Origin of the sequence: Candidatus Njordibacter sp. Uisw_056 (genome assembly GCF_047730085.1) — a bacterium.
Taxonomy (GTDB): Bacteria; Pseudomonadota; Gammaproteobacteria; order Pseudomonadales; family Balneatricaceae; genus Njordibacter.
This window is the reverse complement of the sequence record NZ_CP159830.1, coordinates 887,772-945,442: the sequence shown is the minus strand read 5'-3', so window position 1 is coordinate 945,442 and position 57,671 is coordinate 887,772. Positions and strand designations below refer to the sequence as shown.

The following is a 57,671-nucleotide window of genomic DNA, read 5'->3' as shown; positions in this document are numbered from 1 at the left end:
GTTAAGTGTGATCGAGGCTTTGATGACACTCATTAATACCGAAGTTTTTCCCTGTATTCCAGAAAAGGGATCCGTTGGAGCGTCTGGTGACTTAGCGCCTTTGGCCCACATGAGTGCAGTTTTGCTGGGTGAAGGTCAGGCTCGCTACCGAGGTGAAATTATCTCTGGTCAAGCGGCATTAAAAATTGCAGGTTTAAAACCATTGATTTTAGCGCCCAAAGAAGGTTTGGCATTACTCAATGGCACTCAAGCCTCTACAGCCTTTGCCCTACAAGGGTTATTTCACGCTGAGGACCTGTGGGCTTCCGCCACAGTGTGTGGCGCACTATCAGTAGAAGCTGCTTTGGGTAGCCGCAGCCCATTTGATGCACGCATTCATGACGCACGCGGGCACAAAGGGCAGATAGACTCAGCAACAGCATATCGTCATCTACTGACCCCAAACAGTGAAATAGGCACCTCACACGATAATTGCCACAAAGTGCAAGACCCCTATTCCTTGCGCTGCCAGCCTCAGGTAATGGGTGCGTGTTTAGAGCAAATTCGCCATGCTGCCGGGGTATTGCAGGTAGAGTCCAATGCCGTTTCTGATAACCCCTTAGTCTTTGCCGATCAAGGAGATATTGTCTCTGGTGGTAACTTCCATGCCGAACCTGTGGCCATGGTAGCAGATAATTTAGCCTTAGCCATTGCTGAAATTGGTAGTTTATCTGAACGCCGCATGGCCTTATTAATTGATTCCGCTCTTAGCCAACTTCCGCCGTTCTTAGTTGACAATGGTGGGGTGAATTCTGGCTTTATGATTGCTCAAGTCACTGCAGCCGCGCTGGCCAGTGAAAATAAAACCTTTGCTCACCCAGCCTGTGTCGACAGCTTACCTACCTCTGCTAACCAAGAAGACCATGTATCCATGGCCACCTTTGCAGCGCGGCGCTTGAGGGACATGAGCGAAAACACCCGTGGCATTTTAGCTGTAGAACTTTTATCTGCAGTGCAAGGTTTAGATTTCCGCACGGGCTTGAGTACCAGCCCCTTATTAGAGCAAGCCCGTTCTGGGTTGCGTGCACAAGTACCTTTTTATGATAAAGACCGTTACTTTGCCACAGACATCGCAGCGGCCAATGATTTGTTGGCCACAGCTTGTCATAATGACATGATGCCTGCCGGAATAATGCCAAGCTTTACTTAACCGCTGTGTGTTCGCACTCAATAGGACTTAAAACATGCCTTCATTCGATACCGTTTATGTTGGTTTTAACGCCGCCACTATGGCCTCCAATAGCGACTACGGCACCATTAAAGATGCCGCTATAGCTGTAAAAAATGGTCATATTGAATGGATCGGTCCTGCCTGTGACTTACCTGAACACAAGGCAACCACCGTTAACTTGGGTGGTGGTTGGGTTACACCAGGGTTGGTTGATTGCCACACTCATATAGTATTTGGTGGCGATCGTAGTAGCGAATATGAAATGCGCCTGCAAGGTGCAAACTACGAGGCTATTGCCAAAGCCGGTGGTGGCATTGTTTCTACAGTGGTAGACACGCGCAAAGCGAGTGCGCAACAGCTATTAGAGAGTGCAAAAAAACGCCTACATGGCCTAATGGCAGATGGTGTCACCTGCATAGAGGTGAAGTCAGGTTATGGCTTAGACCTAGCCACAGAAACGAAAATGTTACGTGTAGCCCGTACCTTGGGTGAAGAGTTATCTGTCACGCTGCGCACAAGCTGTTTAGCCGCCCATGCCCTGCCTCAAGAATACCAAGGCCGAGCCGATGCTTACATTGATTTAGTCTGTGACGAAATTATTCCCAGCCTTGCCAAGGCTGGCTTGGCTGATGCTGTTGATGGTTTCTGTGAAGGCATTGCTTTTTCTGTAGCACAAATTGAACGGGTATTTAAAGCTGCTTTAGCCCATAACTTACCTGTAAAACTTCATGCCGAACAGCTATCTAACCTGGGGGGTTCTGGCCTTGCTGCGCGTTACAAGGCATTATCCAGTGATCACTTAGAGTACTTAAGTGATGCAGACGCCGTCGCTATGGCCGCTGCAGGCACCGTTGCAGTCATTTTACCTGGGGCATTTTTTTGCCTCAAAGAAACTAAGCTGCCACCGATTCAACGCCTGCGTGAGTTGGGCGTGCCAATGGCAATTGCTAGCGACTGCAACCCAGGGTCTGCACCGGTTTTATCCCTACGCTTAATGATGAGTATGGCCTGCACTTTATTCGGTTTTACTCCACTGGAAGCCTTACAAGGGGTCACTCGTCATGGTGCTCAGGCGCTTGGTTTAGGCCAAAGTCACGGTCAACTTAAAGTGGGCTATGCTGCCGATTTTGTATGTTGGGACATTCAACAGCCAGCAGAACTGAGTTATTGGTTGGGTGGCCAGCTTGTGAAACATCGCGCAGTTGCTGGGCAAATTACATGAATACAACAAAGATAACCTCGCCAGGCGACTTTATCACTATGCCCTGGCGTAATGGCTTAGGCTCAACCATTGAGGTATTAAAGCATCAGCCTGGAGATTCGTTCCAGTGGCGCTTAAGCATGGCCGATGTTACAGAAGACGGCGCGTTTTCAGACTTTTCTGGTTACGATCGTTGTTTGATCTTGATCAATGGAGCAGGTGTCACCCTGACAGACAACAAAAAACAAACATGGGTTCTTAAAAGTCAGCTTGATACTGCCCACTTTAAAGGCGAAGACCTCATCAATGCACGTTTGCATGATGGACCAATCCGAGATTTTAATCTCATGACTAGACGCCAGAACTGCAGTGCCAAAGTCTTCACTAGTCAGCAACACACTAACCAAACTATTCGTTTAGATGGCGACTTGTTTTTGCTTTTTAATATCCATGGGAACGCCAGCTTCAAACTCGACAACAACACTAGAGAAACACTAGACGCACAACATTTAATGCAACTAGAACCTAGTTCTAAAAATAATTGTGACTGTTCTGGTGACGCTTGGATAGGTATACTAATTACCTACCTATGGCCTAAAATAGCCCTAAATAGCCCCAAATAGCCCAAAGAGGCCCTATTGCTAGTTACTCAGGAGCAATGCATGCAACTCGGCCAAGTGATCAATCTTGCAACCCACCCTATCCACGACAAACGGTATGAGCAAGCCTGTAAACATCAATTTGATAATGAAGGTGTGTTAGTTCTCAAACAGTTCCTCACATCCGCTGCTCGTGCTGCAATTATTCAAGAAGGGAGCAATAAACAGACGTCTGCGTTCTATACCAATTCTGGTCACAATGTATACCTTACCCAAAAGGACCCATCTTTTGATAACAACCACCCTCTCAATCAATGGGTGCAATCTTCCAAAGGCTGCATTACTGATGACCAAATTGCGTTAGATTCTCCCTTGCGTACCCTTTATGATGCACCTGAACTGCGCTCCTTTTTAGCATCTATATTGGGTGAGGAAAAACTTTACCCCTATGCCGACCCGCTCTCTTCAATTAACTTACATTACGCCAGTGAAGGTCAAGAACTAGGTTGGCACTTTGACAACTCATCTTTTGCCATCACTTTATTGGTGCAAAAACCCAAAGCGGGTGGGCAATTTGAGTACGTTACTAAGTTAAGAGATGCTAGCCAAGGGGATATGAATTACCCAGGGGTGGGCAGAGTGTTAAAGGGAGAAGTAGAGGCTAAGGTACTTGCCATGTCTGCTGGAGACCTGGTGTTATTTAGGGGTAGAGATGCACTCCACCGTGTTACACCTACTCAAGGTGATACAACGCGAATGCTAGTAGTGCTAGCTTATAATGCAGAAGCCAATGTGTCACTGTCAGAATCAGCTCGCATGACCTTCTACGGACGTTTAGAATAGCAGTGAGCAAGTAAAAAACAAAGAATTAAACAGGCCTGCGATTTTATCAAAAAGCACAGGCCTGTTTTCTCAGGTTAGTAAGCGTTACGCAAACCACCAACGCTCGGCTGCTTTACCACCATCAAGCTCCCAGTTTGCTGCTACATCTGGACCATGACTTAGTTTTTTGCTTAGCGCATGCACATTGTTAGCAAACATGGGGATCAACGCACCACCATCGTCATTAACCAAGGCTTGGCACTCGTAGTAAATTTCGCGGCGTTTCACTAAATCTACTTCCGCACGTCCCAACAGCACAAGTTTATTAAAGCGCTCCACTGACGCACCTGTGCGCCAAGCAGTGTCGTTCCATTTTCCATCAGCCATATAAGCCGCAGTGAACATCCAATCTTCAGTAGGACGACCACCCCAGTAACATGCGCTCCAAGGCTTCTTGTTCCAAACGTTAGACCAATAACCGTCTTTAGGCTCACGCACTACTTCTATATTAAGCCCTGATTTAGCTGCTGATTCTTTAATCAACAAGGCTGCATCTACTGCGCCAGCAAAGGCTGCATCAGAAGCAGACAACTGCACATTAGAACCATCATAGCCTGCTTTCTTAAGGTGGAAAGCCGCTTTGTCTGGATCATAAGCGCGCTGCGCCAAATCACTGTTATGAAATGGGTTGGCGGTAGAAATAGGGGTGTCATTACCAATGGCACCATGGCCTGAAAGAATTTTGGTTACCAATTCTTCACGATCTACAGACAGCTTACACGCCATACGGAAATCATAATTATCAAATGGTGATGCATCGCAACGCATAGGGAAGGTGTAGTGCAGTGTGCCCGTGGTTTCCAAAATATCCAAGGTAGGATTACGCGCCAACAAATGCACAGTTTTGGGATCTACTCGACCAATCGCATCCACATCGCCATTCATCATAGCATTCTGGCGGGCTGTTACGTCAAGTATCACCAAAAGCTCTACTTCATCAAAATGAGCAGCATCTTGCTTCCAGTAGTTTGGGTTACGGTAAAACTTAGCCCGCACACCTGGCTCGTAATTCTCCATGATATAACCACCGGTACCAATACCAGAAGCCCAGTCTAATTGACCATCACGTACGGGTAAAATGGGGAAGTGATAATCACTGACAATAAAGGCAAAGTCAGCACTAGCATTGCCCAAGGTAAACACGACATCATCACCATTAACAGCGATATTGGTGACATCTGCTAATAGAGACTTACCTGCAGACTTTGTGTCTTCACCCATATGAAACTGGAATGACCCTACAACGTCGGCAGGCGTGAGTGCCTTTCCATCATGAAAGGTCACGCCTGGGCGGATTTTAAAAGTCCACGTTTTTGCATCTGCAGATGCGCCATACTCAACTGCAAGTTCTGGAATTAAATTACCTTCCTTGCTTACCTCTGTGAGGTGGTTACAATAAGCAAAACATACATTTTGCGACATGCCATTTTCTGATGTTCCTGGATCTAATGAATCTGTGGTGGATCCATGGCCCATACCTAATCTAAACTTACCACCTGCTTTATGAGCTCCAGCTGAAGCAGTTCCGGATACCGCCATCGCAGTCGGTAAAATAATACCTGCAGCTAGACTACTGGTTACAAACTGACGACGATTAATATCCATAGTGAATGGATTTTTTAATTGATCTATTTGATCTTTAGACATTGTATTTATTCTCCAATTAAATAACTAACCAACTCATACAGGTTAAACTTCATGCGAAGGCTAACCCATGGGTGCTATAACATCTTGGAGCGGATTGGCCGTTCCATAGCAGTTGTTAGACAAATAAAGGTAACATAAAAAATCGCCTCTGAATAATTAATCGGCAGTTAATGCTATTGAAAATTTTCCTGGGGTCATAATTTCTTTCTGATAGGCAATCGGTGGATATTAGTATAGAGTTAATTATCAATAAAAATTAAGTCCCAGAGTAATTATTTCCGTGCATCCTATTGTTTCCACTATCATTCAACGCCTAGGGTTGGGTCTACTCACCCTTTTTGTAGTGTCCATTATTATTTTTAGCGCAATAGAGTTTTTGCCCGGTGACTTTGGAGAAGCCGTACTAGGACAAGCTGCATTACCAGAGACTGTAGAGGCCTTTCGTAGAGAATTAGGCTTAGACAAACCCCCTGTAGAACGTTACTTAAGCTGGGTAGGAAATGTATTAAGCGGTGACTTAGGCAATTCATTTTCTGGCCGCAATTCTTCAGGAGTAGATCGATCTCGAGAAGTTTGGGCGCTGATAGAGCCGCGTCTAGCCAACACCTTATTTTTAGCTTCTATGACTGCACTTGTTGCCGTTCCACTGGCACTAATCCTAGGTATTACTGCCGCGCTTTACCGTAATTCGTTTTATGACCGGATTGTCAACGCTACGACACTCACTACCATTTCTTTCCCAGAATTTTTTGTGGGTTACATTTTAATTTTAGTCTTTGCAACTTATTTTAAGTTGCTTCCCTCGTTAGCTAATATTTCTGACTCCACCCCTATATTAGAAAAAATCTACCGATCCACCCTGCCCGCCTTAACACTCACTTTAGTTATTGTGGCGCACATGATGCGCATGACCCGAGCCGCAATCATTAATTTATTAGCCAGCCCCTATATTGAAATGGCGCAACTCAAAGGCACCTCAAAAGCAAAAGTCATTTTACATCATGCCTTACCCAATGCTTGGGCACCCATCGTTAACGTGATCGCCTTTAACTTGGCCTATCTAGTAGTAGGCGTGGTCGTTGTGGAGGTAGTATTTGTTTATCCAGGCCTTGGCCAACTTATGGTGGATGCGGTATCAAGCCGAGACATTCCGGTAGTGCAAGCCTGCGCATTAATCTTTGCTGGCACCTACATCTTACTCAACCTATTTGCCGATGTTATTTCTATTATTACTAACCCAAGGCTGTTGCATCCACGATGAATACACCAACTACACCCCACGAGGATTATTCTGCTGCCAATGAAGTCACCTTGGTAAAAGCAAGAAGAAGCGTGTTACAAAACGTTTGGCGTACGCTAAAAACTGCCCCACCCACAGCTTGGTTTGGCATGGTCGTCATTTGCCTATATTTAATTGTGGCGTTGTTTGCACCCCTATTTGCGCCCCATGGCCAAGCACAAGTTTTCCCCATGGCATATGCCCCTTGGAGCGATGAATTTCTTTTGGGCACCGATGCGTTGGGTCGCGATGTTTATAGCCGTCTCATTTATGGTGCGCGCAATACCATTGGTATTGCCGTGGCCACTACCCTATTAGCATTTTTAATTGGTGGCAGCTTAGGCCTGATGGCCGCTATTAGCCGCAATTGGTTAGACCAAGTATTAAGCCGTTTTGTGGATGTACTTATGGCTATTCCTAGCCTTATTTTTGCCCTCATGTTGCTATCAATTTTTGGTTCAAGTGCAATCAATCTAATATTTATTATTGCCGTATTAGATGCTACTAGGGTATTCCGCCTTACCCGGGCAGTCGCATTAAATGTGGTTGTTATGGATTATGTAGAAGCTGCAAAATTGCGCGGTGAAGGTTTAATGTGGATTATGCGTCGGGAAATACTACCCAACATTATGCCCCCCTTGGTGGCCGAATTTGGCCTGCGCTTTTGTTTTGTGTTTTTAACCATTGCAGCACTGTCGTTTTTAGGCGTGGGGATTCAACCCCCAACCGCAGACTGGGGTTCTATGGTGCGAGAGAATGCTGGACTTATTCAATTTGCTGAATACGACTTAACCGCTGCCTTAACCCCTATGATTCCCGCTGCTGCCATTGCCCTATTAACAGTAGCAGTGAACTTTGTAGTGGATTGGTTTTTACATCAAACAAGTGGACTTCGTGATGAGCACTAATGACGTTTTACTCACCATGCGTGATGTGCGCATCGATGGTTACAGTGATGATCGTTGGCATCACATTATCAATGGCGTTGATATCACCTTAAAGCGAGGTGAGATACTAGGCCTCATTGGCGAGTCTGGCGCTGGAAAATCTACTCTGGGCCTAGCGGCTATGGGGTTTGCACGCCCAGGCTGTAAAATTGTGGGGGGTTCCATAGAGTTCGATGGCATTGACCTATTAAAGTTAAACCACGCTGAGCTTAGAAATTTACATGGATCACGTATTGCCTATGTGGCTCAATCAGCGGCTGCTTCATTTAATCCAGCCCATCGCCTTATTAACCAAACCATAGAGTCCACCGTGTCCCATGGCATTTCAGACATTGAAACCGCTAAAGAAGATGCAATTGAACTCTACAGAGACCTGCAACTGCCAGACCCTGAGCACATCGGCCAACGTTACCCACACCAGGTCTCTGGAGGCCAATTGCAGCGGGTAATGACCGCTATGGCCATGTCATCAAGACCCGACCTAATCATCTTTGACGAGCCCACTACAGCCCTAGACGTGACCACGCAAGTTGAAGTACTCACTGCTATGCGAACTATTGTGGAAAAGTACAACACAGCAGCTATTTACATCACCCACGATTTAGCTGTGGTGGCGCAAATGGCCGACGCCATCAAAGTACTGCGCTATGGTGAAACCGTTGAGGATGCACCGACACGGCAAATGATGGCTAACCCTAGAGAGACCTATACCCAATCCCTTTGGGCGGTTCGATCCATAGAAAAACCACCACAACCAGCCATTGATACTGTGCTTGAAATTAATCATGTGCACGCAAGCTATGGAAAGAGCGTTAAGGTACTCAATAATATCAATATTAAAGTACCTCGCGGGCAAACACTGGCTGTTGTGGGCGAGTCAGGTTCGGGTAAATCTACCACGGCTCGGGTAATTACTGGCTTACTACCCCCACTAGAAGGCAATATAACTTTTAATGGCAATGACTTGCCAGCGGCTCTAAAAAACCGCTCCAAAAAGCAATTACAATCAATCCAAATGATCTATCAAATGGCAGACACTGCCATGAATCCTCGGCATACGGTAAGGGATATTATTGGTAGGCCATTACACTTTTACTTGGGTTTAACAGGCCAAGCTCAAGATCAAAGGATCATGCAGTTATTACACCTTATTGAATTGGACGAGAGCTTTTTAGAGCGTTATCCAAGTGAGCTGTCTGGTGGCCAAAAGCAGCGCATTTGTATTGCACGTGCCTTAGCCGCAGAGCCAGAACTCATTATCTGCGATGAAGTAACATCGGCGTTAGACCAAATTGTACAAGAGGGTATTCTAAAGCTGCTTTTACGGTTACAAAAAGAACTGGGTATTACCTACATTTTCATTACCCACGACATCGCTACAGTGCGTGCCATTGCTGACCAAGTAGTGGTAATGTACCAAGGAAAAGTAGTAGAGCAAGGCGGTAAAGAAGAGATCTTTACCGCACCTTTCCCTGAGTACACTGAGCTACTCTTGTCATCTGTACCTGAGATGGACCCAGATTGGTTAACTCAACTGCAACAGCAACGGGCTGCTGCAGACGCCTGACATTTGGCCTAAAATCGATCACCACAATAGCTTACTTTGTGGTCAGCCCGTGATAACCATTCTGCGTCTAATTCGATGCCCCAGCCCGGCTTATGGGGCATGATGAGTTCGCCATGTTGAATATCAAAATTAGGTTTGAAAATATTGGCTTGCCAAGGGTAATAATCTAGACCCTCAATAGAAAACTCAAGGTATTTACCTGCGTTTGGAATAGCCGCCATAATGTGCGCCGAAAATAAGGTCACTAAAGATAAGTTAGCGCAATGGAGGGTGACCGGTATGTTAGCTTTTTGGGCGATAGAGGCCACTTCTAAAGTGCGCGTAATACCGCCCATATAGCACACATCAGGTTGCACAATATCCACCACCTTAGTGTCTACCATATGCTGCCATATGCGTAGATCGTTATCTTGCTCACCACCAGTAACATCAATATCTAAGGCCTCTGTTACTTCGCGTGTCCAATCTGGCTTCCAATAGGGGCAAGGCTCTTCAAAGTGGCTAACACCATAGTCTTGTAACATACGCCCCACCTCAATGGCCTTCGCTGGCGTGTATGCACTATTAGCATCAACCAACAAGGTCACGTCATCGCCTAGCTGCTCTCGCACACGCTTCACAATAGCTTCTGTGCGCCCAGGCCATTGATCAATATCATGACCGCATTCCTGACCGACCCGAAACTTAAAAGACGTATGGCCAAACTCTTCTTTGAGCGCCAAAAACCGTTCTGCCTCTGCTTCTGGTGTAATTTCACGCTGCATGCTAGAGGCGTAAACGGGGACAGAACTTGCCGTGCCACCTAACAATTGGCATACACTTTTGCCCTCACGTTTAGCATGTATGTCCCATAATGCGGTATCTAAACCACACAGTGCACGATACAGATAGCTGCCAGGGAACTTGTGCTCCCGCTCCAACACCAACTGACCTAACCCCATAATATTGTTCGCGTCTAAACCCATGACATGGGGCGCCACTTGCCGGTGCACTACTTGGGCTGTGATGTCTGAATTATAGGTGCAGGTTTGGCCCCAGCCTTCTTCACCTGTGTCAGTGCGCAAACGCAGCAAGCCCATGTACTCATTGGTAAAGGTTTCTATGCTGATAATTTTCATTTTCAGTTATACCTATTAAAGATCAGATAAAATTAAATCGGCGGCTTTTTCACCTACCATGATGGTGGTGGCATTAATATTGCCACAAACCACATTGGGGAAAATAGATGCGTCTACTACTCTTAAACCCTGTAAACCATGAACCTTAAGTTCACTATCTACCACATTATCCAGCGGGTCTGGGCCCATACGACAGGTACCGCAGGGGTGGAATACAGTGTCTGCATTATTACGAATATCCTCAATTAATTGAGCATCTGTATTGCACTCTACCCCCGGTCGCATTTCATCCAAGGTAATGGCTTGCAATGGCGAGGTTCCAGCGAGCTTGCGAATTAACTTAACACCTTCCAACAGGTCTTGCACTTCGTCCTTATGGGTTAGGTAATTAGGTTCAATAGCAGGCGGTTTTCTGGGGTCATTAGAGGTAATGTTAATTTCCCCTTCAGACCTAACCCGGCAATTAGAAACCCCTAATACGTAGGCAGGAAAAGGGTCTGGGTTCATCATGGGCCGTTCACCTAAAGGGGCTTTAGTATAGCTCAATGGAGAAAAATACAATTGAATATTAGGCCGATCTAAGCCCTTGCGCGTGTGCACAAACCCCCCAGCTTGATTAATACTTAAGCTTAAAGGCCCCCCTCGCGTAAGCACATAACGAACCCCTTGCCATAATTTTCCCCACCAAGGGTGTAGCTGCTGATTTAATGTAGCTTGGCTAGACCGGTAAAAATAGCTATGGCCAATGTGATCCTGCAAATGTTGCCCAACTGCGGGGCTCTCATGCACTTGTTCAACCCCAGCCTTTTGTAATATCTGGCTTGGGCCTACACCCGACAATTGCAATAATTGTGGTGAATTAACAGCGCCAGCGCTAAGAATGATTTCTTTTGTGGCGTTGGCGTAATGGATTTTATGTTGGTGGCGATACTCTACCCCTACGGCACGCTTACCTGAAAACACAATACGCGCAACTGACGCATTGCAAATCACTGTTAAATTAGGCCGATGTCGAGCCGGTTTTAAATAGGCTCTGGCTGCAGACATTCGCTGGCCTTGGTGTGTAGTGAGCTGATAGTAACCTACACCTTCCTGATTTTCCCCATTCATGTCGGCATTGTAATCAAAGCCAAGCGCTTGGCCTGCTGCAACAAACTGTTTGCACAAGGGATGAAGTTTAGCTGATACGTCAGAAACATTTAGCGGGCCATCGCCACCCCTAAACTCGTTGCCGCCATGCTGCCATGATTCCATCCGTTTAAAATAGGGCAGTACATCGTCATAACTCCAGCCAGAGTTCCCCGCCCTTTCCCAATCATCAAAATCGTGTTGATGACCGCGCACATAAACCATAGCATTAATAGAACTGGAACCACCAAGGGTCTTGCCTCTTGGCCAATAACTAGTGCGGCCATTAAGCCCTAAATTAGCTTGGCTAGTGTACATCCAGTTCACTTTAGATTGATAAAATGTTTTGCCATAGCCGATGGGCATTTGTACATAAAACCGTTTATCACTGGGGCCTGCTTCTAACAAAAGTACTGACCTACTTGCATCTGCACTTAAACGATTAGCCAGCACACAGCCTGCAGACCCTGCACCGATAATAATATAGTCATAACTTAGCCCATGCTTCATTTGCCTAGATCCCTCACTGCGCTACAGATTGCCTGAAAATTAGCAGACGCTTTGTCACTCATATTACGGGCCCGCAAATGCCCATGCACCAAACCTTGCCCCAAGGCCAAGTGGTTAGTTACCTCTACGTTAGCTGCTTGTAAAGCGTGGGCATAGAGTTCACAGTCGTCTCGCAGCGGGTCTATTTGCGCTGGAAACAAATGCGTAACTGGCAACCCACTATAGTTTAGCGTTTGCATGGGCATGAAATTACCCCCCAGGCTAGCCATAATACTCAAATCACCCCCTACGCGAACTGGCAGGTAATAATCCATATCTTCTTTACTTAGTAATGGTGCAAATGCATGCTCAGTCATTGATGGCGTATCCACACCAAAGGTTAAGGAAGGGTAGATTAACACCTGACCCAATAACTGGGTGCCCACATAGCGCTTGCGAGCATTAGCCACACAAGCACTTAAAGTGCCACCCGCGCTGTCTCCTACTAACACTAACTTTTGGCCTTTTTTTAACAAATTATCCACTACAGTTAGGCAATCGTTAATATCATCTGGGTACTGATATTCGGGGGCTAAGCGGTAATCTACTGACACCAAATCAAAACCCGTATCCTTCGCTAGCTGGCCACAAATATCATGATGACTATCTAAGTTCCCCACCACAAAACCACCACCGTGTAAAAATACAATTTGCTTGGCTTGATCAATGTTAGTTCGGTCTTTATGAAGGTAATGCCTTACCGGCACTAGATGCCCACAAGAACCCAACATCGTGTCATCTTGCACCTGTATACCATCAGCAAGCGGCGCTGCAATCTCTTTACATTTGGCGTTGTACCATTGCCTTTGCTCGTGCGCACTAGCTCTGGTGGCATCCACTGGGTCATGGCCTAAACTCTGATCAACAAATGCCTGTATCTGCTCATCTAACGGGGTCATGCAAAGCCCCTTAAAACTTTCTCTTTCCAGTTTTTTAGGTGCACTTGCTGGCCATTCTCTATGGCTTCTAAACTAGCATCGAGGTAAAAATGATCTGCGTCGCAGGTAACCTTAAGGCTAGTGTAAACATCTATTTCCCAGCCCGGCCTGGCTTGTTTCGAGTGCCATTTACAAAAGCTAGCAGCAGAATGTGGGTTTTGGGGCAATACTGAGTGTTCTTCATGGCACACCTCCCCCACCGTAAGCTTGTGATCGGTAAACGTGAATTCACCAAAATCATCATCAATAAAGGTCGTCTGCCGACCATCCGCAGCGTTAACTTGGCTAAGCCGTGTATGTGTTTCTGGCCTAATTCTTTGGGTCTCATTGACTGAACACACATAACCCTCACCTAAATCTCGTGTTAGCTGGCCTGTGCGGTCGTGCGATGGAATAGTCAGTGTTGCTGTACTTAAGTCTAAACTCAAATTAGCTTTTTGCGCTGCAGGCCATAGCAGGGGAAAATAAGCGGTAGATATGGACAAGCGTAATTGATGGCCTTGCGGTATTTCATACCCCGTATCATCCAACTTTATAGTGATATCCATAGATTCACCGGCAATCACCGGTTTGGGAACATCTAAGCCGCCACGCATGGCCAAGTTAAGCACGCCATAGGTAATGCGAGTGCTACTGCCATCGGGGGCTACATCGCAAAGGCGTAAAATCATTTGCGCACAGTTTTGGTCACTGGTAACACGGGCCTTAAATACGGCACCACCTAAAATAGAAACGGCTTCAGCCATTGCCTGCGTATCAAAACACAGGCTATTGGCGTCATCTTGGCGCTGATCTGTAGGGAAGTCTGGGCCACACCAGATAATACAATATTCACCACTAGCCCCACCAGTTGTTAGCGGGCTGTTAACACTTGCCTGCCCACCACCACTAGTTTCTATTAAATGACCAGATGAACTTAGTTGTAAGTTAATACTGTTTTTTTGTATCGGCCACTGATTGCCTTCTACCCAAACACCTGGACGCTCGTCATATGCTGCCTGCGGTGGCACACCATCTTGGATATAAGCTGCAATAGTGGGTTCTGCCATAATGCCGTTATCAATACCCTTTAGCCAGCAGTCCCACCAGCGTTTAGCTTCGCCTAAGAAGTCTACCTCTGGCTTAGGTGACGCATAATTAGGGTATTTATGGGCCCAAGGGCCTATTAAAGCCTTTTTGGGGCAGGCTAACCCACCCATCATGCGCGGAATAGCTTCAGAATAAGAATCGCCCCAGCCGCCTATGCAATAGACTGCAGCTTTTATAGAACTATAATCTTCATTAATTGAGCCATGCTTCCAGTAATCATCCTTGTAACTGTGTTCTAGCCATTCCTTGGCTAAAAATGGCATATTTTCCAGGCGATGCAACCACTGCTGGCGCCAAGTTTTCGGCAATAATAGTGGGTCTGGCGCCTTGGCCATGTAGCAGGCCATCGTTGAGGCCCAGCTAAAATTTTCTAACAATAGTGCGCCACCACGGTAATGAATGTCATCTGCGTAGCGATCATCAGTAGAGCATACAGTCACTATGGCTTTTAGAGCAGTAGGTGCCATTGCAGCTACTTGGAGGCTGTTAAAACCACCCCAAGACTTGCCCATCATGCCCACCTTTCCACTGCACCAGGGCTGCTCTGCTAACCACTGGATCACTTCCACAGCGTCATCAAGCTCTTGTGGTAGATATTCATCCAACATTAGCCCTGTAGACTCACCACAACCGCGCATATCAACGCGAATACAGGCGTAGCCAAAACCCGCCCAATAAGGATGCATTTGCTCATCACGAATAGCCGTGCCATCACGCTTTCTATAAGGAATATATTCTAAGATTGCAGGAGCGGGAGACTTAACAGCATTAACGGGAAGCCAAGCTCTAGCAGCTAACTGAGTGCCATCTGCAAGTGGAATTAAGAAATGTGTCCACTCTTCAATAGTGTGGGTAAAATCGAGGTTGTTCATCATCTGTTGCCACTCCCATAACTTAGCCTTTAAAACAGCCCATATATACCCCAACATACCACTAGATTATTTGCTAGGTATAGCAATTTTTAGCTAAATTGTTACTCACAGATGATGTTAAACTGAGCCCATCAGTTAAACTTGCAGCTGCTCAAAAGATACCCCAGCACACAGGAAACAGAACACCATGATGAAATCTTTTCTCAGCTCACCCAAAGTCGGTCTGTTGTTAATTAGTGGACTCGGTATAAACCTAAGCTGGTTGTTTTTATTACCTTGGAGTTGGAGCAGCGTGGTCACCTTGATGATGACTGCCATTATACTTAAGTTGGGCTACAACCGGCATGCCCTCAAAAAGCATATCGCTTATGACCTTAGCCTAATGGGAGGGACGTGTTTGGTAGTAATAGCCCTGAAATATTTTTTAATAGAAACCCTAGTCATGTCCCCTGCTGCGGCGTCAACAATGGCAACCTTATGGACATGGGTGGCCATGACCATACTATTTACTAAAATTATACCTCGCCCTATTCAGCATGAATTTGCCTTAGGCCATAAATTGGTTTAACTATTGTTATGCTCACCACATCTGTTGGCTAAAATGGCGACGGCAGAGTGACTGGTATTGGTCGTTACCACCAATCACTACTTGTTCACCGTCTTTGATGACAGCGCCATGCTCATCAGTACGAACCACCATGGTCGCTTTGCGGCCACAATGACACACCGTTTTCAGTTCCACCAACTTATCAGCCCAAGCCAACAAGTATTGGCTACCCGGAAATAGTTCCCCCCTGAAATCCGTACGAATGCCATAACATAACACTGGAATATCGAGGTGGTCTACCACCTGGGTTAGCTGTTTAACTTGCTCACGGCTTAAGAATTGGCTTTCATCAATAAGAATGCAATCAATAGGCTGACTTGAGTGTTGAGTTTGCAAAATGCTCAACAAATCATCTTTATTAGTAAACAGTTGCGCCTCAGCAGCCAAGCCAATACGGGAGGTGACTTTACCGATGCCATAGCGGTCATCTAATGCCGCCGACATGATAAACGGACGCATGCCACGCTCTTGGTAGTTATAAGCTGATTGCAATAAAGCCGTAGATTTACCAGCATTCATGGACGAGTAGTAAAAATAAAGTTGGGCCACGATAGCAAGCCTTTTACGGGTAACGGTACGTTAGCCCTTAGGAATAATTAGTTGGGGCGACAGGATTTAATGAACCCATCTAACCCATCGAAGAATATGAACTTAAAACCAATCAAACAATAGTAAAAATAAAGTTATCAGCAGCAATTAATACCTAAATGAAGCGTGTCATTGGTGCCGAGATTGCAAGCAGTCTACCAGACTATCTGTCAGGCCCTTAGTTTTTACTATCAAATACGACTAGAAAATTAATAAATAGCGGCTTAGTGGGCTATAGACCTTTAGCCTGATAGAGATCTAACGAAAGTTTGAAAGGCTCTAGCAGACTGATAATCAATCACAAGCTAAGATCAATGAACCACCAACAAGGTATGAGTAGAATTAAGTTTAGTACTAACTGATGAGTCAGGGGTCTGCTAGCAAATCACAGCTAACAATTGCCAGCAAGACCGAGTGCAACAAACTGATGGGCACTCCTAGCCATACATGGCTAGTCAATAACGTACCGACTATCCCACTGGAAACCTGTTTAGAACCCTAAAAAAATGAGTGAAAAGGAAAAGCTTAATGGCCTTGTGTATGGCTGGCATACAAAATACGAGGTTAGATGTGATCTAACCTCGTTGCTGGGTATCTAGCTCGATTTATTAAACGCCACTAAATTGTTCAATGTCACCAGGCTTTCTTAACATTTTATCAACTTCGTCCAGATGTAACTCTTCACAAGAAATCATTTCTCTCGCATACTCTTCGATCAAAACGTTACTCTCTTCTGCAGCAAGCTTCATTAGGTCGTAGTAACATGCTAACGCTTCTTTTTCATGGGTCAAACTCTCACGCATAATATTGCCAATATCGTGATTTTCAGTTTCTAACAAGGGTCCAATCTTTAACGACGGGTGCCCACCCAACAAAGTTACCATTTCACCAGCGCGATGGGCATGCTCTAAACCCTCCATAGCATTACTTTTCATCCAGCTCACAATAGGAATGCGATTATAGCCATAAATCATCAATGAGTAATGCGTATACCTCACTACACCAGCTAGTTCTAATTCCATTATTTGGTTAAGCTTATCTATAATTTTCAATTTTTTCTCCAAGCCCCCCTATTTAAATTCATGTAAAATTGGCAGGGTTGGCATTGCTCAATTTTTACTCTAAACCTTTATCAGTAAACCTAAGTATCTAAACTTTTTTTTATTTCAATACCCGTTTCACTTTCCTGCAATTAAACAGATTAAAAATATTTATCTCCTAATACCTCTTAAAGCATAATGTTATTACATTATAAATAAAGTGCTTTTAGCCACTTGTTCAATAAATGAACACCAAAACTTTCACAACTTAGCCACTAAACGAAAAAACAAGCTTGTGGCCAACCTACCAAGCCAGTTGATGTAATTAAATGGAAGTTGGCAATGCCTAAATTGGACTTACAAGCTAATTTGAAGAGGTAAGCTTTGCCAAATTTTGACTAACCACTTATTTGAAGATTAGAAAAAATGACACACTATTAATATAAAATGGGGGATGATCAGGCGCAACAGTATGATTTGAACCTACGACCCCCCAGCCCAGAGTGAAATGTTTTTTTGAATTTTAAATAAAGTGTTCGAAAAGTACAGGCAACGTGAGGCATTAAATAACGGTAACAACAAGCTCACCCAAGCCTTCAACTGACCCAACCATAACATCCCCTTTTTTAATGGCACCAACACCTGCTGGAGTTCCAGACATAATTAAGTCCCCCGCCGCTAACTCATAGTATTGAGAAAGGTAATTAATGATCTCTGCTGTTTTCCAGATCATTTGATTTAAATCACCTTTCTGTTTTAGCTCACCATTTACTTTTAAATCTATGACACCTTTACAAAGGTGCCCAAGTTCTGAGGCAGGAGTAATAGGGCCCATTGGCGCTGATTTTTCAAATGCTTTTGCAATTTCCCAAGGCCGTCCCATTTCCTTCATTTTACCTTGTAGGTCTCTACGAGTCATATCCAGACCCAATGCATACCCATAAACATGATCAGTGGCGTTATCTAAATTAATGTTCTTACCACCCTTACCGATGGCGATTACAAGTTCAATTTCATAATGCACATCACAACTTTTTTCTGGATAGGTAAATGTTCCAGAAAAATCTAAATTATCTGGGTTTTTTTGAAAGAAAAATGGTGGCTCTCGATCTGGATTGTAGCCCATTTCGATTGCATGATCCGCATAGTTGCGGCCAATACAATAAATGCGCCTTACGGGAAACACAGAGCTATTGTTAGCTACTGGGGCAACTGTTTGCAGTGGGCCCTCTACTACGTAATCCGTCATAAAATTCCTTACCCAAAATTAATTATTTAAAGTTAGTGTGCGTAAATTAAAGTTTGCAAGCAACACTCCACCCAGTTGCCGCTTTACCAATACCGTTTGGTTTAGCTGGTTGCAGTCTTATTGTATGGAAGGGACCCTTATCCTGCCATAGAGCGATTATGTAAAGTCAAGTTTACGCAGATTTGTTCAATTAAACTCATAAAAAGTCGCGTTGGGGTGCCAGCTCTTTTGTGAGAGGATATGAAGATCCATGTGCTAAACACATCACTAAAGATGAGTAAAACCTAGCCTGGGAGCATCTAAGATCAACCTTACGCTAAAGTTTATTTTTCTTTGTCTATTCTTGGCCTACCTAGGAATACCTTAGTACAAGTTTCATTAAATCAGTTAACACTCAAAATACGACTCAATAAGGCTTCCACTAAACGTATAAAATTGTGGTTCAAACACGCCATCAAGTCACACGCTATTAGCTTTCTCGTAAAACATTCCAGCGCTAACTGGGCTTTCAAAGTCAGTGCTGTGCTCTCCATAATAGCTCAAGTCAATTTAACTGAGTATGCAACGTCTGAAATTAAACTTTATTGTCACATTCGACACGGGACTTCCATCGAGTAGCATAAGCTTTCAATACATCTAGCATTGGTGTGTTTTCCTTTTGAGGTTGCCTATCGAACATTTGTGCAGGGTATCTTTGAAGCAACATTGCAGCGCCAATACTTGTGCCAGTTGCTGATGCCGAACTCAAGATCCGCTCACCTGTCACTGCTTCAAGCATTAGTCTGTAAAAGTAATTTCTCGCGAAGGGACCTTCGATCACGATACTTCCTTTAGAGCCAATATTTTGCAGACATTTTGCTGTCATTAATGCCAGATAAAATGAAAGGCATACTTCTCGAGTACCACTGGCGAATTCTGGCTCGCTTGGCTCCCAATTCATTTCACGCCCTTTATATGGGCCTGAGCTGGTCTCCACAGCTGGGAAAAGCATTATATTTTCTTCCAGAACAGCCTGCATATCACTTTCATCTGCACAAGGTTGAGCACCTCTTTGGATAAGTTCGAATTCTCTTCCTCCCATAAAGCGCGAAGATGGAACAGGATCACCAAATGCATTTACATTTATGAAATTTTCACCCTTAGAATCTAGCTGTGTTTTGGCACCGCCGATAGCCATCGCAATTACCCAAGTGCCAGTTGAAACTACGGAAAATGGTGCGCTTTTACTAATAATATGAGGTAGAAGTGAGGCATTAGAGTCGTGGATCCCACAGACAACCTGCGTATTGGCTGGCAAACCGGTTCTTACCGCAATCTCTGGTAATATCGGGCCTAGCACATCATCAGGCCTGCGAACCTCTGCCATTTTGCTGCCAATACCTAAACGGTTTACCAAAGTAGAAAACTTCCCTGCAGTCGGATTCCAAAGATCAGTATGACAGCCAATAGAAGTTACATCTACCGCAGCTACGCCCGTCAGGCGGTGAGCCCAATACTGTGGGTAAGTAACGATCGATTTAACTCGCGAAAGCAGTTTTGAATCTTTTTTAAACTGCCAATGGAGCTGCGCCCCTATATTAAGGCCGCCAGCCAATCGTGGTGACCCCGTTTCAGAAAAAGGAGGACGCATTGCGTTATATTCATCGGCGTCCACATCCAGTTCATCATGCTCGTAATCAAGTATAGGGGCTGCCAATTGTCCCTGATAATCCAACAACACAACACAGGCGGCATGTGTTGTTATTGAAATTGCCTCTACACCAAAACGTTGATGAAAGTTCTTCAATCCTGATAGCAAGAATGTCCAATGCCCATCAACATCAAAATGAGGCCAAGGTGGGCCAGGCAAAACCTTATTTGGTCGTGTTATTACGCAAATCTCTGCCATCGTTTGCAAGTCCACCATTACCAGTTTGACATTGGTTTTCCCAATGTCGATTACAGCAACATTTTTCAATCCAGTCATGGCATATAAAACACTAGGTCAAGCGGGGCTGCAATTGGTTCATTGTCTAGGCCAGTCTCCATGATGTCTGCCATATAATTCCACCAGCGCTGCATTATAGGTTCCAGTGGTAGCTCATCCATCGTATGATTTGTTGCTCGAGTAAGGCAGGCAAATAGAGTCCCTGTTGGGCCATCCAAATGGATGGAGTAATCAGAAATTCCAGCATTTTTTAATAGCTCAAGTAATTCTGGCCAGATCGCATCATGGCGGCGCTGATACTCAGCTTCATACCCAAGCTTCAGTTGCATTTTAAAACTGAATTTTGCCATCACTACCTCCTATTTAGAAACATTTTCCAAAGCCGTGGCAAAGCGATCACTCCAATAAGTAACAGGCCTATAAAAATGGACATTACGATACCAGGTACATTTAGCAGACCAAAACCAAAAGTCACTAGACCCATGACAAAGGCAGCCAAGACCACCCCTAGGATAGTGCCTGAACCGCCTAATATATTAACACCCCCCAACACCACCATGGTGATGACTTCAAGCTCCATACCTGCCCCAATAGATGGTCTGGTAGACCCAAGACGAGAGGTTAAGCAAATGGCTGCCACGCCAGACATGAGGCCAGTGAGAAGAAATAGAATAAATTTAACCCTTTGAACACGAATACCAGAAAATAATGCCCCCGTAGGATTGTTGCCAATGGCGTAGATAGTTCGTCCAAAATTAGTTTTGTGCAACAAAATACCATAGATCAGTGCCAGCACAGCAAACAGCACTAATTCAAAACTAAATACCCAAAACACATAGCCCTGCCCAAAGAATGCAAAATCAGGTGGATATCCGCGATAAGCTTGGTCTCCAAGCACTATATAGCTAATGCCTCTAAAAAGACTCATAGTGCCAATTGTTACTACTATTGAGGGAAGTCCAAGCACGGTCACCAAAACAGCATTAAAAGCACCACATAATAAGCCCACAGCTAAACCGATAAATACAAGCTCTGTAGTCCCCAAGCCAAGCTGTAAACCAGCGCCCATAGCCGTACTAGCAAGGGCTATAATCGAGGCCACAGAAAGGTCTATTTCGCCCGTAATGATCAGTAAAGCCATGGCAAAAGCAATCATCGCTTTTTCGGTGAAGTTAAAGGTAGCATCAGACAGCCCCCAAGCATCAAGAAAATAAGGCGACGCAAAGGAGTTCACAACAAAAATGCTCACCGCCACTGCAAATAAAAGCGTTTCCCAGTTTTTAAACACCTGCGAACGCGGAGAATGAAGCCGATCAGGCAAGGAGCGGGTTTTAAGGTTCATGAATTAGACCTCGCTGGCTTAAGAATAACCCGACCACTGCTCCTGTTAGACCTTGCATTAAAGGTCACAGCAATGACAATGGCAGCACCCGAAATAGCAAGTTGCCAAAAGGGTGAAATGTGCACCACTGGTAAGGCGTTTTTAACCACTCCTAAAAACAATGCACCTAACACTGCCCCCCCCACTGAGCCTAGACCACCAGCAATTGAAATACCACCAATAACACAGGCGGCCACTACCTCAAGTTCAAATCCGCCAGCAATATCAACATAGGCAACAGCATAGCGAGCCACCCATAGATATCCTACTAGACCAGCAAGGGCCCCAGAAATAACAAATGCAGCGCATTGTGTCTTGCCAACATTAATACCCGTATACACCGCTGCATGTGGGTTACCACCCACAGCAAAAAAGGCACGGCCTAGTGATGTTCGGGTAATCAATAGCAGAAACATCAGTGACACACCAATGGCTATCCAGCTCATCACAGGTAGACCCATAGTTTCAGCCCGGGGAAAGCCAGTAAAACTTGCACTCATTTCGTGGGCATTGACCCACTTGCCATCAGATATAAGAAAAATAATCCCTCGGAAAATAGTCATAGTTCCCAAGGTCACAACAATGGGTGGTATTTCCAGTTTCCAAACAAGTAACCCGTTCATGAGCCCCATGCCCGCCCCCAACAGAATCGAAATGGTGAGAATAATTGGTATGGGAAGACCCGGAGCAACCGAATTTAACATCGCCACAGCCATGCCTGTAAGAGCTAAGTTGCCAGCCACCGACAAGTCTATGCAACGGGTTACAATAACCACCATTTGACCTAGTGCCAGTATAATCAGTGGTGCTGTATCATTGAATACATTCACTAAGTTGCCAGCAGAAACAAATCCAGGGAAGCGGGAGGCAACCAGGGCTATGAGTAGCAGAATCACCCCTAATAGAAGGGTTTCTCGTGCAATTAAAAATCTTTTAATCATGGGTTAACCTCACCGATGCCTGCCGCATGTCGGATCAAAGCTTCAGGCGAAAGATCATCACCAGCAAGTTCTGCGACCATACGGCCTTCACGCATAACAATCACCCGATCAGACATACCCAAAACTTCCGGAATTTCAGAGCTCACCATAATGACTGATAAACCTTGTTCTGCTAGGTCTGACATGAACTCGTGCACAGCTGCCTTTGACCCAATATCGATGCCCTTAGTTGGTTCATCCAAAATAATAACTTTAGGCTGGGTTGCAAGCCACTTGGCAATAACTACTTTTTGCTGGTTGCCACCCGATAAATTTCCTACATCCTGATCCAATGAACTGGCGCGCAAATCTAAACGCTGGGTATATTCCCGTGCCAACTTAAACTCTTCAGCCAAACGAATGAAGCCTTTTTGGGATGTTTGGCTGAGAGAAGGTAAAGTGACATTTTGAAATATTGGCAGGCCAATCACGACACCTTGCTTGCCCCTATCCTCAGGGACATAAACAATGCCATGACCAACTGCGTCTGCTGGGGACCGAATTGTTGTTATTTCCCCGCCAATTTTAACTATCCCATCAGAGGGTTTGGTGATGCCAAACAAGGACTGCATAAGTTCTGATCGTCCAGCCCCTACAAGACCATAAAAGCCTAAAATTTCTCCCCTGCCCAGAGTGAAATTAATGTCATCAAACTCAGTTGGGTGGCAATAGCTCTTAACTTCTAGCACGTCTTCACAAATTTTTTCTTGTCGCTGAGGGTATATCTTATTGACTGAGCGGCCCACCATTAACTGAACTAAGTCAGCCTCCGTGACACTCTCTATTTTTCCCTCATCAATAAACTGGCCATCTCTAAAAACATTGAAGCGGTCAGCTATTTCAAATATTTCATCGAACTTATGAGAAATAAATAAAATAGCTTTCCCTTGGGATTTGAGTTGCTCAACTAATTCGTAAAGCTCTTGAATTTCCTTATAACTTAGGGCTGCTGTGGGCTCATCCATAATGACCACGCGGGCATCAATGGAGAGGGCACGAGCAATGGCAACCATATGTTTGCTGGCAATACCAAGGTCTCGCAGTCGGATGGATGGATCAATATCTGCACCGATGCCTTGTAATAGTTGTTGTGCTAATTTGCTTGTTTCTTGCGTGTCAATGAGCCCTAATTTAGTTCTAGGCGCATGACCAATAAAAATATTCTCAGCCACAGTCAAATCGTCAAATAAAACTGTTTCCTGGTGGATTGCAGTAATCCCTGCGGCAGAAGCATGGTGTGCTGTGGGGAAATTGACGGCTTGGCCATCAAGCAATATCTCGCCGTCATCCGGTTGATATATGCCAGTTAAAACCTTAACTATGGTGGATTTACCAGCCCCATTTTCACCAACCAGCGCAGTTACCTGACCGGGGTAGAGGTTTAGTGAAACCTTATCTAAAGCTTTTACACCTGGAAAAATTTTAACGATGCCACTCAGTTGCAAAATTGGCAGGGTCATTTCTTTGTCTGTCAATGTTTGTTGCTGGGGCATTATATTTTACCAGTTCTAACTTAAATGGAGCTTTGGCGGGCAAGCCCACCAAAGCTGTTCAAGGCACCGATCAAAAAATAGTTTTGAAGGCATCAATGTTAGAGGCATCGTAGACGAATGGATCCGCCATTGCACCTTCAGTTTTTTCATCCAATGTTAGCGAACCCATACGCCCCATTGATATTTTAGCACCAGGTGCAGCGACCGCATTACCTTTAGCAAGGTTGTATGCCAGCATTGTTGCCGAGTACCCTAGATCAATCGGGTTCCAAATGGCAAACGATTTAGATGCTCCACTTGCAATGTGTCCGGCCATTTCAGAAGGTAAAGCAAGACCAGTTACATTAATCTGCCCAATTTTTCCAGCATCAGCAACAGCCTGAGCTGCAGCAACTATTCCGACCGTTGTAGGTGCGATAATCGCCTTAAGGTTAGGGTAAGTCTGCATTAGACCGTTGGCTTCCCTATAAGATTTATCAGCCAGATCATCACCATAAACTGTGGCAACAACGTTAATACCCTGATAATTGCCAACTACCTTATTCATCTCGTCAATCCAGATATTTTGGTTGGTTGCCGTACTTGATGCTGACAATACTGCAACATCACCACCCTCAGGTAAATGATCTGCCGCAAGCTTCACAATCATGTTGCCGATTAGCGGATTAGAAGATGGGTTTAAATGCATTTGCCGGCCTTCTGCAGCAACACCTGAATCCCAGCTAATTACTGTGATGCCTCGGGCCATTGCCTTTTTGAGCGCAGGAACCAATGCATCAGTGTCATTAGCCGAAATTGCAATGGCATCAACACGTTGAGCAATTAGTGCATTAATTACCTCAATTTGTCCTTCTGCTGTAGTATCCGTTGGGCCTGTGTAAATAATCTCCACATCGCCCAGTTCACTTGCTGCCTCTTCAGCACCTTTTGCAGCAGCTTCAAAAAAACCTATACCTAGTGCCTTAACAACGACAGCTATGCGCATATCTGCGGCCTGGACTGCACCCGTCAATAAAGTCGCGGCTACTGCCAGTGCGGGCAGCATTTGTTTTATTAAATTCATGATTTACTCCCTAGAGTGTTATGGAGATTCCACTGGCCTTACGAGGCCAATCCCTCCTGTTGAGCCGCGCCAGATTTGGCGACGATTAATTTAACATCTGCGGCTTCCAGCATTGCTGCTGTTTTATCAGTGATACCATCATCGGTAATCACAGTATCCACTCGGCTAAGCGGGCAAAGAACCAAACTTGACCGTGCTTCAAATTTTGAACTATCAACTAAAAGAACTAATTCGTCAGATTGACCAATTAACTTTTCTTCAGCTTGAACAATTAGTGGGTCTCCCTCCATGACTCCAAGGGGCCCCAAACCTTTGGCGCCCATAAACATTCTTCGGGCATAAAAGTTGCGAGTAACATCATTTTCAAAAGGCGACAGAATAATGTTCTGCTCACGATAAATCGTACCGCCAGACAACATTATGGTGTTTTTAGAGTGGTTGAGCAGATGTTCTGCAATGGGAAATGAATTAGTAAACACCTGCATACGCCGCGATGCGAGCGGATGAACCATTTGGAATGTGGTGGTGCCACCATTAATGATAATGGGCTCACCATCGTCACACATCTCTACCGCGGCCCGCGCTATTGCACGCTTTTGCTCAATATTTATTAATTGGTTAACAGAAAAGGGCCGTCCAGCAAGACCACCAAACTGGGGTGGGGTAATCGACTCAGCCCCTCCTCTTATGCGATTTAACTTTTTTTCTGCATCAAGCGCAACAATGTCCCGGCGTATAGTTGCCTCAGAGGCACCTGTGATAATACAGAGTTCGACAACCGTCACCACAGGTCGGTCTTGTACCGCTGACAAGATAATCCTTTGACGTTCTCTTTCGTGCATTAGTCGTACCTTGATTGTTTTTGTTTTTTTAGTCTTTCTTCATGGTGCATTCATAAATAATCATTGTCAATCATTTATTTTCATTAACCGCCATACGTGAGCCAATAGCAATTCATTATGATTGATAATGATTGACAATGGGGTGTCCTGTAGCCATTATAGGAAAGATTGGGCTGTCACAGACGTGACTATAAGTAGGAGAAAATTCATGACGAATACGCCGGAACACCACCACCTTGACGATCTTTGGGATATGTCCAAGGCGGCATCTATGTCAGAATCAGAACTACTTGTATATCGCTCCAACCTGTTAGGCTCAGATAAACGCATCACTAATTACGGTGGCGGCAATACATCGGCTAAGGTAATGGAAAAAGACTTGCTGGGTGACAATTTAGTGGAAGTGCTTTGGGTGAAAGGCTCAGGTGGTGATCTTGGGTCAATCAAAATGGATGGTTTCTCCACCCTTTACATGGACAAGCTTCGCAACTTGAAGGCACTTTACCGCGGCCTAGAGTTTGAAGATGAAATGGTTGCTTACCTGCCCCATTGCACCTTTAACCTAAACCCCCGAGCCGCTTCTATTGATACGCCCCTGCATGCTTACGTACCGGTGAGACATGTCGACCACATGCATCCAGATGCCATTATAGCGATTGCCGCGTCAAAGAACTCAAAAGAGCTCACACAGAAAATATTTGGCAGTGACATTGGTTGGTTGCCTTGGAAAAAGCCAGGTTACGAACTAGGTATGTGGTTAGAAAAATTTTGTTTAGACAACCCACATGCTAAGGGTGTCATTCTAGAGAGTCACGGCTTATTCACTTGGGCGAATGAGGCACACGAATGCTACAGCCTTACCATAGGGGTTGTTCAAAAAGCCATGAATTGGTTAGCCATGAACGCCGAGGGTGTGCCTGCTTTTGGTGGTGCTAAGCACCAAAGCCTTGACGCAACTTACAGATATGGAGTTGCAGCACAGCTGATGCCTGCCATCCGCGGCATGGTGTCTGGCAAGCAACATATGGTTGGCAACTTTAACGACAGCAATGCCGTTTTAGAATTCGTCAACAGTGCTAATATGGAAGAATTAGCCGCGCTAGGAACATCTTGTCCTGATCACTTTTTACGCACAAAAATTAGGCCGCTGGTTGTGGACTTTAACCCAGCTATGCCCGATGTAACTGCAACCTTGGCAAGCCTAGACGATGCGATTTCCCAATACAGAATCGGTTATAGCGCCTATTATGGGCGCTGTAAGCATGATGACAGCCCTGCTCTTCGAGACCCCAATGCTATTGTTTACTTAATTCCGGGTGTTGGTATGATCACCTTCGCATCATCCAAAGCAACGGCGCGAATTTCTGGTGAGTTTTATATTAACGCCATCAACGTGATGCGTGGCGCATCTTCGGTGTCGGAATATTGTGGCCTAGACGAGCAAGAAGCCTTTAACATTGAATACTGGTTACTAGAAGAGGCTAAACTGCAGCGCATGCCCAAGCCAAAAACGCTGGCTGGGCGAATTGCTTTAATTACTGGTGGTGCAGGTGGGATTGGTTTGGCCACAGCAGAACGTTACCTGCAAGAAGGCGCTTGTGTCATGCTCGCTGACATTGATGAAGCTGCCATTAAAGAAGCAGCAGAAAACCTCATTTCCCGCTACTCTGCAGACGTAGTTCGCACCGTTTTGATGAATGTTACTGATGAACAAGCCGTGGCTAATGCCTATACCCAAACTGCAGTAGAATTTGGTGGGGTTGATATTTTAGTTTCCAATGCTGGCATTGCCAGTGCGGCAGCGGTGGAGGACACTTCATTGGAATTGTGGAATAAAAACATGTCAATTCTTTCCACTGGCTACTTTTTGGTGAGTCGGGAGGCTTTTAAAATGATGATTGCTCAAGACATGGGGGGTGCCATCGTGTTTATCGCTTCTAAAAATGGCTTGGCTGCGTCGCCAGGGGCTTCAGCCTACTGCACAGCTAAAGCCAGCGAAATTCATTTGGCACGATGTTTGGCTCTTGAAGGCGCACCAAAAGGCATTCGGGTAAATGTGGTCAACCCAGATGCAGTTCTTAGAGGATCAAAAATTTGGTCTGGGGATTGGCTGAAACAACGTGCAAACATTTATGGTAAGGACGAAAAAGAGGGCTTGGAAGAACATTACCGAGAGCGCTCATTGTTGAAACGTTCTGTATTTCCTGAAGATATTGCTGAGGCAGCCTATTTTCTTGCCAGCGAACGCTCATCTAAGTCTACTGGTAACATTATTAATGTTGATGCGGGTAACGTGCAGGCATTTACCCGTTAAAAAAAACCAAAAAAGCCACGCAGGGTTGCCAATTGTCGCCCCATAGCAAACTTATCTGGGAGCAAGTTCATGATAAAGCAAACGAGTATCGAACAATCTAACGAGTCTATCGAACAGGAAATGCGCTCAAACTATCAAGCTCTTGGAGAGCATCTTGACCGCCGAAGCATCAACATAGACAAAATAAAAGCCAAGGTTTCAAAATACCAGGTGGCAGTTCCAAGTTGGGGCGTAGGTACAGGCGGCACACGCTTTGCACGCTTTCCTGGCCTTGGTGAACCCCGCCATATTTTTGACAAATTAGATGACTGTGGTGTGATTCAAAGTTTAACCCAAGCCACACCCTCTGTTTCCTTGCATATCCCCTGGGACAAAGCCAAAGCTTCAGATCTATTGGCAAAGGCACAAGAGAACAAGCTAACCTTTGACGCAATGAATTCGAACTGTTTCCAAGATCAAAAAGGCCAAGTGCATAGCTATAAATTTGGCTCATTGTCACACAGTAATGCTGCCACCCGTCAACAAGCCATCGATCATAACTTGGAATGTATCGAACTTGGACAGGCAATTGGTTCAAAAGCCCTGACAATTTGGGTGGGTGACGGCTCAAACTTCCCAGGTCAAACTAACTTTACCCGCCAATTTGAGCGCTATTTAGACAGCACCAAAGCAGTTTATGCTGGCCTGCCTGAGGATTGGAGATTATTTACCGAACACAAAATGTATGAGCCAGCCTTTTATTCTACTGTGGTTCAGGATTGGGGCACCAATTACATGATTGCAAAAGAATTAGGCGATCGTGCCTATTGTCTGGTCGATTTAGGCCACCACGCACCTAACGTAAACATCGAAATGATCGTTGCAAGACTCATTCAGTTTGGCAAATTAGGGGGCTTCCATTTTAACGACAGTAAATACGGGGATGATGATTTAGACACCGGATCCATTGACCCCTACCGCCTTTTCCTAGTTTTTAATGAGTTAGTTGATGCTGAAAATGTACCTGGTTTTGACCCTATGCACATGCTTGATCAAAGCCATAATGTCACCGATCCAATTGAAAGCCTCATGGTGTCTGCCATGGAAGTACAGCGGGCCTACGCTCAAGCCCTTTTAGTTGACCGAGTTGCCTTAGAAGGATTTCAAGACACCAATGACGCCCTAATGGCAACATCAACCCTAAAGGAAGCTTTCCGCACCGACGTTGAACCCATCCTAGCAATGGCCAGGTTTGAAAAGAATGGCGCCATCGATCCTGTATCTGCTTACCGTGCATCTGGGTATCGTGAAAAAGTGTCGCTTAATCGTCCGGCAGTCTCTGGCGCAGGTGGCGGAATCATTTGACCCCAAGATCAACAGATATTTACCTGTGCCGCATTCTTTATCGTTATATTATCCGCTTAGCCTGCCTATGTGGTTTCACTTTAAACTGAGCAATTGTAAACTAAACAAATACTCATATGACTATATGACTATATGACTATATGACTATATGACTAATAGTCTAATTGAGAGTGCGACAGCAGTGGTTTGTTTATCAAATTTTTTGAAACATAAGCCATGCCGGTTCATCGATGAATAAAAAGCACTGAAAAATGAATGAAATACAAACTATGTAAATAAAGATATATAGTTTTAAGAAAATTAAACGCCAGTAAAAGAAATGTTTCATTAATCAGCGCACATAAACGTGATCCAAAATAAAAGCATTAAACATGATAGTGCTTATATTAAAATTAAGATCACAAAAGAATCGGCGCAAGTTATATAACAGTGCAAAGCCGTTAATGTATTAAGCCCACACCTTATTCACAGAGCCCAAAGAGGCGCACTAGCAACCTGGCTAGCCATTATTCTTGGCTTTCTATTGGTGCTAGTGCTTTTGTAGGCTGCGGCCTAGGTCAAGTTAACATCCCATAATGACGAATGAATTCAATAATATCGCCCAAACCGTTTAGGGTTTTCAAGTTAGTGAAAACCCATGGCTTTTCGGGGCGCATGCGATTGGTATCAGCTTCCATGATGCCTAAGTCAGCTCCAACATAAGGGGCTAGGTCGGTTTTATTGATGACCAGTAAATCAGATTTAGTAATGCCTGGGCCACCTTTGCGAGGAATTTTTTCTCCTTCGCCTACGTCGATAACAAAAATGGTAAGGTCTGCTAACTCCGGACTAAAAGTGGCACTTAAATTGTCGCCTCCACTTTCCACAAATACAATGTCTAAATTTTTGTGGCGCCGGGCAAGGGTATCAATGGCAGCCAAATTCATAGACGCATCCTCTCGAATGGCTGTATGCGGGCATCCCCCTGTTTCCACCCCAATAATGCGATCTTCACTTAGAGCCTCAGCCCGAGTTAAAATTTTTGCATCCTCTTGGGTATAAATATCATTGGTGACCACTGCTAGGTTATAGTCATCTCTCATGGCTTTACAGACGGCTTCAAGCAATGCCGTCTTGCCAGAACCTACTGGCCCACCAACCCCTATTCGTAGGGGCATTTTATATTCATTCACAGTTAACTCCTAAATAAACGTGTATATTGAATTTCATGATTACTACTAGCAATTGCTAATGCTGGAGCGCTGCTGCCAGCGTCTTCATAGGCGATTGCTGCAGCTGATTGAACTGCTTGTTCAAGTGCAGCGGACATGCCGTGCAATATTTGTTGGCCTTGTGTCTGCCCTAAAGGGATTAATTTCACCCCTGTTATGACGGCATTTTCTAACCAACTCCAGACATAACCGCGGCATAAATCCTCAGTTTGAATATGCCACTGGGCCCCCGCTATCGCTAATCCCACCACCTGGCTTCGGTGGGCTGCTGAGCGAATGATATCAGGCACAATAATCCCTAAATTAGGTAACAATCGCATTAGTGCCTCGCCTCGTAATTGTTCTTCTTGCCTCAATTCTTTGGTCTCTCTCCAGGCGATCAGAGTTCGACTAATGTCCTGCAACCGCTGCCAATCCTGCCTCTCTGTGGCTACACATGCAGCATTTAGCATTGGTAATTCAAGCTGGGTTAGGCACTCAATGAGCTGAGATCTCAACCAGCCATCAAAGCTTGCCTGATCATTAATCCAGCCCGATTCTACGGCCCACTCCAGCCCTTGAGAGTAGGCAAAGGCCCCCACGGGCAGTGACGGGCTAATGAGCTGGAACAATCTAAATGTTGGCACCACTATAGAAACTCCTTAGCCTTCATGATCATTACTATGACCTCCGTAGGCCCCCGTTTCTGGTTCAAATGTCAGCTCTTCAAGGTTCACCTTGCCCCCTAAACCCATAACCATTTTGTCCAGTACGTGATCATGCTGGTAACTGACAAAATGGTGTTTGATTTCGATGGGGGTATGGCGGTTGCCTAAGTGATAACAAATACGAGCCCGCAACAGGTCATCATCAGTACGCACCACAGACAAGGTTTCTACGGCAGCCACAATTCTCACGTGGTCGCCATGTTCACTAGAAAGTATGTCCCCATGCCTTAATGTAATGCCTCTGGGTAGGTCTAGCCCCGCTTCTTGGCCATTATTTAAAGTCACTCGTAAACGGCTTTTTATCCGCTGCTCAATACTGAGGCTAAGTTGAAGATTGGGTATTGATTCACCTGCCACCTTTTTAATAAATTTAATCATAACTGGCCTCAGAATAAAAAATAACGTTGCGCCATAGGCAGTTCGCTAGCGGGTTCGCAAGTTAATGGAACTCCATCAGCCTCCACCACATAGGTCTGTGGGTCCACGTCAATGTTGGGCAACCAATCGTTGTGAATCATATTGGCTTTGGTCAAATCACGACAGCCTTTTACATAACCAATTAACGAGCGCAACCCCAATGTTTTCGCCAACCCGTTTTCAGCTGCCACGGTGGGCAAAAAGATCATGCTCGTGCTTTGTGATGCGGCTCCCAAACTACCAAACATGGGACGGTAGTGCACTGGCTGCGGCGTAGGGATTGAGGCGTTAGGATCTCCCATTGGCGCCATCGCAATCATGCCGCCCTTAATAATTAAGCTGGGCTTGGTACCAAAGAAAGCGGGTTTCCATAGCACTAAATCTGCCAGCTTTCCTACTTCAATAGACCCCACTTCGTGGGCAATGCCGTGGGTCAGCGCAGGATTAATGGTGTATTTAGCAATGTACCGTTTAATCCGGTAGTTATCATTTTCGACAGAATCTTCTGCTAATGGGCCTCTTTGCACCTTCATCTTGTGGGCTGTTTGCCAGGTGCGAGTAATCACCTCACCGACCCGGCCCATGGCTTGAGAATCGGAGGAGATCATAGAAAAAGCCCCCAAATCGTGCAAGATATCTTCTGCGGCAATCGTCTCACGGCGAATGCGCGATTCGGCAAACGCCACATCTTCAGGAATACTAGGGTCCAAGTGATGACATACCATGAGCATATCCAAATGCTCATCCACAGTATTGACCGTATACGGACGAGTTGGATTAGTAGACGACGGTAGAACATTAACTAGCCCGGCAGCTTTAATAATATCAGGCGCATGGCCACCACCAGCGCCTTCGGTGTGATAGGTATGAATCACCCGATCACCAATAGCCGCCAAAGTGGATTCCACAAAGCCACCTTCGTTCAGTGTGTCCGTATGAATCGCCACCTGCACATCATATTCCTCAGCCACTGATAAGCAGTTATCAATAGCCGCAGGTGTGGAACCCCAATCCTCATGTAATTTTAACCCCATGGCGCCCGCTTCAACCTGCTCCCGCAGAGGCTCTGGAAGGCTCGCATTGCCCTTGCCAAGAAACCCAAGATTCATCGGCAGCACATCAGCAGCTTCCAGCATACGAGCAATATTCCAAGGCCCCGGCGTGCATGTGGTGGCCTTAGTGCCCGTTGCCGGCCCAGTGCCACCCCCCAGCATGGTAGTGACACCAGAGCATAGCGCTTCTTCTACTTGTTGTGGACAGATAAAATGGATATGGGCATCAACACCACCCGCTGTTACCAATTGCCCCTCCCCTGCCACCACTTCTGTACCTGGTCCAATCTCAATACTCACTCCAGGTTGAATGTCTGGGTTACCCGCTTTACCTATGGCCTGAATACGCCCATCTTTGATCGCGATATCAGCCTTGATGATGCCCCAATGATCGATGACCAAGGCATTAGTAATGACTAAGTCTGGCACATGAGCGCTGCAGGCCTGGCTCTGTCCCATGCCATCACGAATAACCTTACCGCCACCAAACTTTACCTCTTCCCCATAATGCGTCAAGTCGTCTTCCACCTGAAGCCACAATTCTGTGTCTGCTAAACGCACTTTGTCGCCTGTGGTTGGGCCAAACATCTCTGCGTAAGCACTGCGTGATATTGCTACCATCTTTCATTCCTCAATCTAATGCACCCATCACTTTACCCTGAAAACCGTACACCTGACGCTTACCTGCTAAAGCCACTAATTCAACACGCCTCGTTTGCCCTGGCTCAAAGCGTACGGCAGTGCCCGCTGGAATATTTAACCGAAAGCCACGACTGGCTTGGCGATCAAAATCGAGTTCTTCATTAACTTCAAAGAAATGATAATGAGAGCCAATTTGCACTGGGCGATCGCCTTTGTTGGCTACCTCAACCTCTATCGTTTCTCGACCAGCATTTAATACAATACTGCCCTTAGCAACGCGATATTCACCTGGTATCATCTGCTTTTCCTTAAACAATTGGCTCGTGAACTGTGACTAGTTTGGTGCCATCGACAAAGGTGGCCTCAACTTGAACATCCTGAATCATTTCAGGAATGCCATCCATTACATCGTCTCGGGTCAGCAGGGTACTGCCATAATCCATTAACTCTGCCACACTGCGACCATCGCGAGCACCTTCAAGAAGTGCAGCACTAATGTAAGCCACAGATTCTGGATAGTTAAGCTTTAGACCCCGATTTTTGCGTCGCTCAGCCAACAAACCTGCCGTAAATAGCATTAATTTGTCTTTTTCGCGCGGTGTTAATTCCATAAATTCACTCCTATAATGCCTAAAAAAGCGCTAATCTATAAACTCTGTATTTTAAGTTGCCCAAATACGGGGTGGCTCGGCTTGGCGTTCCATGATTACTGGCCGCAGCAAGCGCCATACCGCAACAAGCAGTAACAGCATATCCTGACTCTGGTGTGCCAATACACGCACCACTAACAAACCATCAACACAGCTGGCTCCCGCCCAGATTTTTGGTGCATAACCAGCAAGCATGGTTTGCACGTGTCGAATTAATGATTCATCAGACACGGTTGCCACCAACATCGATTGCGCGCTAAACCCTCGCATGCCCACAGGCGAACCCATCATTGATTCTCCCTGCGTCGCAAAACGATCCAACAACACGATCTTGCCATCGCGATAACACGCAAAATCACTATTAATAGTGCCCATGGCAAAGCCTTCACCATTGGCCGGTCTACCCAAACAATTCATTTCCCAACCAATAAACTTAGCATCAGCAGCCAAGTGGACTTCTGTTTTAATGGCTACATTGGTAGCCGGGAAGAAAATGCTTTCTAACGGCATCCATTCCAATGTTGCACCATCAGCAATGTGTAAGCTTTGCTTTACCAGAGCTTGCGGCCCTGCTGAACGATAAAACTTGGTGGCGCCTGGTGTTGTCACAAGCACCTGACCCCCCACCTGCACCTTAATGTCGATATTCAATTCATCGCCCCCAACCACGCCACCAGGCGGGTGGAGTAAGTAAGTATGATTAACATTTCCTTCAGGGAAAAAAGCCCTCTGCACGGTCAATGGGCCCCGCCGTTGGGAGGCAATCAGGCGGGTCTTTCCAGCCCTAGGTGCAAAGTCTAAAGCCAAGTCAGCTTGCCAATTGGTATTTTTAGCCACCCCTTCCATAGATTGTGCCTATACTGTTAGATATTGTTTAATGAGACGATCATCTAAATCTTTGATACTACCCTGGGCAATAGCACAGCCACGGTCAAGGATACAAAACTGATGACCCACCCTTCTAGCAAAGGGTAATTTCTGCTCAACTAACAACACGGTTAGACCCAACTGTTGATTCAACTTCACAATAATGTCACCTATTTCCTGCACAATATTAGGCTGAATGCCTTCTGTGGGTTCATCCAGTATTAGTAATTTAGGCCGCACTACCAACGCCCTAGCAATGGCTAATTGCTGCTGCTGACCGCCACTCAAATCCCCCCCACGGCGACCCAACATATCCTTAAGCACAGGAAATAAATCAAAAATATACTCAGCTATCTTGCGCTCCCCACGTGGTAAGACTGGCAACCCAATTTGCAAATTCTCTTCTACGGTTAACAAAGGAAATATCTGACGACCTTGAGGTACATAACCAATGCCCATTCTGGGGCGTGACTCAGTATTCAATAGAGTAATGTCTTCACCTTGAAAGATAATAGTGCCTGAACTCAGGCCCAACTGACCCATGATGCATTTCAGCAAGGTGGTTTTCCCCACCCCATTGCGCCCCATAAGCACCGTGCATTGCCCTGGCTCAACGTGGAGATCTAAGTTCCACAGGATATGACTTTGGCCATAAAATTGATTAATTTGCTCTACCCTCAGCACTGGCTATTCTCCTAAATACACTTGTTTCACACGGTCATCATTCTGCACTTGAGTCATTGTCCCTTCCGCTAGAATAGAGCCTTGATGAAGGACACTTACCGTTTTACCGCCATCAGAAAGATTGCGCACAAATTCCATATCATGTTCCACCACAATGACAGAGTGTTTGCCTGCAAGAGAGCGCAACAATTCGGCCGTTTTATCCATTTCTTGGTGGGTCATACCCGCAACGGGTTCATCCACCAGCAACAAACGTGGCCGTTGCATGAGTAAAGCGCCAATTTCAAGCCATTGCTTTTGGCCATGAGAAAGTGTGCCTGCTAGTTTTCTCACCTGATCTTTTAGACCAATCAGCCCTAATACCTCATCAATGTTAGCGCGTTGCTCTGAGGTCATTTTCGCGTGCAATAAACTCCAAAAATTGCGCTTTTGGGCCATAGCTAACTCAAGATTGTGCCAGACACTCAAGTGTTCGAATACTGTGGGCTTTTGGAATTTTCGACCCACCCCTGCTTGAGCTATAGCGGGCTCATCCAGCTCTAATAAATCAATGGTTTGACCAAAATACACAATCCCAGAATCAGGTGCTGTTTTGCCCGTTATAATATCCATCATGGTTGTTTTACCAGCCCCATTAGGGCCAATAATGCACCTCAACTCACCATCTGTAATGTATAAGTTGAGGTCGTTGATGGCTTGAAAACCTTCAAATGCCACTGACAAAGATTCCACATAGAGCAATATCGAATGATCAACATTTACAGTATGGTTTTTTTCGGGCGCTAAAAAATCCAACCCTTTGGCAGTCATTGCATGGGGCTTAAGGTCAGTGCTACGATGTAATTTGTTCATTCGGTCCCCTTGCGTTTCAGTAATCCAGCCACGCCTTGAGGCAACACTAAGGTTACAAATACGAACAAGCCCCCCAACACAAATAACCAGACCTCAGGCAATTCAACTGTTAAATAAGACTTGGCATAATTAATCAGGATGGCCCCCATGGCCGCACCATAAAGCGTTGCACGCCCCCCTACAGCCACCCATACTAAGACTTCTATTGAGTTAAGTGGGGAGAACTCATTGGGATTAATAATACCCACCTGTGGCACATACAAGGCGCCAGCCACCCCTGCTAGCATGGCCGAAAAGACAAACACCCACAGCTTTATATTTTCTACTCGATAACCCATAAACCGAGTTCGTTCTTCCGCATCTCTTATAGCCACAACCACCTTACCCGCCCGACTTGTGGTAATAAAACGACACAATAGATATCCTATAATTAAAGCCACAGCACTGGCAATAAATAATGCCATCTTTGTGTGATCGCTTTGCAGGCTATAGCCTAAGATATCTTTGAAGTCAGTTAAGCCATTATTACCACCTAGCCCCATTTCATTGCGGTAGAAGGCCAGCATAAGGGCATAGGTCATTGCCTGGGTAATGATCGACAAATAAACACCCGAAACACGAGAGCGAAAGGCCAAATACCCAAACCCAAAAGCCAACACCGCTGGCACCAGCATGACCATCAAAATCGCCACCCAAAACTGATCAAATCCCTGCCAAAACCAGGGTAATTCCTGCCAATCTAAAAACACCATAAAATCAGACAATTCGGCATTGGCATAAACTCCTCGGTCACCAATCTGGCGCATCAAATACATGCCCATGGCGTAGGCACCCAAAGCAAAGAATGCGGCATGCCCTAAAGTGAGAATACCCAAATAGCCCCACACTAGATCAACCGATAAAGCCAGCAAAGCCAAAGTCAGGTATTTGCCTAACAGGGTGACAGAATAGGTGGGGAAATACAGGCTTGAACTGGCAGGAAGAGAATTAAGCACTGGTATCAAAACAATTGCCAGCAGCAAACTGCCAATTAACCAACGGCCACCCACATCATTATTTAATAAACGCATCATTTTTATTTATCCTTTGGCATCGCGTCCCCGTTGCGGAAACAAGCCACGAGGTCGTTTTTGTATAAATAAGATAATAAAAATCAACACCAACACCTTGGACAATACCGCTCCAGCCCAGGGCTCAAGAATTTTATTAGCCACGCCCAAACTTAAACCGGCCACAAGGGTGCCCCAAAGATTTCCTACCCCGCCAAACACCACCACCATAAAGGAGTCAATGATATAAGCTTGGCCCATATTCGGACCCACGTTGGTTAACTGGGATAAGGCCACGCCAGCAACCCCAGCAACCCCAGAGCCTAAACCAAATGTGAGCGCATCTATCCATTCAGACCTGACCCCCATAGACTTAGCCATATCACGGTTTTGTGAGACTGCTCTCACTTGCAAGCCAAGTCGCGTGCGTTTCATCACAGCCAACAGAAGTAAAAATATAGTGAGACAAAATACGATAATGTACATCCGACTTTGGGTTAACGACAGGAGTGGATTAATGTCAATGACTCCAGTCATCCAAAGAGGCGTTTCCACACTGCGATTAAGTGGTGAGAAAATACTGCGCACGGCCTGCTGTAAAATCAGTGAAATACCAAATGTTGCTAACAATGTTTCCAGCGGTCGGCCGTATAAAAAGCGGATTACACCACGCTCGATGAGTATACCCACAGCACCTGACACCAAAAATGCAGCCGGCACAGCCACTAATAAAGATAAACCAATGTGGTTAGGCATCAACTGTTGGATCAGATAAGTCGTGTAGGCGCCAATCATAATTAGCTCCCCGTGAGCCATGTTAATGACGCCCATCACACCAAAAGTAATCGCTAAGCCAATACCCGCTAACACCAGCACCGAGCCTAGGCTCAGTCCAAAGTAAATGGTTTCAAGACTGCCATAAAAATCTACTTTTCCGTTGATTTGCTCAACATATTTGCCGACCATTGGTATTAAAGGTGATTGGGGATAAGTCAACAAAAAACCATTGAGTGCATTAAGGCTGGCGGGGTGCAAACTTTCCCCTAGAAGCCTGATTGACTGCCTTTGCTGATCCTCATTACTGGAATGCAAGGTTGCTACAGCGAGCACTAAATCAAATGCTGCCAACACCGAGGCATCTGTTTCTCCTAGCCGTAACCGGGCGATGGTCGCCATCAGTTCAGGGGTGGTATCGCCAATGATCGATTCTGCTGCGGCTAGTCGATCCTGAGGCTTTGCCGCTGATAACTGCGTCTCAGTCACGCGTTGGCGAAAAACGCTGCGCAGCCGATTATTAATAGAGACTCGCTTAACGTCTCGCTTTTTTTTGAGGGTGATTAAACCCCCATCATGAATACGCTGAGCAATGGCTCCACTGCTGGCATCTTCCACCTGATATAAACGTTTATCTTGCTTAAGATAGTACAACTGACTGTCCAACATTAATTGCATTAAATGCACAGCTTGGGCCTGATCTGCCTCGTACCAAGACGCCATAATCTGGGCTTTTTGATCGAACTTGGCTTTAATTAAAGCCTGTTCATACTCAACTATTTCAAAAGTTCCAGCTTGGCTTAGGTTGGCTAAAACTAACAGCAAGCAACCCATCCCCCACGAAAGGCAATTCACAAGCCACTGATTGATCATACTTTTATCCTTACATAAAAATAGAGAGCCATGTACGCTCTCTATGTCACTTGAAAATCAGGATTTAAATAGTCTGATGATTAGTAGTTTTGGCCAGAACACTTGGCTGTTTTAACGTTGTAGGCTCCACAAGACAAAGGGGAACGCCAGTCTGAAATTAGGTCTTTAGAACCCTCTAAATAGTCTGACCAAGCATCACCAACCACTAAACCACTGGTTGAAGAGACAACTTCGAATTGACCATCATCTTGAATCTCACCGATTAACACTGGCTTGGAAATGTGATGGTTAGGCATCATGGCCGATAAGCCCCCAGTCAAGTTAGGCACAGAAACGCCAATGATTGCATCTTGTACGGCTTGCGAATCTGTAGTTCCAGCCTTTTCAACGGCTTTAACCCACATGTTAAAACCAATATAGTGCGCTTCCATCGGATCATTAGTGACGCGGTCCTCATCCTTAATAAAGGCATGCCAGCTTTCAATAAATGATTCATTAGCTTCACTATCAACGCTCATAAAGTAGTTCCAAGCGGCTAGGTGACCGACCAGTGGAGCCGTATCGATACCAGAAAGTTCTTCTTCACCGACCGAGAATGCAATTACAGGAATGTCTGCAGAGCTGATCCCTTGTGCTCCTAACTCTTTATAGAAAGGCACATTAGCATCGCCATTGATAGTGGAAACGACACCCGTCTTCTTACCTTTTGATCCAAACTTAGAAATATCAGAAACGATAGACTGCCAATCAGAATGACCAAAAGGTGTGTAGTTAACCATGATGTCTTCTGATGCTACGCCCTTCGCTTTTAAATACGCTTCTAATATTTTGTTGGTGGTTCGTGGATACACATAGTCGGTGCCAGCTAACACCCAGCGCTCTATACCCAAGTCATTTATTAAGTAATCTACCGCTGGAATAGCTTGCTGATTCGGTGCTGCACCGGTATAAAATACATTTTTGGAGGATTCTTCTCCTTCATATTGCACAGGATAAAAGAATACGCTGTTTAACTCTTCAATAACTGGCAAAACGGACTTTCGGGATACCGATGTCCAAGACCCAAAAATAGCGGCCACCTCGTCTTTTTCAATCAACTCACGCGCTTTCTCAGCATACAGTGGCCAGTTAGAGGCTGGATCAACCACCACAGGTTCTAGTTGCATGCCCAATAAACCACCCTTTTTATTCTGCTCATCAATCAGCATCAGCATGGTGTCTTTAAGTGTGGTTTCACTGATGGCCATGGTACCCGACAAGGAGTGCAACACACCTACTTTAATGGTGTCAGCAGCCAGCGCAATATTTGATATTGCCACTGCGCCTGTCAAAGCTGCATATTTCCAAAAACTATTTCTAAGCATTAGTTCTTCCTTTTGTTTAATTACGTTATTGATTGGGCCAAATAACTAGCACCAAAATGATTTTACTAATTAGTTAAGAGCAACCTTCATGCCAATTATCTAAAAACATAATAGTTTTTATTTTTTGTATATATTTCAGATAGTTAAAATTTTATTAATAGTTTTAGCAGGTTGTAAATTGTTACAGTGCACCAAAGTGAACCCAGCAGAACACCCGCTGCACTATGAATTACCACAGTAAAATAGTCATTTGAGAATGATATTTAGACCGGTTTTTTAATCATTTGAGAAACTATAATGGCGTCTAAGAGGGGTTTACACTTAAAAATGGCGCAAGTCATTTAACGCTGGAAAGCAGATAATGTATTTTCCCCTTACCCAATTCATTCAGTGCCTAATAAGAGAACTCAGGCGGCAATGGACTCAGGCAACCATAGAACATACATAACGCCAGCTTTTTTGAGTAGAGCACCTAAAAAGGTTAGAGATTTAGTTAATGCATACACTGACTGCACAGAAAAGTAAGTTATACAAAGAGAAGGTTTGCTGAATCAGCAACTATAATGATGGGTCACTTCAGTGTAGAAATGACGAACTTCGATGAACAGAATCCAGATGACCTTGAGTGGAGAAAAACGGCACCTGAATTGGACTTAAAAGCCAATATAAAGCTTTAGGCGTTAGACATTTTTTACCAACTGCCTTTGACACCATCCAAAAAAAGACACGCTAGGTGTCTGGTTTTAATGGAATAATTGGTCGGGACGGCAGGATTTGAACCTACAGCCCCCTACGCTACCCTCTTTGAGTGAGCCAACATCAAAAAAACTATAAAAGCCATAAAATACAGCAGCTTAGATAAACTTCTTCACTAAAATACCTGCTTATAGACTAACCAACGATCTAAAAAGTGTACGAAATTAAGGGCATGGGGGCTAGGTGGGGTGAGCTTTACAAACAAATCATCAACTGTTTTAACAAAGCCATTCAATTTTCAACGAGTTTGCACAGATGCTATACCTGCAATAGGCTAAGAAGGATGGAATATTCTTGCGATGCTGCAAACAAGCCTTTACCTACTTTGTGTTCCGTCTTGTGGCGTTGATTATCAGTTATCCAAATATCCGCTCCTGCCGCACCATACAACGCCACAATGGGCTGACTGCAACTATAAGCCACACGCTCTCTATTGCGTTACATTGTAACCAATTGGAGTGTCTATTAAATTGGGTGCGTATCAAACATCCTCTGAAGAGCTGTCTGAATTCTGTAAAAGGACCGATTCAAAAAGGCCTAGAGGACAAAGTTTGGAGATCGAAAGAAAAGAAGATACGAAATACACTGAGGAAAACTGCGAATTGTGCTGTTATTGGTGCAACAACGCTAAATCAGATATTTTTTCATTTAATGAGTTTACAAAAATTGGCTTAGCCATAGGCCTTGTAATAAAAGAAAAGCTAAGGGAAGAACAGGCTTTATTAAGCAAAAGCTCCGCGCCTTAAATAAAATGGCATCTAATGCCATAACTCATTTCCAGGCAACTCCACTCCAGAACGTATCCATGGTGCATTCGTTAGTGACGATGAAGTGGCTAAGATTGTTAAGCTAAGTGCAGAGTGTTCTCGGGGCTCGGGTTAAAAACCTGTGGCTACCTGATTAACTACCTGATGACAGCAGTTAAATATGTGGAGGGTATACTCTATTTACCAATTCTTCTGGCAGATCATTGCCATCTTGGTCCCAACCGAAAGTTCTATTGTTTGTCATTCTATGGTCAAGCTCACATATTAAGAACCCATTGTCTTGATCAAATTTAAAATCAAAATGCCAAGGAGAGTATTCCCATTCTCTATTGTTGAAAGGGTATTCAGTCATGAAGTTTCCCTTCAACGACTCACCGACATATTCATAACCAGAGGTTTCTAGAAACTTGTTCTTTTGTATTTTTGAAAGTAAATAACTCATAAGCTTTCCATTCTAAAGTTAGGTTTGCATTACGTGAAATATAATAAAATCATTAAATTATGCGATATGGAGTAATGCAGTGTTTATATGTGGAGTAACCTTTATTTATTTGCTTATTAGTGCGCTCGCGTTAAAAATCTACTAAATAGGCTCATAACCTCTTCGATAGAGGAATTAAGCCGATGATCACCTTTCAGCAAATGCAGTGTGCAATTAGCCTGCCTTGCAAACTGCACCGAGTTACCTACTGGTATAATGTCATCAGACCACCCATGAACAACCTCAATGTGGGTGGTTTTTGATGGATACATTTGTACCTTATAGCCATCCATATAAAGAGCTGGGGCAAGAAGAAAGAGTGATTGCACGTTCACTTGTTGTGAAGCCACTAAAGAAACGTAACCACCCATGCTTGACCCCACTAGAATGGGTGGCTCTTTATCGTTTTCCAGTACCTTCAACAACATACTTACACGAACATCGGGGTCTTTGGTTTCCCTATAATCAATGCTCTCAACCGTGTGCCCAGCCTCTTTTGCAATCGCTGCCAAATGCTTTATCTTGCTGCCCCAAGGGCCACTTTCCATACCGTGCGAAAAATAGATTTTCATATTATTTAGAACCGTTGTTATTGATGTATATACTTGCCCGTAGCTCATGCACTGTAGGGGTCATCACAAATCATACAGACAAGTCGCTAGCTCAATCATTTGGTCACGCCACAACACCACTTTTGTCCACTTCTTTGGAATAGCACTATACCCATACATAGCCCCAGCAATTTGCCCCGCCACTGCGCCTACAGTATCCGCATCGTCTCGACGATTTACGGCCAGCAGTAGGCACTCTTCAAATGAATCTGAATTTCGTGCTGCCCACATAGCACATTCAAAGGTATGTTTGACATAGCCGCTAGATTGGAGTTCTGACCAAGGGGTTGAATCTGGTAAAACATAATTTTTAACGTCTTCTATGAATGGGTCGCCTGCATATAGCACTCTAGCGAGAAGGTGCGCGTATAGGCAGCACTCTTCGGATGCGTGAGTGATTTGTGACTGCAAAACAGACTGTTCCACTGCTAGCTCTACATTACGTGCATTCGCCACTACTGAAGGAGCAAGGCGCATTATACCGCCATTGCCAGAAGACTGAGGCGCTGTACTGCCCTGATAGAATGATTGATGGCCATCTATTTTGAGCGCATTGAGGCGAGTCAACGCAGACCTAGTAGCATTACCAATATCAAAACATTCATTGGCCCATGAGTACTCACCATCCAACCACCAAGCCACGAAGTTTTTGCTAATCTGCTCAGCATCAAAGCCCTTCTTTGATTTGTATGCGTACCCAAGTGCTAAGGCCATGCTGGTATCGTCGGTCCACCCACCCACTGGCACTGAAAATGGGCCACCGCCTGTTATTTCCGTATGCCACTGGCTTCTGTCTTCTGTGGGATTATGAGTAAACTCCAGCGTAGTACCTAGAGCATCACCAATGGCTAGGCCAATGATGGAACCTATTGCTTGGTCTTGATTCATACACTATCTCTTGTCATTTTACTTTTGCGCCATCTATTGTTGAGATGTTCAGACCCATATGTAATATGTGGAGACCATTTGCACACCTAGTCAAGCTCAAGTGAAAAGTTCCATGCTTTTTGTGCAAACGGGCAGTCATAATCAAATCCTTCAAACTTGCCTGAACTGTACCTTTTACGTTTGTTAATTGTGTACCCACCTTTCAGAACAGCATCTCTGGTATCAATAATTTCTACAGGTTTTCCATGATTACTATCCGATAATAGCCCCATACGTTTCAAAACAACATTTGGTTGCCCATTTTTCGTACCTAGAGGTATAAGATCTTTATCCAACACATTTCTGATTAAAAAGCTTACAGCAACCCCAGCGTTCCCAACAACCAAGTCACAACGCCTACGCAGCCCATTGCCGTTAAAGTAAAACAAAGGGCCTTCGGATATTTGGGCACGAGTATTTCCTGCTGAATGCCTACTTTTTGTGGGATACTTTTCTGCATAAGATGACCGATACCAGTCATGTGCCATATCCCCTATTCCACCATAGTAAAGCTCTAAACTAGTCAATATGAAATCTTGGCCATGAACTCGTATGGTACAACCTAGGAAGCTTTCCATAACATCTAACGCCAGTGCTTCCTGTTTTTCCACATCTTCTTTTTTGCAGGATGGCACATCGCCATCTATATTGATCAATTGCATCAGTTCATATTGCTTCTCAAGCATACATTACATCCTTATTAAGTTTTTATTCCTAGCACAGGCTGGTGCCAAATTTGTTAAGTAAATGGTCGCCTTAGGCAAAAATCAAGGCATTTTTGTAAAGGTAATGGTCCTATTCACTCCAATTCATCCAATATTCAGCAATGCTGGTCACTAAATCGATTAGCTCTTTGGTTAAAATTTGTAATAGGACCATTAGCTTTACAATTTCTTAAAATATTCTAGACAACTAAAAAAAGAAACCAGGGCCAAAGGATAGCCTCCTAGTGGAGCTGTCATCCCCCCAGTTTTAACTGATGTAAAAATGAGGAATAACAGCTTAACGGCCTAGTTTGGCTCAGATAATACTAAGGGATCTGGGGGTAGACCCTAGATTTTTTTTTACATACATAAACTTGGAGGTTTAAAATATTTAACTTACAACTGTATATGAACAACCATAAAACAGTCTAGAACTGAAAGTAAGTTTTGGTGTTCATTTAGTTAACAGTTCATCGGTTTTTGATAAAATTCAGCAAAACTCTTAACCCTAAAAGTGTAATGTAAGAGCATGCCCAGAAAAATGAACTACACTTTCAACACATTGTTAGCTAATATTTTGATAAGAAAAAATAATAGAGTGGCTCTCTAATAATTATTATGAGTGTCGATATGTCTCATAAATGTACTGTTAGTTGTATTTAGAGGTCAGTATGAAAGTTTCCACAGAGAATGAGCTTAGACTGCTAGAGTTAATTGATATTTGTAAAAAACATCAAGGTGAACATTTAGATGCTCACCATGGCTCAGGAAGTTGGGCGACTTCTTATTCTAATTTCTTTATAGATGCGGCATCTGAAATGTATGTGATTTACAAAAAATCAGGTTCACTTAATCCAATATTTAAATTATCCCAGGACTTTCAGAAAGCAAAAATCAGATCTTGTCGTGGTTCAGTTATGTGTTCAGATAAAGTACAGTATTTATATAAGTCGCACTTAAAAAGCAAGATCGAAAAATTGTAGTGGTTAAGTAAAACTGTCTACGGCATAAGAGACAGAAATGAAACGGCCTAGGTGGGTCAATTTTAAGTCGGCGTTGGCAAGTATCCCATTGTGGAAACGTTAGCTTTTCCACTATCTCCCTTGTTCCAAATAACACGCTGATGATACGCACCCAGTTTAATAGACACTCCAATTGGTTCCAATGTAACGCAATAGGAGGCCAACAATGGCATTCGACAGATTAAAGCATTGGAAGGTACGTGATACAAAAGAAGGTTTGCTGAATCAGCAACAATAATGGCTGACCTCACAAGTAAAGCAATGGGCAACTTCTATGAAGCAAACCAAGATGACATCAGTGGAAGATAGCAGTGCCTAAATTGAGCTTAAAAACCATTTGAAGCGTTAGACGTTAGAAATTTGTTACCAACTATATTTTACACCATCCAAAAAAACGACACGCTAGGTGTCTAATTTTAATGGAATAATTGGTCGGGACGGCAGGATTTGAACCTACGACCCCCTGCCCCCCAGGCAGGTGCGCTACCAAACTGCGCCACGCCCCGACACCGCTGCTGTAGTTGCTTTAAGGCAACCCAACAGAGGCGGTATGTTACTAGAATCGTTGCCACTTTGGAAGCAAAGCAGCCTTGAATTCATCAACAATATAGAATTAAATCAAGTCTTTGATGTAATTAAAGACACAGGCTAGTTTTCTGCCTCAACACGGTCTTTAAGCTTTTGACCAGGCCTAAAAGTGACCACTCGCCGTGCTGAAATAGCCACTTCTTCGCCTGTTTTTGGGTTTCGTCCAGGCCTGGAGCGTTTATCACGTAGGTCAAAATTACCAAAACCAGATAATTTAACCTGTTCATTGCTTATGAGACTGGAAGACACTTCTTCAAAAAAGGCTTCTACCATGTCTTTTGCATCGCGTTTACTAAGCTTTTGTTCACTACTAAGACGTTCTGCCATATCGGCTTTGGTCAGTGATCCCATAGCTGGGTCCTCGCCTGTTATTTATAATTATTTAGCTTACCAAGCTTAATAACCCCCTGTTAGTTATAACTAACGGGGTATTTTTTAGCCTCTTAAGCTCGCACCAGCGTGTTGAGATAGGTGTTTAACCACCTGTTCGACCCATTGGTTTACTTCATCATCAGTAAGAGTGCGCTCTGGGTGCTGCCACGTCAAGCCTAAAGCAAGACTTTTTTGTCCATTTTCAATGCCTTGGCCTTGGTAAACATCAAATAACCGCACCGACTTAAGCCATTCACCAGCACTGGATTCAATGTTCTGAGTCACTTTAGCGACACTGGTTTTCTGATCCAATACAATGGCTAAGTCACGGCGCATTTCTGGAAACTTAGATAAGGTCTCATAAGCAGGGAGCATTCCCATGCTAATCGACGCTAGGTCCACCTCAAACATAAACACTGGGCCGTCTAGGCCTAGGTCTTTAACAAGGCCTGGATGCATTGCGCCAATGTAGCCTATGGTTTTGTCAGCTAATTGGACAGCAGCACTTTGTCCTGGATGCAAGGCTAAGTGCTCTTCAGCTTCAAAGGAGAACCTTTGGCCACTAATTTCAAGTAAAGATTCAAGGTCACCTTTTGCATCGAAGTAATCAACCTGTTCAGCTTTGCCATGCCAGCTTTCTGGATGTCGTGAGCCATAGATTAAACCTGCAAACACATCTTGCTGCTGCAAGCCTTGCTTACTAGGAATAAAGCGCTGGCCCGTTTCAAATAAGCGCACACGTGATTGTTGGCGGTTTTGATTATGCTGCAGTGCCTTTACTAAACCAGGCCATAAGCTTGTGCGCATTACCGCCATGTCAGCAGAAATGGGGTTAAGCAGTTCCACTGGCTTGTTTTGATCATCAAACTTGGCCAACAAGCCGGGTTCTACCATGCTATAGGTAATCGCTTCTTGATATCCACAGCTCACCATATGCCGACGCAAAACAGATAGAGGACGCTCTACTTCTGATTTACTTGGGATTTCCATAGTTGCCACAGGATTAGTACTAGGCAAATTGTTGTAGCCATAGACCCGCGCCACCTCTTCCACAAGGTCTGCTTCTATGGCGATATCAAAACGCCACGACGGTGCGGTGAAAGTCCAACCATGATCATCTGATGAAACTAAGGTAAGGCCAAGACGCGTAAGAATATCAAGCACCTTTTGATGAGGAATTTTATAAGCTAACAACGATTCTAAGCGCGCTTTACGCAGTGTCACTTTACTAAGGCTTGGTAAGTGTTCTGCCGAAACTTGCTCTACAATAGGGCCTGCCTCACCACCAACAATACTTTGCAACAACATGGTTGCTCGGTCTATGGCTTTTCGCTGTAGATCATAATCTACGCCACGCTCAAAGCGGTGAGATGCATCCGTGTGTAATCCATAACTACGGGCTTTACCAGCAATACTAATCGGGTTGAAAAAAGCGGCTTCCAAGAATACATTGTGAGTGCCTTCACCCACTCCTGTATCGGCGCCACCCATAATGCCCGCCATGCCCAATACACCCTCGTTATCAGCAATCACTAAGGTCTCATTCGTCAGTTCAACTTTTTGACCGTCAAGCAAAGTTAGGCTTTCACCTTGGCTTGCCATGCGCACGATGATAGAGCCATTGACCTTGTCCAAGTCATAGGCATGCATGGGCTGGCCCATTTCTAGCAAAATATAGTTGGTTACATCTACTACGGGGTCGATACTACGAAGGTCACAACGGCGCAATTTTTCTTGTAACCACAATGGCGAAGATTGAGTAATATCAATGTTATTTAACACCCGACCTAAAAACCGTGGGCAGTGCTCTGGAGCACTCACCTTAACAGGAAAGACATCGTCTACCTGAGGTGCTAATTCTGGGTGTTCTGGGGCTGTTACATCCAGTGAATTAAGCACTCCCACTTCCCGCGCAAGGCCAGCTATACTTAAGCAGTCACCACGATTGGGGGTTAGGTCTACATCAATTATTTTGTCATTAAGGTTGAGATACTCACGAACATCAGTGCCTATGGGTGCATCAGCTGCCAACTCCATGATGCCCTCGTTTTCGTCACTAATCTCTAGCTCTGCAGCTGAACATAGCATACCAAAAGATTCTTCTTGGCGTAGCTTTGCTTTTTTAATTTTGAAATTGCCAGGCAATACTGCGCCCACTGTGGCAAACGCAACTTTAATGCCCACACGGGCATTGGGTGCACCACACACTACTTGAATTTCTGTAGCACCATCACTAACCTGACACACACGCAGTTTGTCAGCATTTGGGTGCTGCTGCGCACTCATAATTTCGCCTACGATGACGCCACTAAATTCGCCAGCGGCAGACTCTACATCATCCACTTCTAGGCCAGCTAGAGTGATTTGAGCTATCAATTCATCACTGCTTAATGCTGGGTTAACCCATTCACGAAGCCATTGTTCACTAAATTTCATGTCTATCTCTCGATCAAAGATTAACTAAATTGGGCCAAAAAGCGTAGGTCATTTTCAAAGAACATCCGTAAGTCTTTAACGCCGTAACGCAACATAGCCAAGCGCTCTACTCCCATACCAAAGGCAAAACCAGTGTATTTTTCAGTGTCGATGCCTGAGTGTTCGAATACTTTAGGATGAACCATGCCACAACCCAATACTTCCAGCCACTTTTGTTCTCCATCTTCACCTAAGTAACCGATATCTACTTCTATGGAGGGCTCTGTAAAGGGAAAGTATGAGGGGCGAAAGCGCACTTGAAGGTCACGTTCGAAGAAGACGTTGAGGAAGTTATGCAGAATACCTTTTAAGTCTGCAAAACTAATATTGTCATCTACTAGCAAGCCTTCTATCTGGTGGAACATGGGCGAGTGGGTTTGGTCGGAATCACACCGATAAACGCGGCCAGGACAAATAATGCGGATCGGCGGCTGTTGCTTTTCCATAGTTCTCACTTGTACACCTGATGTGTGGGTACGAAGTAAGGTGCCATCACCAAAATAGAACGTGTCATGCATAGCTCGCGCCGGGTGATGAGCAGGAATATTGAGTGCTTCAAAATTGTGGTAGTCATCTTCAATTTCTGGGCCTTGGGCTACAGAAAAACCAATTTGAGCGAAGAAGTTTTGAATCCGTTCGATGGTCATGGTGACAGGGTGTAGGCCTCCAAAATCTTGGCCACGCCCGGGTAGTGTGACATCAATGCTTTCTACTGCAAGTTGCTTGCTAAGGGCATTAGCAGCCATCATAGTGCGCTTTACGGTAATAGCGTCTTGCACTTGCTGTTTGGCTTCATTGATCTTCGCACCTGCTGCAGGGCGCTCTTGTGCCGACAGCTGGCCTAGGCTTTTGAGTTGTTGTGTCAGTTCGCCCTTTTTACCTAAGTACTGAACCCGAACGTGGTCAAGGGCTGCTTCATCTGCCGCTTGAGCCACAGCGTTTAAGCCATCGGTGACCAGTTGCTTGAGGTGATCCATATTATTCTCCATCTAAAACAAGACAGGGGAAGAGTTTGCACTCTTCCCCTGTTTCTAATCCTCGTTAGAGGATACGAAGGTAGTTTAATCTATGCTAACCAAGGTTAGTGTTAGATCAACCAGCTTAAGCGAGTGCCGCTTTAGCCTTCTCTACGATCGCTGTGAATACCGCTTTGTCGTGAATGGCTAGGTCTGCCAATACTTTGCGGTCGATCTCGATTGAAGATTTCTTCAAACCAGAAATCAAACGGCTGTAAGACAACCCGTTCATACGCGCACCAGCGTTTATACGAGCAATCCATAGAGCACGAAACTGACGCTTACGTTGACGACGGTCGCGGTAGGCATATTGGCCAGCTTTGATTACTGCTTGCTTAGCAACTCGAAATACACGACTACGTGCACCGTAATAGCCTTTAGCCAGCTTGAGGATCTTCTTATGACGACGGTGTGCTTGGACACCACGTTTTACGCGAGACATTATACTTCTCCTTACCAGTGACTAATTAGATATACGGCAACATGCGCTTTACTAATGGCTTATCTGCAGCACTAATCTGCAAAGTGCCACGTAAATGACGCTTACGCTTGGTACTCTTTTTGGTCAAAATATGACTGGTGAAGGACTGACGGTGTTTAAAGCCGTTAGCAGTTTTCTTGAATCGTTTTGCAGCGCCGCTGCAAGATTTCATCTTAGGCATTACATTTACTCCACGCATTCGTTGATTGTTAATGAAGACGCATTTAAGAACCTAAACCCTTAAGTGGTCTCCCGAATGTAGCGTTTAACGGCTACTTTCTTTTCTTTGGTGCCAAAACCATAGTCAATTGACGGCCTTCCATCTTCGGATATTGCTCTACTCCAGCGTATTCGGCCAAATCGACCTCTACACGCTTGAGTAATTCCATACCCAATTCTTGGTGTGCCATCTCACGACCACGGTAACGCAAGGTTACTTTCGTCTTGTCACCATTCTCTAGGAAACGGATCAGGTTGCGTAGTTTTACCTGATAATCTCCTACATCAGTCCCTGGACGGAACTTGATTTCTTTCACTTGCGTCTGCTTTTGCTTCTTTTTAGCAGCCGCTTTTTGTTTTTTCACTTCAAACACTTGTTTGCCGTAGTCCATGATCTTACAGACCACAGGCTCAGCATCGGCTGCAATCTGAACTAGATCCAGCTTAGCTGCTTCTGCCATTACTAGTGCTTCAGCTACAGTAACAATACCGACTTGTTCGCCGTCGGCACCGATGAGGCGACATTCTATCGCTTCAATATGTTCGTTAATTGTTGGGCGTTTTGCTTTGCCCTTAGTATATTCCCGTTTAATTTCGGTATCTCCGTTAATTCATAATTTGAAACGTATATTTACGTTTCACTGCGGCCTAGTTTGGCGATATCTGCATTAAGCAGATCGGCAAACGATTCTAGGCTCATATTACCCAAATCTTCACCCGTACGAGTTCGTACAGTGACAGATTGAGTTTCAACTTCCTTATCACCAATAACTAGCAAATAAGGAACTTTAAGAATTGTGTGCTCGCGGATTTTAAAGCCTACCTTTTCGTTTCTCAAGTCCGCAGAGGCCCTAAAGCCCATTTTTGTTAAGTTTTCTGCAACTTCTTTGCAAAAAGGGGCCTGTTTGTCCGTAATATTCAAAATTGACACTTGTTTGGGTGCTAACCAAGGCGGCATAGCACCGGCGAAGTTTTCGATCAAAATACCTAAAAACCGCTCAAATGAACCTAAAGTTGCCCGATGCAACATCACCGGAACTTCACGATCACCTGCTTCGTTTACAAACTGTGCATCAAGACGGCCTGGCATAGAAAAGTCTACCTGAATAGTGCCACACTGCCAAACTCGGCCAAGGCAATCCTTCAAAGAGAATTCAATCTTAGGGCCATAAAAAGCACCCTCACCTGGCAAAATATCAAAGGGCAGTTGTTTAGCATTTAGTGCTTCTTCTAAAGCAGCCTCCGCACGATCCCAAACTTCATCAGCACCAACTCGCTGCTCTGGCCGAGTAGACAACTTTAGAATGACATCGTCAAAGCCAAAGTCTTGGTACACGTCGTACAAAAAGTCAATGAATCGAGCCACTTCATCTTGCATCTGGCTTTCAGAACAGAAAATATGGCCATCGTCTTGAGTAAAGGCACGAACACGCATAATGCCATGCAACGTGCCAGAAGGTTCATTGCGATGGCATGAGCCAAACTCGGCCATGCGAATAGGTAACTCTTTGTAGCTCTTCAAACCTTGATTAAAAATCTGTACATGACATGGGCAGTTCATGGGCTTAACAGCATAGTCACGGTTTTCAGAAGACGTGGTGAACATCATCTCAGAAAACTTATCCCAATGGCCAGAACGTTCCCAAAGGCTGCGATCAACCACTTGTGGCGTTTTCACCTCTTGGTAGCCACCTTCAATCTGACGCTCACGCATGTAACGCTCAACCACTTGGTAGATTGTCCAGCCATTGGGATGCCAAAATATCATCCCCGGGGCTTCTTCTTGGGTGTGGAATAAATCTAGCTTTTTACCTAGCTTGCGGTGGTCGCGTTTTTCTGCTTCTTCTAAGCGGTGCAAATAGGCTTTAAGGTCTTTTTTGTCTGCCCACGCTGTGCCGTAAACACGCGTTAGCATGGCATTGTTAGAATCACCACGCCAGTAGGCACCCGCAACCTTCATTAGCTTAAACGACTTGATATGGCCAGTAGACGGAACATGAGGGCCACGGCATAAGTCGGTAAAGCCACCTTGACTATAAAAAGACAGGTCTTCTTCGCCAGGAATACTGTCAATAATCTCTACTTTGTAGTCTTCACCAAGGTCTTTGAAAAATCCAACCGCATCAGCGCGGCTCATAATGCGGCGCTCAACTTTAAGGTTTTCTTTAGTCAAAGCTTTCATACGAGCTTCAATTTTAACTAAATCTTCTGGGGTAAATGGACGCTCATAAGCAAAGTCATAGAAAAAACCATCTTCAATCACTGGGCCAATGGTCACCTGAGCGCCAGGAAACTCATCCTGAACTGCTTGGGCCATCATGTGCGCACACGAATGACGAATGACTTCAAGCCCTTCTTCATCCTTTGAAGTCACAATAGCAAGAGCGGCATCTTCAGTAATGACATAACTGGTATCAACTAACTCGCCCAACACCTTGCCAGCTACAGCAGCTTTAGCAAGCCCTGGGCCGATGTCAAAAGCAACGTCGTGGATTGTAACAGGCGCGTCAAAAGACCGCTGACTGCCATCAGGAAGAGTAATTATCGGCATGATATTTCCTTGATCAGTGGTGGCCCCTACCAAAGGCCACTTGGGGTAAAACGCTGTTACAATTAACGCTGTATCAAACAGCAGCAACCATAGCGCAAAAAATGAAGCGTGATTTTACCTGCATTCAACTTTGAGAACAACCTTTTCAAGCCCTTGCGGCAATCCTAACCCACCTCAGCAACGTTAAACTTGGTTCTATCCTCCAACATAGACATTGAGTAACGAATATGGGCCTGAGCTGCTGCTTTTGCTGCCTCGCCATCACGCACCATGAGCGCTTCATAAATAGCATGATGTTGCGTACCAATCGCTACTGAAACTTCGCCAGACAAGGTTAAATCTCGCCCTGCAACACTATACAATGTGCCATAAATGGCATTAAAAAACTGTGCATAATATAATTGGCTCAGGGACACAATAATAAGGCTATGGCTAGATTCTGCAATGAGCATATGGAACTTTAAGTCTGCCTTTGCACGCTGAAGGGCATTTCCACGGCGCTGCGCCATTAGCTTATACTCATGGCCTATGGCAGCCAACTGTTCATCAGTAGCGTGTTCACAGGCGCATTGAACAGCCGCTCCATCCAACACTAATCGCATTTCCATAACGGACAGCTGTAACGCAACCGAATTGCGCTCGACACCCCTCATGGGGCCGGCAAACTGGGCTTCAAACAAATTATTCACATAACAACCCGAACCATGGCGGCTAGTAATTAGTCCTTTAACCTCTAGGCCGTTAATCGCTTCACGCAAACAGGTTCTAGATACACCAAAACGCGCCATAAGTTTTAACTGCCCAGGTAGCCTATTACCGGGTAACCATCGACACTGACGAATATCCTCTTCGATGGCACGACTGATCATTTTAACTTTGTTCATAAATATACTCATATTTTGGTCAGATCACTTTAACCTATTTAACATCTAGCTACTAGAGCCTAAGCAGCACCAAGGGCATAATGATTTTGGTGCTGTTTTACAGCAGCCAAAGTTTAACAAGTGATTTGGTCTATAGAACAACACAGTGTTAGGGTTAAAGCCCTAAAACGTTTAGACGGTTTCTAAAGCAACCACAAGTAGAGAAAATAAAATGGATTCGCGCTACCCCTCAATCGAAATGCTAGCCGAGCGCGCAAAACAGCGCATGCCAGGCTTTGCCTATGATTACCTCACCGGGGGATGCTTTTCCAACATCAACCTCGCTCGCAACACGAAAGAAATACGCGACATCCAACTTCGTCCACATTACTTACGTGGTTTCAATGGTGCCTCACAACAAACCACGCTATTTGGTAAAACCTACGACTCACCCTTTGGCATAGCACCCGTTGGGCTTCAGGGGCTCATGTGGCCAAAGTCTTGTGAGATTTTGGCAAAGGCAGCCAAGCAGCATAATGTGCCGTTTTGCCTTAGCACTGTAGGTACTGCAAGTATCGAAACCATTGCCGATATTACTGAAGGTGATTTTTGGTTCCAACTCTATCACCCCGCAGAAAATGTATTGCGCGACAAACTCCTTGCGCGGGCTGCTCAGGCGGGCTGTAAAACCCTAGTATTGCTGGCCGACACCCCTACTTTTGCCTACCGCCCAAAGGAAATTAAAAACGGCCTTTCTATCCCACCGCAAATGACCTTGGCCAATATTCTACAAATAGCCACTCATCCAAGGTGGGCGATAGAGCAACTTTTGGCAGGGTCACCTGAGTTCAAAACCATGAAACCTTACATTCCAGATGGCCTCAACATGCAGCATCTTGGCCTATTTATGAATAAGACTTTTTCTGGGCGCTTAACTGAAGATAAAATTAAAGCCATTCGCGAACAGTGGCCGGGTAACCTAGTGATCAAAGGGATCGTTAATCCAGAAGACGCAGAGATAGCCATTAAACTGGGTGTTGACGGTTTAATTGTGTCAAATCATGGCGGCAGACAGTTAGATTCTGGACAATCTACCATTAAACCACTTGCAGAGCTGGCAAAAAAATACAGCGATACTGTAACACTAATGATGGACGGAGGGATTCGTTCAGGTGCAGATGTTGCTTCCAGTTTGGCCTCAGGTGCAAGGTTTACTTTTCTTGGCAGAGCGCCAATGTTTGGGGCATGTGCCATGGGAGACCAAGGTGGCAATCAAGTGCTAGAGATATTCAAACGCCAACTTCAGCAGGTTATGGAGCAGGTGGGATGTGAAAAAGTTGAAGACTTTCCCAAGCATTTGATCAGTTGATCACGCAAATAAACGGGCACAAAGACAAGCTCACCCCAGTTAAAAAAAGACGCACTATTTAGCTGAAAATAGAACAAACAAAGACAACCAGACAGCCCCACCAACAGCCTAAAACAAACCCAACTGTCGCTCAGTGATACTGGCGAAACTATCATTTAGAAAAGGGAGTATGCCATCAACTACTGGCTCTATTTGACGATCGATATAATGCTCATAATCGTAATTTTTAGGCGCCATTTCTAATGGCTCTGGCCCTGTAAGAGTGATCACATACTCTATCCAACCCCCGTTAGCATAAGCTGATGGCAGTTGGTTTTCTAGCCGCCAAGCCTCTGCTTTACGTGCCGCTTGAACGTGTGGTGGGACATTTTTTTGGTATTCGGCTAAGGGCCTTCGCAGGCGTTTTCTGTACACCAGCTTATGGTCTAACTCACCAGATCTTACTTGTGTTAACAAAGGCTTAATCAGGTCCAAATATGGTTCGTCGTTAAATACGCGCTGATAAAGCTGCGCCTGCAGGTCTTTTGCCAACTTGGTCCAATCTGTACGCACTTGCTCTAAGCCTTTAAAGAGCATCTTAGACGTTCCATCGGGCGCAACAGTAACACCGGCATAACGTTTTTTACTACCTGTTTCTTGTCCTCTTATAGTGGGCATAACAAAGCGACTAAAGTATGTTTCAAACTCTATTTCTAAATAACTTTTGAGGTCAAACTCCACTTTTAAATGATGACTCCACCACTCATTAAGCTCCTTTGCCAGCTCATTGCCTTTAGCTTGCACTTTAGCTAAGGAGATCGCTTCGTCGCCTAACCACACAAATACAGAATCTGTATCTCCATAGATCACCTGCATACCTTGCTGCTGTATAAGGTCTTTGGTTTGATTCAAGATGGCGTGGCCACGCAAGGTAATAGAGCTGGCTAAACGCTGGTCATAAAAACGGCAAACACTTGAACCCAGTACGCCATAACACGAATTCATAACAATTTTTATAGAGGTGGACAGTGGCGTATTTTTGTTGGCCTTGGCCACATCTCTTGCTGCCCAAAGCTCAGCAATAATATCCGGCAAGATGCTTTGATTCCGGCTAAATTGAGCGCCTTTGTATCCACTAATAGCCTTGTCCACGTTGTTAGCTACACCGACATTATGCAGGCCTTGAATTAACCCTAACGGATCAATTTTGAAGCTACGAATAATGCTGGGGTAAAGGCTTTTAAAGTCTAATACTAGTACGTTGCGGTAAAGCCCAGGTTTAGAATCCATCACAAACCCACCCGGGCTGTCCCCTGCCTGACCAGACGCAAATGCAGGGGCAACATAGCCTTGGCGGTGTAAGCGAGGCAAATATAGATGATCAAAGGCCTGAGACGAGCCCCCCACTCTATCCATTGGCAAACCCGTTAGCCGCGCACGTTCTATTAAAAAAGCCATTAAATTGGCTTTAATAAAAATATCCCATACCAAGCG

The 57,671-nt window shown here is 44.9% G+C and carries 53 protein-coding genes and 1 tRNA gene (2 of these 54 cut by a window edge); 12 read left to right on the top strand and 42 right to left on the bottom strand.

The features are described from left to right. The 4 genes in view from hutH to ABXT60_RS04660 are tightly spaced (at most 39 nt apart) and all read left to right on the top strand, a layout consistent with a single transcriptional unit that may run on beyond the window. Positions 1-1,189: the 3' portion of a histidine ammonia-lyase gene (gene hutH / locus ABXT60_RS04675; RefSeq protein ID WP_443631588.1), read on the top strand. 347 nt of this gene lie to the left of the window's left edge; 1,189 of the gene's 1,536 nt are visible here — the last part of the coding sequence; its start codon lies beyond the left edge, outside the window; its stop codon occupies positions 1,187-1,189. A 34-nt stretch (positions 1,190-1,223) separates the two neighbouring features. Further along, positions 1,224-2,432, top strand: coding sequence for an imidazolonepropionase (gene hutI / locus ABXT60_RS04670; protein WP_443631587.1), 1,209 nt, complete (start codon positions 1,224-1,226; stop codon positions 2,430-2,432). After that, a complete protein-coding gene (locus tag ABXT60_RS04665) occupies positions 2,429-3,034 on the top strand; it encodes a HutD/Ves family protein (RefSeq protein WP_443631586.1) in 606 nt (201 codons plus the stop codon). Before hutI ends, ABXT60_RS04665 begins: the two co-directional genes overlap by 4 nt. 39 nt (positions 3,035-3,073) lie before the next feature. After that, complete coding sequence (locus ABXT60_RS04660) at positions 3,074-3,853, top strand: HalD/BesD family halogenase (RefSeq protein WP_443631585.1); 780 nt, start codon at positions 3,074-3,076, stop codon at positions 3,851-3,853. A gap of 84 nt (positions 3,854-3,937) precedes the next feature. Here ABXT60_RS04660 and ABXT60_RS04655 read toward each other — a convergent pair whose 3' ends face one another. After that, positions 3,938-5,539 (bottom strand): ABC transporter substrate-binding protein, encoded by a 1,602-nt coding sequence (locus tag ABXT60_RS04655; RefSeq protein ID WP_443631584.1) that lies wholly within the window; start codon positions 5,537-5,539, stop codon positions 3,938-3,940. Between the two features lie 280 nt (positions 5,540-5,819). On the opposite strand from ABXT60_RS04655, the gene ABXT60_RS04650 reads away from it, so the two are divergent. Genes ABXT60_RS04650 through ABXT60_RS04640 form a run of 3 tightly spaced genes read left to right on the top strand, consistent with a single transcriptional unit; the run spans position 5,820 to position 9,332 of the window. Next, positions 5,820-6,800, top strand: a complete 981-nt coding sequence (locus ABXT60_RS04650; RefSeq protein WP_443631583.1) for an ABC transporter permease — start codon at positions 5,820-5,822, stop codon at positions 6,798-6,800. Then, entirely contained in the window at positions 6,797-7,726 is a 930-nt protein-coding gene (locus ABXT60_RS04645; RefSeq protein WP_443631582.1) for an ABC transporter permease, read from the top strand. The genes ABXT60_RS04650 and ABXT60_RS04645 overlap by 4 nt, the downstream gene beginning before the upstream one ends. After that, complete coding sequence (locus ABXT60_RS04640; protein ID WP_443631581.1) at positions 7,716-9,332, top strand: ABC transporter ATP-binding protein; 1,617 nt, start codon at positions 7,716-7,718, stop codon at positions 9,330-9,332. Before ABXT60_RS04645 ends, ABXT60_RS04640 begins: the two co-directional genes overlap by 11 nt. An 8-nt stretch (positions 9,333-9,340) precedes the next feature. Here the strand turns inward: ABXT60_RS04640 and ABXT60_RS04635 are convergent, their stop codons facing one another. From ABXT60_RS04635 to ABXT60_RS04620, 4 genes are read right to left on the bottom strand one after another with little or no spacing between them, the layout of a single operon-like run. Next, on the bottom strand, positions 9,341-10,450 hold the full coding sequence (locus ABXT60_RS04635; protein ID WP_443631580.1) for a mandelate racemase/muconate lactonizing enzyme family protein: 1,110 nt from the start codon (positions 10,448-10,450) through the stop codon (positions 9,341-9,343). Between the two features lie 15 nt (positions 10,451-10,465). Next, positions 10,466-12,088: a GMC family oxidoreductase gene (locus ABXT60_RS04630; RefSeq protein WP_443631579.1), complete on the bottom strand. Its 1,623-nt coding sequence runs from the start codon at positions 12,086-12,088 to the stop codon at positions 10,466-10,468. Then, positions 12,085-13,026 carry an alpha/beta hydrolase gene (locus ABXT60_RS04625; RefSeq protein ID WP_443631578.1) on the bottom strand — a complete coding sequence of 314 codons (942 nt, stop codon included), beginning with the start codon at positions 13,024-13,026 and terminating at the stop codon, positions 12,085-12,087. The genes ABXT60_RS04630 and ABXT60_RS04625 overlap by 4 nt, the downstream gene beginning before the upstream one ends. Then, on the bottom strand, positions 13,023-15,029 hold the full coding sequence (locus ABXT60_RS04620; RefSeq protein ID WP_443631577.1) for a CocE/NonD family hydrolase: 2,007 nt from the start codon (positions 15,027-15,029) through the stop codon (positions 13,023-13,025). The genes ABXT60_RS04625 and ABXT60_RS04620 overlap by 4 nt, the downstream gene beginning before the upstream one ends. A 184-nt stretch (positions 15,030-15,213) precedes the next feature. Here ABXT60_RS04620 and ABXT60_RS04615 point away from each other — a divergent pair, with 184 nt between their 5' ends. Then, positions 15,214-15,594 (top strand): hypothetical protein, encoded by a 381-nt coding sequence (locus tag ABXT60_RS04615; RefSeq protein ID WP_443631576.1) that lies wholly within the window; start codon positions 15,214-15,216, stop codon positions 15,592-15,594. A 12-nt stretch (positions 15,595-15,606) separates the two neighbouring features. On the opposite strand, the gene ABXT60_RS04610 is transcribed toward ABXT60_RS04615, so the two are convergent. The 10 genes from ABXT60_RS04610 to ABXT60_RS04565 form a co-directional block, all read right to left on the bottom strand. After that, positions 15,607-16,182 carry a thymidine kinase gene (locus ABXT60_RS04610; RefSeq protein ID WP_443631575.1) on the bottom strand — a complete coding sequence of 192 codons (576 nt, stop codon included), beginning with the start codon at positions 16,180-16,182 and terminating at the stop codon, positions 15,607-15,609. Positions 16,183-16,829: 647 nt separating this feature from the next. Next, a complete protein-coding gene (locus ABXT60_RS04605) occupies positions 16,830-17,273 on the bottom strand; it encodes a ferritin-like domain-containing protein (RefSeq protein WP_443631574.1) in 444 nt (147 codons plus the stop codon). A 550-nt stretch (positions 17,274-17,823) separates the two neighbouring features. Next, positions 17,824-18,510, bottom strand: coding sequence for a fumarylacetoacetate hydrolase family protein (locus ABXT60_RS04600; protein WP_443631573.1), 687 nt, complete (start codon positions 18,508-18,510; stop codon positions 17,824-17,826). A gap of 574 nt (positions 18,511-19,084) precedes the next feature. Next, positions 19,085-20,476, bottom strand: coding sequence for an FGGY-family carbohydrate kinase (locus tag ABXT60_RS04595; RefSeq protein ID WP_443631572.1), 1,392 nt, complete (start codon positions 20,474-20,476; stop codon positions 19,085-19,087). Further along, positions 20,473-20,787, bottom strand: coding sequence for an L-rhamnose mutarotase (locus tag ABXT60_RS04590; protein WP_443631571.1), 315 nt, complete (start codon positions 20,785-20,787; stop codon positions 20,473-20,475). Before ABXT60_RS04590 ends, ABXT60_RS04595 begins: the two co-directional genes overlap by 4 nt. Positions 20,788-20,789: 2 nt before the next feature. Then, on the bottom strand, positions 20,790-21,779 hold the full coding sequence (locus ABXT60_RS04585) for an ABC transporter permease (protein ID WP_443631570.1): 990 nt from the start codon (positions 21,777-21,779) through the stop codon (positions 20,790-20,792). After that, positions 21,776-22,759 (bottom strand): ABC transporter permease, encoded by a 984-nt coding sequence (locus ABXT60_RS04580; protein ID WP_443631569.1) that lies wholly within the window; start codon positions 22,757-22,759, stop codon positions 21,776-21,778. Before ABXT60_RS04580 ends, ABXT60_RS04585 begins: the two co-directional genes overlap by 4 nt. Next, complete coding sequence (locus ABXT60_RS04575; RefSeq protein WP_443631568.1) at positions 22,756-24,291, bottom strand: sugar ABC transporter ATP-binding protein; 1,536 nt, start codon at positions 24,289-24,291, stop codon at positions 22,756-22,758. The genes ABXT60_RS04580 and ABXT60_RS04575 overlap by 4 nt, the downstream gene beginning before the upstream one ends. Before the next feature lie 70 nt (positions 24,292-24,361). After that, positions 24,362-25,354, bottom strand: a complete 993-nt coding sequence (rhaS, locus tag ABXT60_RS04570; RefSeq protein ID WP_443631567.1) for a rhamnose ABC transporter substrate-binding protein — start codon at positions 25,352-25,354, stop codon at positions 24,362-24,364. Positions 25,355-25,392: 38 nt separating this feature from the next. After that, positions 25,393-26,196: a DeoR/GlpR family DNA-binding transcription regulator gene (locus ABXT60_RS04565; protein ID WP_443631566.1), complete on the bottom strand. Its 804-nt coding sequence runs from the start codon at positions 26,194-26,196 to the stop codon at positions 25,393-25,395. Positions 26,197-26,404: 208 nt separating this feature from the next. Here ABXT60_RS04565 and ABXT60_RS04560 point away from each other — a divergent pair, with 208 nt between their 5' ends. Both ABXT60_RS04560 and rhaI read left to right on the top strand, forming a co-directional pair. Beyond that, a complete protein-coding gene (locus tag ABXT60_RS04560; protein WP_443631565.1) occupies positions 26,405-28,510 on the top strand; it encodes a bifunctional rhamnulose-1-phosphate aldolase/short-chain dehydrogenase in 2,106 nt (701 codons plus the stop codon). Positions 28,511-28,579: 69 nt separating this feature from the next. Next, the gene (rhaI, locus tag ABXT60_RS04555; protein WP_443631564.1) at positions 28,580-29,854 is read left to right on the top strand and encodes an L-rhamnose catabolism isomerase; all 1,275 of its coding nucleotides are present in this window, start codon (positions 28,580-28,582) and stop codon (positions 29,852-29,854) included. A 557-nt stretch (positions 29,855-30,411) separates the two neighbouring features. Here the strand turns inward: rhaI and ureG are convergent. The 17 genes from ureG to ABXT60_RS04470 form a co-directional block, all read right to left on the bottom strand. Then, the gene (gene ureG, locus ABXT60_RS04550; protein WP_443629482.1) at positions 30,412-31,011 is read right to left on the bottom strand and encodes an urease accessory protein UreG; all 600 of its coding nucleotides are present in this window, start codon (positions 31,009-31,011) and stop codon (positions 30,412-30,414) included. A gap of 17 nt (positions 31,012-31,028) precedes the next feature. Then, positions 31,029-31,691: an urease accessory protein UreF gene (locus ABXT60_RS04545; RefSeq protein WP_443631563.1), complete on the bottom strand. Its 663-nt coding sequence runs from the start codon at positions 31,689-31,691 to the stop codon at positions 31,029-31,031. 15 nt (positions 31,692-31,706) lie between these two features. Further along, positions 31,707-32,150, bottom strand: a complete 444-nt coding sequence (gene ureE / locus ABXT60_RS04540) for an urease accessory protein UreE (protein WP_443631562.1) — start codon at positions 32,148-32,150, stop codon at positions 31,707-31,709. A gap of 8 nt (positions 32,151-32,158) precedes the next feature. Next, positions 32,159-33,862, bottom strand: a complete 1,704-nt coding sequence (gene ureC, locus ABXT60_RS04535; protein ID WP_443631561.1) for an urease subunit alpha — start codon at positions 33,860-33,862, stop codon at positions 32,159-32,161. Between the two features lie 10 nt (positions 33,863-33,872). Continuing rightward, positions 33,873-34,181, bottom strand: coding sequence for an urease subunit beta (locus ABXT60_RS04530; RefSeq protein ID WP_443631560.1), 309 nt, complete (start codon positions 34,179-34,181; stop codon positions 33,873-33,875). 10 nt (positions 34,182-34,191) lie between these two features. Then, complete coding sequence (ureA, locus tag ABXT60_RS04525) at positions 34,192-34,494, bottom strand: urease subunit gamma (RefSeq protein WP_443628145.1); 303 nt, start codon at positions 34,492-34,494, stop codon at positions 34,192-34,194. A 51-nt stretch (positions 34,495-34,545) separates the two neighbouring features. Beyond that, a complete protein-coding gene (locus ABXT60_RS04520; RefSeq protein WP_443631559.1) occupies positions 34,546-35,379 on the bottom strand; it encodes an urease accessory protein UreD in 834 nt (277 codons plus the stop codon). 9 nt (positions 35,380-35,388) lie between these two features. Beyond that, positions 35,389-36,084, bottom strand: a complete 696-nt coding sequence (gene urtE / locus ABXT60_RS04515; protein WP_443631558.1) for an urea ABC transporter ATP-binding subunit UrtE — start codon at positions 36,082-36,084, stop codon at positions 35,389-35,391. Between the two features lie 3 nt (positions 36,085-36,087). Beyond that, on the bottom strand, positions 36,088-36,936 hold the full coding sequence (gene urtD, locus ABXT60_RS04510; RefSeq protein WP_443631557.1) for an urea ABC transporter ATP-binding protein UrtD: 849 nt from the start codon (positions 36,934-36,936) through the stop codon (positions 36,088-36,090). Further along, complete coding sequence (gene urtC / locus ABXT60_RS04505) at positions 36,933-38,009, bottom strand: urea ABC transporter permease subunit UrtC (protein ID WP_443631556.1); 1,077 nt, start codon at positions 38,007-38,009, stop codon at positions 36,933-36,935. Before urtC ends, urtD begins: the two co-directional genes overlap by 4 nt. A gap of 6 nt (positions 38,010-38,015) precedes the next feature. After that, positions 38,016-39,632, bottom strand: a complete 1,617-nt coding sequence (gene urtB / locus ABXT60_RS04500) for an urea ABC transporter permease subunit UrtB (RefSeq protein WP_443631555.1) — start codon at positions 39,630-39,632, stop codon at positions 38,016-38,018. Between the two features lie 80 nt (positions 39,633-39,712). Further along, complete coding sequence (urtA, locus tag ABXT60_RS04495) at positions 39,713-40,996, bottom strand: urea ABC transporter substrate-binding protein (protein ID WP_443631554.1); 1,284 nt, start codon at positions 40,994-40,996, stop codon at positions 39,713-39,715. A gap of 1,014 nt (positions 40,997-42,010) precedes the next feature. Beyond that, positions 42,011-42,175, bottom strand: coding sequence for a hypothetical protein (locus tag ABXT60_RS04490; protein ID WP_443631553.1), 165 nt, complete (start codon positions 42,173-42,175; stop codon positions 42,011-42,013). A gap of 498 nt (positions 42,176-42,673) precedes the next feature. After that, positions 42,674-42,961: a hypothetical protein gene (locus ABXT60_RS04485; RefSeq protein ID WP_443631552.1), complete on the bottom strand. Its 288-nt coding sequence runs from the start codon at positions 42,959-42,961 to the stop codon at positions 42,674-42,676. A 116-nt stretch (positions 42,962-43,077) separates the two neighbouring features. Beyond that, positions 43,078-43,572, bottom strand: a complete 495-nt coding sequence (locus ABXT60_RS04480; protein ID WP_443631551.1) for an alpha/beta hydrolase — start codon at positions 43,570-43,572, stop codon at positions 43,078-43,080. Between the two features lie 63 nt (positions 43,573-43,635). Then, entirely contained in the window at positions 43,636-44,499 is an 864-nt protein-coding gene (locus ABXT60_RS04475; RefSeq protein WP_443631550.1) for an ADP-ribosylglycohydrolase family protein, read from the bottom strand. An 86-nt stretch (positions 44,500-44,585) separates the two neighbouring features. Then, positions 44,586-45,224 carry a hypothetical protein gene (locus ABXT60_RS04470; RefSeq protein WP_443631549.1) on the bottom strand — a complete coding sequence of 213 codons (639 nt, stop codon included), beginning with the start codon at positions 45,222-45,224 and terminating at the stop codon, positions 44,586-44,588. Between the two features lie 689 nt (positions 45,225-45,913). Between ABXT60_RS04470 and ABXT60_RS04465 the strand changes: the two genes are divergently transcribed. Beyond that, on the top strand, positions 45,914-46,225 hold the full coding sequence (locus ABXT60_RS04465; RefSeq protein ID WP_443631548.1) for a hypothetical protein: 312 nt from the start codon (positions 45,914-45,916) through the stop codon (positions 46,223-46,225). 468 nt (positions 46,226-46,693) lie between these two features. On the opposite strand, the gene ABXT60_RS04460 is transcribed toward ABXT60_RS04465, so the two are convergent. The 9 genes from ABXT60_RS04460 to ABXT60_RS04420 all read right to left on the bottom strand — a co-directional run bounded on the left by ABXT60_RS04460 (position 46,694) and on the right by ABXT60_RS04420 (position 54,850). Then, positions 46,694-46,770: transfer RNA gene (locus ABXT60_RS04460), tRNA-Pro, on the bottom strand. A 142-nt stretch (positions 46,771-46,912) separates the two neighbouring features. Next, on the bottom strand, positions 46,913-47,203 hold the full coding sequence (gene ihfA, locus ABXT60_RS04455) for an integration host factor subunit alpha (protein WP_443631547.1): 291 nt from the start codon (positions 47,201-47,203) through the stop codon (positions 46,913-46,915). Between the two features lie 84 nt (positions 47,204-47,287). Further along, positions 47,288-49,660: a phenylalanine--tRNA ligase subunit beta gene (pheT, locus tag ABXT60_RS04450; RefSeq protein WP_443631546.1), complete on the bottom strand. Its 2,373-nt coding sequence runs from the start codon at positions 49,658-49,660 to the stop codon at positions 47,288-47,290. 20 nt (positions 49,661-49,680) lie between these two features. Continuing rightward, on the bottom strand, positions 49,681-50,676 hold the full coding sequence (gene pheS / locus ABXT60_RS04445; protein ID WP_443631545.1) for a phenylalanine--tRNA ligase subunit alpha: 996 nt from the start codon (positions 50,674-50,676) through the stop codon (positions 49,681-49,683). A 124-nt stretch (positions 50,677-50,800) separates the two neighbouring features. Next, on the bottom strand, positions 50,801-51,157 hold the full coding sequence (gene rplT, locus ABXT60_RS04440) for a 50S ribosomal protein L20 (RefSeq protein WP_046482145.1): 357 nt from the start codon (positions 51,155-51,157) through the stop codon (positions 50,801-50,803). A 25-nt stretch (positions 51,158-51,182) separates the two neighbouring features. Beyond that, entirely contained in the window at positions 51,183-51,377 is a 195-nt protein-coding gene (gene rpmI / locus ABXT60_RS04435) for a 50S ribosomal protein L35 (RefSeq protein WP_046482218.1), read from the bottom strand. A 91-nt stretch (positions 51,378-51,468) separates the two neighbouring features. Further along, positions 51,469-52,008 (bottom strand): translation initiation factor IF-3, encoded by a 540-nt coding sequence (gene infC, locus ABXT60_RS04430; protein WP_046482147.1) that lies wholly within the window; start codon positions 52,006-52,008, stop codon positions 51,469-51,471. Positions 52,009-52,046: 38 nt separating this feature from the next. Then, entirely contained in the window at positions 52,047-53,966 is a 1,920-nt protein-coding gene (thrS, locus tag ABXT60_RS04425; RefSeq protein ID WP_443631544.1) for a threonine--tRNA ligase, read from the bottom strand. A 164-nt stretch (positions 53,967-54,130) separates the two neighbouring features. Beyond that, the gene (locus tag ABXT60_RS04420) at positions 54,131-54,850 is read right to left on the bottom strand and encodes a FadR/GntR family transcriptional regulator (RefSeq protein WP_443631543.1); all 720 of its coding nucleotides are present in this window, start codon (positions 54,848-54,850) and stop codon (positions 54,131-54,133) included. A gap of 211 nt (positions 54,851-55,061) precedes the next feature. Here ABXT60_RS04420 and ABXT60_RS04415 point away from each other — a divergent pair, with 211 nt between their 5' ends. Further along, complete coding sequence (locus ABXT60_RS04415) at positions 55,062-56,198, top strand: alpha-hydroxy acid oxidase (RefSeq protein ID WP_443631542.1); 1,137 nt, start codon at positions 55,062-55,064, stop codon at positions 56,196-56,198. A gap of 108 nt (positions 56,199-56,306) precedes the next feature. Here ABXT60_RS04415 and ABXT60_RS04410 read toward each other — a convergent pair whose 3' ends face one another. Next, positions 56,307-57,671: the 3' portion of a DNA polymerase II gene (locus ABXT60_RS04410; RefSeq protein WP_443631541.1), read on the bottom strand. The gene runs 1,047 nt beyond the window's last position; only the last 1,365 of its 2,412 coding nucleotides appear in the window; its start codon lies beyond the right edge, outside the window; it ends in the stop codon at positions 56,307-56,309.

What these genes read in the sequence shown, in the direction of transcription:
- ABXT60_RS04465 (WP_443631548.1), top strand. Translation starts at nt 45,914, where the DNA reads ATGAAAGTTTCCACAGAGAATGAGCTTAGACTGCTAGAGTTAATTGAT.
- ABXT60_RS04520 (WP_443631559.1), bottom strand. Translation starts at nt 35,379, where the DNA reads ATGGAAGGGGTGGCTAAAAATACCAATTGGCAAGCTGACTTGGCTTTA.
- ABXT60_RS04480 (WP_443631551.1), bottom strand. Translation starts at nt 43,572, where the DNA reads ATGAAAATCTATTTTTCGCACGGTATGGAAAGTGGCCCTTGGGGCAGC.
- ABXT60_RS04565 (WP_443631566.1), bottom strand. Translation starts at nt 26,196, where the DNA reads ATGCACGAAAGAGAACGTCAAAGGATTATCTTGTCAGCGGTACAAGAC.
- ureE (WP_443631562.1), bottom strand. Translation starts at nt 32,150, where the DNA reads ATGATTAAATTTATTAAAAAGGTGGCAGGTGAATCAATACCCAATCTT.
- pheS (WP_443631545.1), bottom strand. Translation starts at nt 50,676, where the DNA reads ATGGATCACCTCAAGCAACTGGTCACCGATGGCTTAAACGCTGTGGCT.
- ABXT60_RS04600 (WP_443631573.1), bottom strand. Translation starts at nt 18,510, where the DNA reads ATGACGGATTACGTAGTAGAGGGCCCACTGCAAACAGTTGCCCCAGTA.
- ABXT60_RS04615 (WP_443631576.1), top strand. Translation starts at nt 15,214, where the DNA reads ATGATGAAATCTTTTCTCAGCTCACCCAAAGTCGGTCTGTTGTTAATT.
- ABXT60_RS04660 (WP_443631585.1), top strand. Translation starts at nt 3,074, where the DNA reads ATGCAACTCGGCCAAGTGATCAATCTTGCAACCCACCCTATCCACGAC.
- hutI (WP_443631587.1), top strand. Translation starts at nt 1,224, where the DNA reads ATGCCTTCATTCGATACCGTTTATGTTGGTTTTAACGCCGCCACTATG.
- rhaI (WP_443631564.1), top strand. Translation starts at nt 28,580, where the DNA reads ATGATAAAGCAAACGAGTATCGAACAATCTAACGAGTCTATCGAACAG.
- ABXT60_RS04420 (WP_443631543.1), bottom strand. Translation starts at nt 54,850, where the DNA reads ATGAACAAAGTTAAAATGATCAGTCGTGCCATCGAAGAGGATATTCGT.
- ABXT60_RS04475 (WP_443631550.1), bottom strand. Translation starts at nt 44,499, where the DNA reads ATGAATCAAGACCAAGCAATAGGTTCCATCATTGGCCTAGCCATTGGT.
- ABXT60_RS04620 (WP_443631577.1), bottom strand. Translation starts at nt 15,029, where the DNA reads ATGATGAACAACCTCGATTTTACCCACACTATTGAAGAGTGGACACAT.
- ureA (WP_443628145.1), bottom strand. Translation starts at nt 34,494, where the DNA reads ATGGAATTAACACCGCGCGAAAAAGACAAATTAATGCTATTTACGGCA.
- ureC (WP_443631561.1), bottom strand. Translation starts at nt 33,862, where the DNA reads ATGGTAGCAATATCACGCAGTGCTTACGCAGAGATGTTTGGCCCAACC.
- ABXT60_RS04595 (WP_443631572.1), bottom strand. Translation starts at nt 20,476, where the DNA reads ATGACTGGATTGAAAAATGTTGCTGTAATCGACATTGGGAAAACCAAT.
- ABXT60_RS04560 (WP_443631565.1), top strand. Translation starts at nt 26,405, where the DNA reads ATGACGAATACGCCGGAACACCACCACCTTGACGATCTTTGGGATATG.
- ABXT60_RS04530 (WP_443631560.1), bottom strand. Translation starts at nt 34,181, where the DNA reads ATGATACCAGGTGAATATCGCGTTGCTAAGGGCAGTATTGTATTAAAT.
- rhaS (WP_443631567.1), bottom strand. Translation starts at nt 25,354, where the DNA reads ATGAATTTAATAAAACAAATGCTGCCCGCACTGGCAGTAGCCGCGACT.
- rplT (WP_046482145.1), bottom strand. Translation starts at nt 51,157, where the DNA reads ATGTCTCGCGTAAAACGTGGTGTCCAAGCACACCGTCGTCATAAGAAG.
- ABXT60_RS04655 (WP_443631584.1), bottom strand. Translation starts at nt 5,539, where the DNA reads ATGTCTAAAGATCAAATAGATCAATTAAAAAATCCATTCACTATGGAT.
- ABXT60_RS04625 (WP_443631578.1), bottom strand. Translation starts at nt 13,026, where the DNA reads ATGACCCCGTTAGATGAGCAGATACAGGCATTTGTTGATCAGAGTTTA.
- urtD (WP_443631557.1), bottom strand. Translation starts at nt 36,936, where the DNA reads ATGAACAAATTACATCGTAGCACTGACCTTAAGCCCCATGCAATGACT.
- ABXT60_RS04665 (WP_443631586.1), top strand. Translation starts at nt 2,429, where the DNA reads ATGAATACAACAAAGATAACCTCGCCAGGCGACTTTATCACTATGCCC.
- urtA (WP_443631554.1), bottom strand. Translation starts at nt 40,996, where the DNA reads ATGCTTAGAAATAGTTTTTGGAAATATGCAGCTTTGACAGGCGCAGTG.
- ABXT60_RS04580 (WP_443631569.1), bottom strand. Translation starts at nt 22,759, where the DNA reads ATGATTAAAAGATTTTTAATTGCACGAGAAACCCTTCTATTAGGGGTG.
- urtC (WP_443631556.1), bottom strand. Translation starts at nt 38,009, where the DNA reads ATGATGCGTTTATTAAATAATGATGTGGGTGGCCGTTGGTTAATTGGC.
- ABXT60_RS04645 (WP_443631582.1), top strand. Translation starts at nt 6,797, where the DNA reads ATGAATACACCAACTACACCCCACGAGGATTATTCTGCTGCCAATGAA.
- ABXT60_RS04640 (WP_443631581.1), top strand. Translation starts at nt 7,716, where the DNA reads ATGAGCACTAATGACGTTTTACTCACCATGCGTGATGTGCGCATCGAT.
- ABXT60_RS04415 (WP_443631542.1), top strand. Translation starts at nt 55,062, where the DNA reads ATGGATTCGCGCTACCCCTCAATCGAAATGCTAGCCGAGCGCGCAAAA.
- ihfA (WP_443631547.1), bottom strand. Translation starts at nt 47,203, where the DNA reads ATGGGATCACTGACCAAAGCCGATATGGCAGAACGTCTTAGTAGTGAA.
- pheT (WP_443631546.1), bottom strand. Translation starts at nt 49,660, where the DNA reads ATGAAATTTAGTGAACAATGGCTTCGTGAATGGGTTAACCCAGCATTA.
- thrS (WP_443631544.1), bottom strand. Translation starts at nt 53,966, where the DNA reads ATGCCGATAATTACTCTTCCTGATGGCAGTCAGCGGTCTTTTGACGCG.
- ABXT60_RS04485 (WP_443631552.1), bottom strand. Translation starts at nt 42,961, where the DNA reads ATGAGTTATTTACTTTCAAAAATACAAAAGAACAAGTTTCTAGAAACC.
- rpmI (WP_046482218.1), bottom strand. Translation starts at nt 51,377, where the DNA reads ATGCCTAAGATGAAATCTTGCAGCGGCGCTGCAAAACGATTCAAGAAA.
- ABXT60_RS04590 (WP_443631571.1), bottom strand. Translation starts at nt 20,787, where the DNA reads ATGGCAAAATTCAGTTTTAAAATGCAACTGAAGCTTGGGTATGAAGCT.
- ABXT60_RS04585 (WP_443631570.1), bottom strand. Translation starts at nt 21,779, where the DNA reads ATGAACCTTAAAACCCGCTCCTTGCCTGATCGGCTTCATTCTCCGCGT.
- ABXT60_RS04575 (WP_443631568.1), bottom strand. Translation starts at nt 24,291, where the DNA reads ATGCCCCAGCAACAAACATTGACAGACAAAGAAATGACCCTGCCAATT.
- ABXT60_RS04635 (WP_443631580.1), bottom strand. Translation starts at nt 10,450, where the DNA reads ATGAAAATTATCAGCATAGAAACCTTTACCAATGAGTACATGGGCTTG.
- urtB (WP_443631555.1), bottom strand. Translation starts at nt 39,632, where the DNA reads ATGATCAATCAGTGGCTTGTGAATTGCCTTTCGTGGGGGATGGGTTGC.
- ureG (WP_443629482.1), bottom strand. Translation starts at nt 31,011, where the DNA reads ATGCCCCTACGAATAGGGGTTGGTGGGCCAGTAGGTTCTGGCAAGACG.
- ABXT60_RS04630 (WP_443631579.1), bottom strand. Translation starts at nt 12,088, where the DNA reads ATGAAGCATGGGCTAAGTTATGACTATATTATTATCGGTGCAGGGTCT.
- ABXT60_RS04470 (WP_443631549.1), bottom strand. Translation starts at nt 45,224, where the DNA reads ATGCTTGAGAAGCAATATGAACTGATGCAATTGATCAATATAGATGGC.